The 57,671-nt window shown below is 54.0% G+C and carries 43 protein-coding genes and 1 tRNA gene (2 of these 44 cut by a window edge); 20 read left to right on the forward strand and 24 right to left on the reverse strand.

What is annotated here, in order from left to right:
• Together ACFPMF_RS13515 and ACFPMF_RS13520 are read right to left on the reverse strand one after the other, a co-directional pair.
• Positions 1-1,116 carry the 5' portion of a sensor histidine kinase gene (locus tag ACFPMF_RS13515; RefSeq protein ID WP_379845702.1) on the reverse strand. It extends 432 nt beyond the left edge of the window, so 1,116 of the gene's 1,548 nt are visible here — the first part of the coding sequence; it begins with the start codon at positions 1,114-1,116; its stop codon lies beyond the left edge, outside the window.
• A gap of 88 nt (positions 1,117-1,204) precedes the next feature.
• Positions 1,205-2,071, reverse strand: a complete 867-nt coding sequence (locus ACFPMF_RS13520) for a helix-turn-helix domain-containing protein (RefSeq protein WP_379845704.1) — start codon at positions 2,069-2,071, stop codon at positions 1,205-1,207.
• Between the two features lie 141 nt (positions 2,072-2,212).
• On the opposite strand from ACFPMF_RS13520, the gene ACFPMF_RS13525 reads away from it, so the two are divergent.
• The 5 genes from ACFPMF_RS13525 (at position 2,213) to rhaM (ending at position 6,652) form a co-directional block, all read left to right on the forward strand.
• On the forward strand, positions 2,213-3,598 hold the full coding sequence (locus ACFPMF_RS13525) for a Gfo/Idh/MocA family protein (protein ID WP_379845706.1): 1,386 nt from the start codon (positions 2,213-2,215) through the stop codon (positions 3,596-3,598).
• An 18-nt stretch (positions 3,599-3,616) separates the two neighbouring features.
• A complete protein-coding gene (locus tag ACFPMF_RS13530; RefSeq protein WP_379845708.1) occupies positions 3,617-4,510 on the forward strand; it encodes a sugar phosphate isomerase/epimerase family protein in 894 nt (297 codons plus the stop codon).
• A gap of 50 nt (positions 4,511-4,560) precedes the next feature.
• The gene (locus ACFPMF_RS13535) at positions 4,561-5,352 is read left to right on the forward strand and encodes a phytanoyl-CoA dioxygenase family protein (protein ID WP_379845711.1); all 792 of its coding nucleotides are present in this window, start codon (positions 4,561-4,563) and stop codon (positions 5,350-5,352) included.
• A 111-nt stretch (positions 5,353-5,463) separates the two neighbouring features.
• The gene (locus ACFPMF_RS13540) at positions 5,464-6,267 is read left to right on the forward strand and encodes a sugar phosphate isomerase/epimerase family protein (protein ID WP_379845713.1); all 804 of its coding nucleotides are present in this window, start codon (positions 5,464-5,466) and stop codon (positions 6,265-6,267) included.
• Between the two features lie 70 nt (positions 6,268-6,337).
• Entirely contained in the window at positions 6,338-6,652 is a 315-nt protein-coding gene (gene rhaM / locus ACFPMF_RS13545) for an L-rhamnose mutarotase (RefSeq protein WP_379845715.1), read from the forward strand.
• A gap of 91 nt (positions 6,653-6,743) precedes the next feature.
• On the opposite strand, the gene ACFPMF_RS13550 is transcribed toward rhaM, so the two are convergent.
• Both ACFPMF_RS13550 and ACFPMF_RS13555 read right to left on the reverse strand, forming a co-directional pair.
• Positions 6,744-7,520: a LytR/AlgR family response regulator transcription factor gene (locus ACFPMF_RS13550; RefSeq protein ID WP_379845717.1), complete on the reverse strand. Its 777-nt coding sequence runs from the start codon at positions 7,518-7,520 to the stop codon at positions 6,744-6,746.
• On the reverse strand, positions 7,492-8,691 hold the full coding sequence (locus ACFPMF_RS13555; RefSeq protein WP_379845720.1) for a sensor histidine kinase: 1,200 nt from the start codon (positions 8,689-8,691) through the stop codon (positions 7,492-7,494). The genes ACFPMF_RS13550 and ACFPMF_RS13555 overlap by 29 nt, the downstream gene beginning before the upstream one ends.
• A 443-nt stretch (positions 8,692-9,134) precedes the next feature.
• Between ACFPMF_RS13555 and ACFPMF_RS13560 the strand changes: the two genes are divergently transcribed.
• The 3 genes from ACFPMF_RS13560 (at position 9,135) to ACFPMF_RS13570 (ending at position 13,423) form a co-directional block, all read left to right on the forward strand.
• Positions 9,135-9,686 (forward strand): cupin domain-containing protein, encoded by a 552-nt coding sequence (locus tag ACFPMF_RS13560; protein ID WP_379845722.1) that lies wholly within the window; start codon positions 9,135-9,137, stop codon positions 9,684-9,686.
• A 353-nt stretch (positions 9,687-10,039) separates the two neighbouring features.
• Positions 10,040-11,119, forward strand: a complete 1,080-nt coding sequence (locus ACFPMF_RS13565) for a glycoside hydrolase family protein (RefSeq protein ID WP_379845724.1) — start codon at positions 10,040-10,042, stop codon at positions 11,117-11,119.
• 285 nt (positions 11,120-11,404) lie between these two features.
• Entirely contained in the window at positions 11,405-13,423 is a 2,019-nt protein-coding gene (locus ACFPMF_RS13570; protein WP_379845726.1) for a beta-L-arabinofuranosidase domain-containing protein, read from the forward strand.
• Between the two features lie 35 nt (positions 13,424-13,458).
• On the opposite strand, the gene nagA is transcribed toward ACFPMF_RS13570, so the two are convergent.
• Entirely contained in the window at positions 13,459-14,649 is a 1,191-nt protein-coding gene (gene nagA, locus ACFPMF_RS13575; protein WP_379845728.1) for an N-acetylglucosamine-6-phosphate deacetylase, read from the reverse strand.
• A 189-nt stretch (positions 14,650-14,838) separates the two neighbouring features.
• Here nagA and ACFPMF_RS13580 point away from each other — a divergent pair, with 189 nt between their 5' ends.
• Entirely contained in the window at positions 14,839-16,422 is a 1,584-nt protein-coding gene (locus ACFPMF_RS13580; RefSeq protein WP_379845730.1) for a hypothetical protein, read from the forward strand.
• Positions 16,423-16,811: 389 nt separating this feature from the next.
• The gene (locus ACFPMF_RS13585) at positions 16,812-17,543 is read left to right on the forward strand and encodes a DUF5958 family protein (RefSeq protein WP_379845732.1); all 732 of its coding nucleotides are present in this window, start codon (positions 16,812-16,814) and stop codon (positions 17,541-17,543) included.
• A 51-nt stretch (positions 17,544-17,594) separates the two neighbouring features.
• Here the strand turns inward: ACFPMF_RS13585 and denD are convergent, their stop codons facing one another.
• Positions 17,595-18,542, reverse strand: a complete 948-nt coding sequence (denD, locus tag ACFPMF_RS13590; RefSeq protein ID WP_379845735.1) for a D-erythronate dehydrogenase — start codon at positions 18,540-18,542, stop codon at positions 17,595-17,597.
• A gap of 365 nt (positions 18,543-18,907) precedes the next feature.
• Here denD and ACFPMF_RS13595 point away from each other — a divergent pair, with 365 nt between their 5' ends.
• The 4 genes from ACFPMF_RS13595 to ACFPMF_RS13610 all read left to right on the forward strand — a co-directional run bounded on the left by ACFPMF_RS13595 (position 18,908) and on the right by ACFPMF_RS13610 (position 24,357).
• Positions 18,908-21,157 carry a monovalent cation:proton antiporter family protein gene (locus tag ACFPMF_RS13595; RefSeq protein WP_379845738.1) on the forward strand — a complete coding sequence of 750 codons (2,250 nt, stop codon included), beginning with the start codon at positions 18,908-18,910 and terminating at the stop codon, positions 21,155-21,157.
• Between the two features lie 106 nt (positions 21,158-21,263).
• Complete coding sequence (locus tag ACFPMF_RS13600; protein WP_379845741.1) at positions 21,264-23,039, forward strand: ABC transporter ATP-binding protein; 1,776 nt, start codon at positions 21,264-21,266, stop codon at positions 23,037-23,039.
• A 149-nt stretch (positions 23,040-23,188) separates the two neighbouring features.
• The gene (locus ACFPMF_RS13605) at positions 23,189-23,368 is read left to right on the forward strand and encodes a hypothetical protein (protein ID WP_379845744.1); all 180 of its coding nucleotides are present in this window, start codon (positions 23,189-23,191) and stop codon (positions 23,366-23,368) included.
• A gap of 278 nt (positions 23,369-23,646) precedes the next feature.
• Complete coding sequence (locus ACFPMF_RS13610) at positions 23,647-24,357, forward strand: TerC family protein (protein WP_379845746.1); 711 nt, start codon at positions 23,647-23,649, stop codon at positions 24,355-24,357.
• A gap of 95 nt (positions 24,358-24,452) precedes the next feature.
• Here the strand turns inward: ACFPMF_RS13610 and ACFPMF_RS13615 are convergent, their stop codons facing one another.
• The 13 genes from ACFPMF_RS13615 to ACFPMF_RS13675 all read right to left on the reverse strand — a co-directional run bounded on the left by ACFPMF_RS13615 (position 24,453) and on the right by ACFPMF_RS13675 (position 45,126).
• Positions 24,453-25,877 carry an efflux transporter outer membrane subunit gene (locus tag ACFPMF_RS13615; RefSeq protein ID WP_379845749.1) on the reverse strand — a complete coding sequence of 475 codons (1,425 nt, stop codon included), beginning with the start codon at positions 25,875-25,877 and terminating at the stop codon, positions 24,453-24,455.
• 11 nt (positions 25,878-25,888) lie between these two features.
• Positions 25,889-29,068: an efflux RND transporter permease subunit gene (locus ACFPMF_RS13620; RefSeq protein ID WP_379845751.1), complete on the reverse strand. Its 3,180-nt coding sequence runs from the start codon at positions 29,066-29,068 to the stop codon at positions 25,889-25,891.
• Between the two features lie 35 nt (positions 29,069-29,103).
• Positions 29,104-30,210 carry an efflux RND transporter periplasmic adaptor subunit gene (locus ACFPMF_RS13625; RefSeq protein ID WP_379845754.1) on the reverse strand — a complete coding sequence of 369 codons (1,107 nt, stop codon included), beginning with the start codon at positions 30,208-30,210 and terminating at the stop codon, positions 29,104-29,106.
• Between the two features lie 286 nt (positions 30,211-30,496).
• On the reverse strand, positions 30,497-31,492 hold the full coding sequence (locus tag ACFPMF_RS13630) for a Gfo/Idh/MocA family protein (protein ID WP_379845757.1): 996 nt from the start codon (positions 31,490-31,492) through the stop codon (positions 30,497-30,499).
• Positions 31,483-32,298: an SDR family NAD(P)-dependent oxidoreductase gene (locus tag ACFPMF_RS13635; RefSeq protein WP_379845761.1), complete on the reverse strand. Its 816-nt coding sequence runs from the start codon at positions 32,296-32,298 to the stop codon at positions 31,483-31,485. The genes ACFPMF_RS13630 and ACFPMF_RS13635 overlap by 10 nt, the downstream gene beginning before the upstream one ends.
• Before the next feature lie 17 nt (positions 32,299-32,315).
• Complete coding sequence (locus tag ACFPMF_RS13640) at positions 32,316-33,527, reverse strand: AGE family epimerase/isomerase (protein ID WP_379845764.1); 1,212 nt, start codon at positions 33,525-33,527, stop codon at positions 32,316-32,318.
• A gap of 11 nt (positions 33,528-33,538) precedes the next feature.
• Positions 33,539-35,119, reverse strand: coding sequence for an exo-alpha-sialidase (locus tag ACFPMF_RS13645; protein WP_379845767.1), 1,581 nt, complete (start codon positions 35,117-35,119; stop codon positions 33,539-33,541).
• 20 nt (positions 35,120-35,139) lie between these two features.
• Positions 35,140-36,360, reverse strand: a complete 1,221-nt coding sequence (locus ACFPMF_RS13650; protein ID WP_379845770.1) for an MFS transporter — start codon at positions 36,358-36,360, stop codon at positions 35,140-35,142.
• Between the two features lie 26 nt (positions 36,361-36,386).
• Complete coding sequence (locus ACFPMF_RS13655) at positions 36,387-37,490, reverse strand: Kelch repeat-containing protein (protein WP_379845773.1); 1,104 nt, start codon at positions 37,488-37,490, stop codon at positions 36,387-36,389.
• Positions 37,491-37,546: 56 nt separating this feature from the next.
• The gene (locus ACFPMF_RS13660) at positions 37,547-38,467 is read right to left on the reverse strand and encodes a dihydrodipicolinate synthase family protein (protein ID WP_379845775.1); all 921 of its coding nucleotides are present in this window, start codon (positions 38,465-38,467) and stop codon (positions 37,547-37,549) included.
• 159 nt (positions 38,468-38,626) lie between these two features.
• Positions 38,627-40,306 carry a hypothetical protein gene (locus ACFPMF_RS13665; RefSeq protein WP_379845778.1) on the reverse strand — a complete coding sequence of 560 codons (1,680 nt, stop codon included), beginning with the start codon at positions 40,304-40,306 and terminating at the stop codon, positions 38,627-38,629.
• Between the two features lie 18 nt (positions 40,307-40,324).
• A complete protein-coding gene (locus ACFPMF_RS13670) occupies positions 40,325-42,049 on the reverse strand; it encodes a RagB/SusD family nutrient uptake outer membrane protein (RefSeq protein ID WP_379845782.1) in 1,725 nt (574 codons plus the stop codon).
• A gap of 20 nt (positions 42,050-42,069) precedes the next feature.
• A complete protein-coding gene (locus tag ACFPMF_RS13675; protein WP_379845785.1) occupies positions 42,070-45,126 on the reverse strand; it encodes a SusC/RagA family TonB-linked outer membrane protein in 3,057 nt (1,018 codons plus the stop codon).
• 431 nt (positions 45,127-45,557) lie between these two features.
• Here ACFPMF_RS13675 and ACFPMF_RS13680 point away from each other — a divergent pair, with 431 nt between their 5' ends.
• Together ACFPMF_RS13680 and ACFPMF_RS13685 are read left to right on the forward strand one after the other, a co-directional pair.
• On the forward strand, positions 45,558-46,259 hold the full coding sequence (locus ACFPMF_RS13680) for a FadR/GntR family transcriptional regulator (RefSeq protein ID WP_379845787.1): 702 nt from the start codon (positions 45,558-45,560) through the stop codon (positions 46,257-46,259).
• A gap of 283 nt (positions 46,260-46,542) precedes the next feature.
• Complete coding sequence (locus tag ACFPMF_RS13685; RefSeq protein WP_379845790.1) at positions 46,543-48,669, forward strand: hypothetical protein; 2,127 nt, start codon at positions 46,543-46,545, stop codon at positions 48,667-48,669.
• Positions 48,670-49,278: 609 nt separating this feature from the next.
• Here the strand turns inward: ACFPMF_RS13685 and ACFPMF_RS13690 are convergent.
• From ACFPMF_RS13690 to ubiE, 3 genes are all read right to left on the reverse strand, one after another.
• Positions 49,279-49,353 (reverse strand) — tRNA-Val (locus ACFPMF_RS13690).
• A gap of 159 nt (positions 49,354-49,512) precedes the next feature.
• Positions 49,513-50,187: a type IX secretion/gliding motility protein PorT/SprT gene (gene porT / locus ACFPMF_RS13695; RefSeq protein WP_379845792.1), complete on the reverse strand. Its 675-nt coding sequence runs from the start codon at positions 50,185-50,187 to the stop codon at positions 49,513-49,515.
• 11 nt (positions 50,188-50,198) lie between these two features.
• Positions 50,199-50,924: a bifunctional demethylmenaquinone methyltransferase/2-methoxy-6-polyprenyl-1,4-benzoquinol methylase UbiE gene (gene ubiE, locus ACFPMF_RS13700; protein ID WP_379845795.1), complete on the reverse strand. Its 726-nt coding sequence runs from the start codon at positions 50,922-50,924 to the stop codon at positions 50,199-50,201.
• A gap of 261 nt (positions 50,925-51,185) precedes the next feature.
• Between ubiE and ACFPMF_RS13705 the strand changes: the two genes are divergently transcribed.
• The 4 genes from ACFPMF_RS13705 to ACFPMF_RS13720 all read left to right on the forward strand — a co-directional run bounded on the left by ACFPMF_RS13705 (position 51,186) and on the right by ACFPMF_RS13720 (position 55,160).
• Positions 51,186-52,484: a Gfo/Idh/MocA family protein gene (locus ACFPMF_RS13705; RefSeq protein ID WP_379845797.1), complete on the forward strand. Its 1,299-nt coding sequence runs from the start codon at positions 51,186-51,188 to the stop codon at positions 52,482-52,484.
• A 73-nt stretch (positions 52,485-52,557) separates the two neighbouring features.
• Positions 52,558-53,661, forward strand: a complete 1,104-nt coding sequence (locus tag ACFPMF_RS13710) for an LBF_2804 family protein (protein ID WP_379845799.1) — start codon at positions 52,558-52,560, stop codon at positions 53,659-53,661.
• Positions 53,662-53,694: 33 nt separating this feature from the next.
• Positions 53,695-54,678 (forward strand): nucleoside hydrolase, encoded by a 984-nt coding sequence (locus ACFPMF_RS13715; protein ID WP_379845801.1) that lies wholly within the window; start codon positions 53,695-53,697, stop codon positions 54,676-54,678.
• A gap of 155 nt (positions 54,679-54,833) precedes the next feature.
• Positions 54,834-55,160, forward strand: coding sequence for a hypothetical protein (locus ACFPMF_RS13720; RefSeq protein ID WP_379845804.1), 327 nt, complete (start codon positions 54,834-54,836; stop codon positions 55,158-55,160).
• 38 nt (positions 55,161-55,198) lie between these two features.
• On the opposite strand, the gene ACFPMF_RS13725 is transcribed toward ACFPMF_RS13720, so the two are convergent.
• A complete protein-coding gene (locus ACFPMF_RS13725; protein ID WP_379845807.1) occupies positions 55,199-56,746 on the reverse strand; it encodes a M20/M25/M40 family metallo-hydrolase in 1,548 nt (515 codons plus the stop codon).
• Between the two features lie 148 nt (positions 56,747-56,894).
• Positions 56,895-57,671, reverse strand: the 3' portion of a protein-coding gene (locus ACFPMF_RS13730) for a PrsW family glutamic-type intramembrane protease (protein WP_379845809.1). The gene runs 582 nt beyond the window's last position; only the last 777 of its 1,359 coding nucleotides appear in the window; its start codon lies beyond the right edge, outside the window; its stop codon occupies positions 56,895-56,897.

Below are 57,671 nucleotides of genomic sequence, written 5' to 3' on the forward strand. Positions count from 1 at the left end.
CTGAATAACCGGGTCGAGGTCACTGAGCACGTCTGCGAGCACTTTGCCCAGCGGAACGGCCGTTAATTCGTGGGGCTGGGTGTTGATTCGGGAATACATGAGCAGGTCGCGAATCAGATTCGACATGCGCTGGGTGGCCAGGTTCAGCCGCCGGAGAATGTCTTTCGCATCCGGGTCCAGGCTGAGGCCGTACTGGTTGGCCAGTATATCGCCAAAAGACTGAATTTTGCGCAGCGGAGCCTGCAAATCATGGCTGGCAACATACGCGAACGATTGCAGACTCTGGTTGGACCGCAGCAGGGCTTCGTTTTTTTGCTGCAATTCGTTTTCGGTTTTCTTCTGATCGGTAATGTTCATGAACGTGACCACAATGCCATCGCCCTGTTTGACCGCCGAAACCTCAAACCAGCCTTCCAGCCCCACGTCATCGCGGTAATAAGCAATGCTGCTTTCCGGCTGACCGGTTTCCGTAACCCGCACGTAGAGGTCGAAAAAACCGTTGTCGGCATTGCCCGGGAACACTTTTAACAATTGCCGCCCTTCCACCTGGTCGGGCGTCATGTTGTTACTCCGCAAAACCGCCTTGTTGGACATAACCATCAGAAAATCAATGATTTTTGCTTCCTCGTTGCGGATGGCTGTCATGTAAAAAATACTGCTGATTGAGGCATCGAGCGTCGCTCGCAGCTGGAGGGCCTGCGCTTCGAGGGCCAGCTGGGTGCGTTTGTAAGCGGTAATATCGGTATACGTAACCACCAACGAATGTTCGTATCTACTGATTAGTAAATCGAACCAGCCATCGATTCCATCGGCCTGGTATGGCACTTCGGGAACCCGCTGCGTCTGGCCGGTCATCAGCACCGTTCGGTACAAATCCAGCCATCCGCTGCTTTTGGCCTGGGAAAAATACCCCAGAAAGCTTCGACCAAGGAGGGCTTCCGGGGTTTGCCCTAAAACCGCAGCGCCCGCCGGATTGACGTAGGAAAACCGGAAATCCGTGAACTGTCCGGTAGCATCATAGACCGCATCAAACACGGCCACACCGGTTTGGCTGTTGGCAACGATCTGATCAAAAAGAGGAGCATTCCCAAAACGATCCGTAGGAGATACAGGCATATAATATTGGTCTAAGCGTTGCTATAACCGAATGATTAGCCTGTTTGTTGGAACTCAGACTGGAAATCATACGATTTAAAACCGCTTTTTACGCCCGGCGGAGTTGGTGCCGAAACCGGGCGGGTGTAACGCCTTGCCTTTTTCGAAAGGCCTGCACAAAATAGGAAACATTTTCGAAACCGGCCTGCTCGCTGACGAGCGAAATGCTTTCGTCGGTGCGGCTGAGCAGGTCGCAGGCGTACCGGATGCGCAGGTCGGTGACAAACTGGGTAAGAGTTTGCCCCATCTGGGATTTGAAATACCGGCAGAAAGCCGCCGGATTCATGCTGGCGAGTTCGGCAATTTCGGGCAGGGAAACGGGAGCTGCGACCTGCTGCATCAGGTGGCCGACAACCCGGCTGAGCCGCTCGCTCTGGCGCGTGAGCTGGTGGCTCGGAACGTACCCCGGCGAAATGGTGACGACCGCTTCGGAGTGGGCTACCTGATCCAGTAGGTGCAGGAGGGCCGTGAGCTGGTGTAATCCCTCCTTTTTCAATAAGGCGGTTAGCTGGCGGGCGATGTCGCTGCGCAGGGGTTCGAGCAGTTTCAGCCCCCCGCCTGCCCGCCCGAACAACCGCTGAATGGCCTTGGTTTCGGGCAGTTCCCAGAACGTTTCACCGGTAAAATGGGGTGCAAACCGTACCACGATGGCTTCCGCCCGATCCTGTTCCTGCTCGGTATAAACCGCATCGTTTTTCCAGTAATGCGGCAGGTTCGACCCCAGCAGCACAATTTCTCCGTCCGAAAACCGCTCGATGCTGTGTCCGATAAACCGCATGCCCGTGCTGCTCACGACGTAGTTCAGCTCAATCTCGGGGTGAAAGTGCCAGGGATTCGTGAAAAACGGAAGCCGTTCGTGCCGCAGATCGAATGAGCGGTTCGGTTGTTGCGGAACAAGCAGTCGGTCGGGGCGCATCGGTTGGGAAACGTGGTTATTTGCAGGAAATAGTCCTAAAAAGTAATAATCTGCAAATTACGTGATAAAAATGGCAAATCTTCTGGTAGAATAATGAAAGAAAATAGTGGATTTTTGCTGTACTAAACCCTGAGCCTTTTCATGAACCGCCGTCATTTTCTCCAGAACACGGCCAAAGCGGCCACCGCCCTGTCAACTCTTGGCTTTCCGACCATCGTCCCGGCTTCGGTGTTCGGCCCGCAGGCACCGTCGAATCGCGTCACGGTCGGGCTGATCGGAACCGGTCGGCAGGGCTACGGCCAGAATTTGCAGGGGTCGGACCTGAAAGCGCTCGGCGTCCGGATTCCGGGTCTGCTCGATCTGCCCGATGTGCAGGTGGTGGCGGTTTCCGACGTGGATAGCTGGCGGATGGCCAAAGCACAAAAAACCGTGGAGGCCCATTACGCCCGGAACGCGCCCGGCGGAGCGTACAAAGGGTGCTCGACCCACCGCGATTTTCGGGAGGTTATCGCCCGTCAGGACATCGACGCGGTGATGATTTCGACGCCGGATTACTGGCACGTACCGATGGGGATTCTGGCGGCCCAGGCCAAAAAAGCCATCAGCTGCGAAAAACCGCTCAGCATGAGCGTGCAGCAGGGGAGGGCGCTGGTCGATGCGTTGAAAAAATACGGCCGCTCCGGCGTACCGGTCGTCAACCGGACCGATAGCGAATTTCGCTCCGTCCGTCCGCAGAATCAGGCCGTGGAACTGGTGCGAAACGGGCGCATCGGGAACTTGCAGAAAATCGAAATTTCGTTTCCGTCGGACCCGACGCCGGTGCCCCCGCAGGCCGACATGCCGGTGCCGAAAGAGCTCGACTACGACCTCTGGCTGGGACCGATGCCGTTCGTGCCGTACACGGAGATGCGGGTGCATACGCCGTTTGATGTGCAGAAACGCCCCAACTGGATGCGGGTCGATACCTACGCGCAGGGCATGATTGCCAACTGGGGGGCTCATTACTTTGACGTGGCGCAGTGGGCCAACAACAGCGAATATTCGGGACCGGTGGAAGTGGAAGGCAAGGGCGAGTTTCCGAAAAGCCTGTGGAATTCGATGATCAATTTCAGCGTGACGTACCGCTACGCCAACGGCGTGGAGATGACCTGCCAGCAGACGCCCACCAGCACACCGAGTATCAAATACATCGGTTCGGAAGGCTGGATTCTGGTCGATAATTATCCGGGCGTCATCAGCGCCAGCAATCCGGCCATGCTTACCTCAAAACCGTCGGGCAACGAACTGGATTTGTCAAAAACGCTCTGGGACAAGGTGGATTTTGTGGAAGCTGTCAAAACCGGTCGCAAAACGCTTGAACCGATTGAGGTTGGCCACCGGACGATCTCGATTTCGCAGATCGGGCTGATTGCCTGTCAGATCGGCGAAAAGCTGCGGTGGAACCCGGAAAAAGAATTGTTTGTGGGCAACAATGCCGCCAATGCGCTGCTGGCGGCCCCGCTGGCGCGGAAAGAATGGGCAATGTAAGGGGAACCGACAACGATCATGAGAAAAATAACAGTTTTGTTCGCCCTGCTGCTGGGGAGTATCGCCGGTTTGGCGCAGGGTATTTCGAACCATTTCTTCGTGTTGCACAACGCCATCCGGGGCGATTCAACCTACAAAACCTTCGATCAGCAGGTGGCCTTCATCAAAAGCCTGGGCTACGACGGCGTCGAAATCAACCAGCTCGATTCGTTCGACGGCATGAAAACCGCCCTGGATAAACACGGTTTTACGGGCTCATACTTCTACATCAAAATCGACCTTGATGCCCCGCTGGACCCCCGCATCGAGCCCGACATCCGGGCCTTGAAAGGTTCGAAAACCGTTCTGGCGCCCTACCTTGTCAGCGATAAAAAACGGTTTACGGCCCCCTCGGCCCGGGCCGATTCCATCGTGGTGCGTTACCTGACGCAACTGGCCGACTGGGCGAAAGCCGCGAACCTGCAAATCGCCATTTATCCGCACGTTGCGTTCTACGTCGAACGGGTTGACCACGCCCGGCAACTGGTCCGGCAAATCGACCGGCCCAATGTGGGGCTGACGTTCAACCTGTGTCACTGGCTGGCCACCACCCCAAAAGCGGAACGGGCAGACTGGAAAGGGCTGCTGACGACCCTGAAACCGCACCTGAAAATGATCACCATTTCCGGAGCGAATAACGTGGACGCTGCGACCCTGGACAACGGCCCGACCGGCATCTGGAACCAGTATATCCTGCCGTTGGGAACCGGCAGTTTTGATACGTACGAACTCGTGCGGTTTGCGGTTCAGGACCTGAAGTTTCGCGGCCCGATTGGGGTGCAATGTTACGCCATGAAGGGCGACAAACCGACGAATTTACGGAATACGATGGCGGTCTGGCAGCAATACAAAGCCCGGCTGGCGAAACGCTGACCCTGGCAGTTCTCTTCTCTCTTGTTTTTTTATTCTTTACCCGACACCCCATGCCTTTTACCAGCGAACACCTGCAAACCTACCAGCGCGACGGCTACGTCGTTGTGCGGAACCTGTTTTCCAAAGCGGAAGTCGAACGATTGTATGCCGTTGCCGTGGGCGACGAAGTGCTGAGCCGCAAAACCTACGACCGGGTCGATGCGTCGGGATTGAAAACCCGGCTGGCGCTCTGGTATACGCTGGACGACAGCGTGTACAGCAAATTGGCCCGCTCGGCGCGCATCGTGAACGCCGTAGAACAGCTGCTGGGCGGTCCGGCGGCTCATTATCATTCCAAACTGATGCAGAAAGAACCGCGAACGGGCGGGGCCTGGGAATGGCACCAGGACTACGGCTACTGGTACAAGAACAACGGTTTTCTGTTTCCCGACATGCTCTCGGCGCTCACGGCGCTCACGCCCGCAACCCGCGAAAATGGCTGTCTGCAGATGATCAAAGGATCGCACCGGATGGGGCGCGTCGAACACGGTTTTACGGGCGAACAGATTGGGGCGGATGCGGAGAAGGTGAATGAAGCGCTGAAAATCATGCCGCTGGAATACCTCGAAATGGAACCGGGTGACACGGCCTTTTTCCATTGCAATACGCTGCACGCGTCGGCGGCTAACTTGTCCGACAAACCGCGCTGGTCGATCATTACGGCCTACAACCTGGCGACCAACAAACCGTATAAGGATATTCACGAAAGCAGCTACACGCTCATCGACCCTTACACGGGTGATCTGCTGGCGGAAGAGGAAGCCGGTATTTCGGAAACCGCCGATTTTTTGGTGAAAAGATGAAGCCACCAGGCGGGTTTTGCCATGAGATTTACGACCCAGGCGTCTTTGTCTATTTGACGCATCTCCCAAACGCGTTTTTACCCTCTTGCTGCATTTCACTGATCTAGCCGAATGACGATCCGATTTTACGCCCCGGCCTGGGGAAATACATTACCGTTTGACTCGTTCTGCCAGCAGGTCAAAGCGGCTGGTTACGACGGGGTGGAAATGGCCTTGCCATTCGATGAAGCGGAGAAATCGGCCGTTCTGGACACGCTGGCGAAATACGATCTGGAACTGATCGGGCAATACTGGCAGTCGCTCGAAACCGATCTGGACGAGCACGCCCGCAGCTACGAAAAATACCTGCGCCACCTGGCGGCTGCGAAGCCCCGGTTCATTAATTGCCAGACCGGGAAGGACTTTTACACCTTCGGGCAGAACAAACACCTTTTCGACCTGGCGGCTCGGATTTCGGCGGAAACCGGCGTAAAAATCGTTCACGAAACCCACCGCGGCAAAGCGTTTTTTGCGGCTCATATTACCCGCGATTACCTGCAAAAACTGCCCCAGGTCCGGCTGACGCTCGATATTTCGCACTGGTGCAATGTGCACGAATCGCTGCTCGAAAACCAGGCTGAAGCCGTCCAGTTGGCCATTGCCCATACCGATCACATTCACAGCCGGGTGGGGCATCCCGAGGGGCCGCAGGTCAACGACCCCCGCGCCCCGGAATGGGCCGAAACGCTCAGTGCACACCTGGCCTGGTGGGATCAGGTGGTCGAGAAGCACCGGACCAGCGCAACCGGGCTCACGATCACAACCGAGTTTGGCCCCGCAACCTACATGCCGGTATTGCCGTACACCCAGATGCCGGTCACGAGCCAGTGGGACGTCAATGTGTTCATGATGAAGCTGCTGAAAGCGCGGTATTGACCGTGCCCCAATGGGGTTGACGGAGGGGAACGGTGTGAATTGAGTTTATCCCTTTCAATGATCTGATAACATGCAGGAAATTGCTTTTACCCTGAAACTTAAACCCGGTTTTGAAGCGGAATACCAGCGCCGTCACGACGAAATCTGGCCGGAATTGGCACAGGCGTTATCCGACGCGGGCGTGCGGGAGTATTCCATCTTTCTGGACCGATCAAGCGGGCTGCTGTTCGGCGTGCAGAAACGGACCGAAAACCATACTGCCGACCAACTGCCGGCACTGCCCGTAATGAAGCGCTGGTGGGCGTATATGGCTGATATCATGGAGACGAACCCGGATAACTCCCCGGTGGCGATACCGCTCGAACGCGTGTTTCATATGGACTAAACTGCGCAGATTGTATCGCGTAAAAACCAAAAGACCAGCCAGGAGGCTGGTCTTTTAAGTGATTGGAGAATGGGCTGAAAAAGAGCCGGTTTTACGTAACCCGGCTGTAAAACGCTTTCAGGTTATCGCGGTAACTCCGGCTCCATTTCAATTGCTGGCCGTTGCGGAGCCGGACCATGTATTCGCCGTTGAAATGCATTTCGATTTCGGTTACGTAATCCAGGTTGACGATATGCGAGCGGTGAATGCGCACAAACGTGTCGGGGTTAAGCCGGGTTTCCAGATTCGTCAGGCTCTCGTAAATCAGGTAATTTTTGCCCTCGGTATGGAGGGTAATGTAGTTGCCATCGGCGTCGAAATACAGGATCGCATTCGTATCGACCAGGCACATTTTTCCGGTTTCCTTGACCAGAATCCGGCGCAGGTAGGAGCCATCGGCCGGGGCGGTTTCTTCCTGGAGCAACTGCCCCATCAACGCATCGACCTGCGGCTGGGCGCGCTGGTCCAGTCGCTCCTGAACGCGGTTCAGGGCCTGAAAAAACCGGATTTCGTTGAAGGGTTTCAAGAGGTAATCGATGGCGTTGACCTCGAAAGCCTGCAAGGCGTACTGGTCGTAGGCCGTCGTGAACACCACGATGGGCTGGTGGTAGCCCCAGATGGCTTTCATGACCTCAAAGCCATCGCGTTCGGGCATCTGAATGTCCAGAAAAACCAGGTCGGGGCGGTGTTGAAGAATCTTCAGAACCGCTTCCGTTCCGTTGGCCGCTTCGTCGATCACCTCGAAAGCGGGGGCGGTTTTTAACAGCGTGCGGATGGCCTGCCGGGCCAGAAGTTCATCGTCAATGATGAGCGAGCGGTAGGTCGTCATAGTATTCCGTTGTGAGTGAAAAAACCGGCGGCAGCGTCAGCGCCACCGTGGTGCCATTGCCCGGGGGCTGCTCGAACGTCAGCCGGGCCTGATCGCCGTAGGCTTGTTCGAGCCGGGAGCGGGTGTTGCTCAGTCCCAGCCCGTTACCGGGCGATCGTTTCTTTTTGGCTTGATTCCCCAGCCCGTTGTCGAATACCTCGAGCCGCAAACGGTCGTCGGTTCGCCGGGCCGAAATCCGGATGCGGGCCCTGTCGGTCAGGTCGGCGATGCCGTGGGTGACAGCGTTTTCGACCAGCGGCTGCAGGATCAGTTGGGGCACCAGGCATTCTTCCGCGTGGGGGTCGATGTCGTATTCGATCTGCAACCGGTCCTGAAACCGGATTTGCTGGATCGTCAGGTATTGCTGGGTCAGGTTCAGTTCCTGCCGGAGGGTAACAAAATTATCGTGCTGATGGGCCAGAACGCCCCGCAGCAGGTCGCTCAACGCCGTCACCATGTCGATGGCTTTGCGGTTTTCGTGCTGTAGCATCAGGCTCACGATGGCGTGGTGCGTATTGAACAGAAAATGCGGATTGAGCTGCATCTTCAGGGCCTGAAGCTGGGCGTCGGTCAGTTGGGCTTTCAATTGCGAATTGGTCAATTCCGTTGCCAGGTGTTGTTTTTCGAGTCGCTGGTAGCGGTTGGCAAACAGAAAAATGTTGTACAGACCGATCACCAGCAAATAGAGCGTGGTGCCCAGACTGTATTCGTCCACCACCCACTTGAACAGGTTGTCCCAGGCCAGATTCTTGCCGGTTTCCCAACCATACAAGGGTTGAATAACCAGAAATTCGACGAGCCGCACCAGGAATGTCAGGACCGAAAAGGCCAGCAGGTGCACCAGAAAGGAGCCGACAACCTGCCACCAGCTCCGCCTGAGGTTGAGCGGAACCCGCTGGGCCATGTAAAAAAGCAGGGGCGTCAGCAGCATCCAGAGCACCCAGTGCAAGCCCCACTGCACCCAGCCGGAATACAGCATTGGGTACGGCCTGATCCAGCGGGTCATGGAAAATTCGATGAGGGTGATGCCGGCCTGAATGATCCAGAACAGAATGATGTATCGCCAGATTTGCCCGGATGGACACGGAATGCCGGTTTTCTGTTCGAACAGGTTGCTTGTAAAGAGCTTCATGGTGCCACGCGTAGTTCCCTTGATAAGCTTAAAACTAGGGCTTTGAACCCGTTCTGCCGAGTGCTTTTTTCTGAAACGGCCCAAAAACCGGGTGAAGTGCAGCTTTTGGCATGTGGTCGCGGAAGGGCTGGCGTTGGCGGGCCGCCCTCCTCCCGCTTTCAAACCGGTTCTCGGGCAGATCAAATGATTCTAATAACGGTTCGCATAATCGTGGTTTCGGTTCGCTGGTCTCTACGCTAGTTTTGAAACCGTAAACAACAACGCATGAATTCGCAACGATTACGTCTCCCCTTCGTGCCAACCGGCGCTTCGGTCCCTACAATCGGCAAGTCCGTGAAAACCCGGGCTCATAACGTCAGCCCACGGCCCGGCCAGCCCGGCGTTCGGGCCGGAATCAGTCGGTTGTAACCTCGAATCCTATGAACCGTAATTGAACACTATCCATGGCGTATACGAACAAGATCATTTCGAATGCCAAAACCGGGCAGGTGATCCGGTTTATTCAAACCGCCGACGATACGGGCGGAGAACTGCTGGAAATGGAAGCCACGTTCCGCGCCCGTTCGCAGGAACCGGCGGAACATTATCACCCGCATCAGGTGGAGGAGTTTCAGGTGTTGTCCGGGCGGTTGGCGGTGCGAATCGCTGGGCGGGTACAGATCTTCCGGATGGGCGACCGGTTTCATATTCCCCGGAACGCAGTGCATTCGATGTGGAATCCGACCGATCAGCCGACCGTGGTCAACTGGCGGGTTAGCCCGGCGATGGACACCGAATATTTACTGGAAACAACGACCGGGCTGGCCAATGACGGTAAAACCGACGCCAGCGGAATTCCGTCGGTTTTGCAGCTTTCGCTGCTGATCAAGCGGTTTTCGCGGGTGTTTCGACTGACCAAACCGGGTCCGGCAGTGCAGAAAGTGCTTTTTTCGCTGCTGACTCCGGTGGCCCTGCTGTTTGGCTATAAAGCGACGTACAGCAAATACCTCGATTAATACCTGACCTATGCGAAGTCGGGCTGGCAAACAACCGCCAGCCTGACCTTTTTTAACGGCCACTAAAAGAAGACAACGGAATGGTCTGGCTTCCGGAGCCACACTTCGACGGCCTGCTGCCGGAAAGGAACGACCGTTCATAAACCGCCTTACACTTCGTCAATGTTTGAACGTTCGCCGGGTATCGGTGACAACTCTTCCCGGGTTGTTGCCGGTGCCCGGTTTTTTATCGGCAACAGACGGTAAGAATTCGGGTTGCCGTTCCGCCGAATCCGCCCCGGTGCCGCATCCGGCGTACAAATAATCGTAATTTGCGCCAGGGATGCTTTTCAATGGTCACGTAAGGAATCAGGATGAAGTTTTTAATTACCAGTGTTTTCGTTTTTTGGGGTATCGCCAAGGCTTTTGCCCAGTCGGGGCCACCGGCGGCCCCGGTTTCCGACGCGAAAATGCGGGCGGTTTTTGAGGAAATCAAAACGCCGTACAAGTACGGAATCGTGGTGCCGCAGCCCGACGCGGGCCGGATGGTTGATAGCCCTACGGTTTTTCGAAAAGGGGGCAGCTGGTACATGACCTACATCATTTTCGACGGCAAGGGCTACGAAACCTGGCTGGCAAAAAGTGCCGATCTGTTGCACTGGACCACGCAGGGAAAACTGATGTCGTTTACTGACCACACCTGGGATGCCACGCAGAAGGCGGGCTACGTCGCGCTGGTCGATACGGAATGGGGTGGTTCGTACGAGGTGGAAACGTTTCGGAACCGGTTCTGGCTGTCGTACCTGGGCGGGTCGGAAAAAGGCTACGAAGCGGGGCGACTGGGCATCGGTATGGCGTCGGCGAAGGACCTGAGCCAACCGGTCGAAGTGGCGCGGTTGCCGCAACCCGTATTGTCGGCGGTTGATCCGGATGCGCGCTGGTACGATAACAAAACGATTTACAAAAGCCTGGTGATCCGGGATCAGGCGAAGAAAACCGGGTATCCGTTTGTGATGTATTACAACGCCAAGGGCGAACAACCGGATGCCAAAGGCAATGGCTTCGAAAACATCGCGATGGCGGTTTCCAGCGACCTGACCCACTGGAAACGGTTCGGACAGGAGCCGTTGATTACCCGAAAAACCGGGATTTGCGGGGATGCGCAGATCGCGAAAATGGGCGATTTGTACGTTATGTTTTACTTCGGCGCGTTCTGGAAACCCGGGGCTTTCGAGCGGTTTGCCTGTTCGTATGACCTCGTCAACTGGACCGACTGGCAGGGGGAGGACCTGATTGCTCCTTCCGAACCGTACGACAAAACCTACGCCCACAAGCCCTGGGTAATCAAGTGGAAGGGCGTCGTCTATCATTTCTACAACGCCGTGGGCGAGAAAGGCCGGGTCATTGCCGTTGCGACGTCCAAGGATTTAGGGAAAAGCCCGCTGGGGCAATAGGGAACTGGGTGTGAGCGACTGTCTGGCAGGCTGAAAAGCAGGGAAAGGGCAGCGGGGCAGAGCTTTGTCAGGGGAGTAGAAAACGCTGCGTCGCTTACTTTACAACCTGCTAATCAGGATTTCAAATCCTGATTTACACGGTCGTGGATTTACAATCCGCACCCCAGAAGCAGGACAGAGCCTCGCTAAAGGATACGACGGTCATTCGGATTTAAAATCCGAAACAGTGTGGATCGGGATTTCAACTCCCGATCAGCGACGTCAATAGGCACAAAGAGGATTGCCATGAAAAGAAAAAGTTGCTTTTTGCTGCTCTTGCTCGGCCTGACGATGGCGGTAATGGCCCAGGAGAAAAAAGCCCCCGTGGCCCGCTATAGGGCGGCCCGGTCTCCGTTGCGTTCCAGTACGTACCAGGAATTGCCGCTCGGGGCGATCAAGCCACAGGGCTGGCTCCGGGAAATGCTGCTGCGGCAGAAAACCGGCGCAACCGGCCACCTGGACGAGTTGTATCCGCAGGTCATGAATCAGCGCAACGGCTGGCTGGGGGGCGATGGCGATCAGTGGGAGCGGGGGCCGTACTGGATCGATGGGTTGTTGCCGCTGGCGTACCTTCTGAATGATAATGACTTGGTTGCCAAGGTGAAGCCGTGGGTGGAATGGGCCATCAGGAGCCAGCAGCCCGACGGCTATTTTGGCCCTTCGACGGATTACGGCCCCGAGCGCGGTATTCAGCGCAACAACAGCCGCGACTGGTGGCCCAAAATGGTCATGCTGAAAATCCTGAAACAGTATTATTCGGCGACCGGCGACAAGCGCGTCATCACCCTGATGACCAATTATTTCAAATACCAGTTGAAGGAATTGCCGCAGAAACCGTTGGACCACTGGACGTTCTGGGCGCGGTATCGCGGGGGTGATAACCTGATGGTGGTGTACTGGCTGTACAACATCACCGGCGACCCATTTCTGCTCGACCTGGGCGACCTGATTCACAAACAGACCTTCGACTACACGAACGGTTTTCTGAATACCGATATGCTGTCGCGGGCCGGGAGCATTCACTGTGTCAATCTGGCGCAGGGCATCAAGGCACCGGTGATCTATTTCCAGCACCATCCTGAGCAGAAATACCTCGATGCTGTCGAGAAGGGCTTCGCCGATATCCGGAAATTTAACGGCATGGCGCACGGTTTATACGGCGGTGACGAAGCTCTGCACGGTAACAACCCGACGCAGGGTTCGGAACTCTGTTCGGCGGTGGAGATGCTGTTTTCGCTGGAAAGCATGCTCGAAATTACCGGGAAAGTGAGTTTTGCCGATCATATCGAAAAGATTGCCTTCAATGCGCTGCCCGCCCAGGTGTCGGACGATTTCATGACCCGCCAGTATTTCCAGCAGGCGAATCAGGTGATGGCCACCCGGCTGACGCGCAATTTCGACGTCAACCATAGCGGCACGGATCTTTGTTTTGGGTTGCTGTCCGGTTATCCGTGCTGCACCTCGAACATGCACCAGGGTTGGCCGAAATTCACACAAAACCTCTGGTATTCGACCGCTGATCAAGGCGTTGCTGCCCTGCTCTACGCACCCAGCGAAGTCCGGCTGGTGGTGGGCAACGGAACGGAGGTGTCCTTCCGGGAAGAAACCAGTTATCCGTTTGAAGAAACCGTCAAATTTACCCTGACCACCGGAAAAATCGTCGCGTTTCCGTTCCACCTGCGCGTGCCGGCCTGGTGCAAGAAAGCGACGGTAAAAATCAACGGGAAGGTCTGGCAGGAAGTGGATGGGAATCAGATCGTGACGATCAGTCGGGAATGGAAAACCGGCGACGTGGTGGACCTGGAGTTACCAATGCACCTTTACAAAAACACCTGGTTCGAGAATTCAATGTCGGTGGAACGCGGCCCGATTGTGTACGCCCTGAAAATGGGTGAGGAAAGTAAAGTCGTGCAGAATGAGAAAGATCCGATTGAATACGGGGCTACGTACGTCGAACTTCGTCCGACCACGCCCTGGAATTACGGGCTGATTCAGGTGCCGGATGCCAGGCTCGAAGAAAAGTATACGGTGGAGAAGAAAGGCCCGGTTTCGACTTTTCCCTGGAATCCCGAAAAGGCTCCGATTCAGATCAAAACCAAAGCCCGACGCATCCCGTCCTGGGGGTTATACAACGAAATGACCGGCCCGATTCCGTACAGCATTACGTATAATCTGGAAACCGGCCCGGAAGAAGAAATTACCCTGATTCCGTACGGCTGTACCAACCTACGCATTTCCCAGTTTCCCGTTGTCCGGCAACACTAAAGAGCAGGAAGTCTGAAAAGCCGCTGTTGTGAATTCTAGTGGCTTTCGTAAACGACGTTTCCACCGATGATGGTCCGGTAAATCCGGATGTTTTCGTCGAAAATAACGAGGTCAGCGTCTTTGCCGGCAAGCAGCGATCCTTTCCGGTCCTGGACGCCCAGCATCCGGGCGGGCGTGCTGGTGATCATGCGCACGGCTTCCGGCAGGGGGACCCCCGCCAGCGTAATCATGTTGCGAACCAGTCGGTCGGCGGTGGCCACGCTGCCCGCAAACGAACTGCGGTCGGGGAGTTTGGCCACGTCGTCTTCCACAATGACGCGCAGGCCGTCGGTCAGGCTGCCCAGAATGCTTTCGCCGGGCGGCATCCCCGCAGCGCGCATGGCGTCGGTAATGAGCGCGGTTCGGTCGGGGCCTTTGATTTTGTAAATGAGTTTGAGCAGGGGCGCGGGCAGGTGAACACCGTCGGCGATGATTTCCACGTCCATTTCGTCAATCAGGTAGGCACTTTCGATGACGCCCGCGTACCGGAACGCATTGCGCCGGGTCACGCCCGACATGGCGCTGTAAAAGTGCGTAGCCAGGCTATACCCGTTTTCAAACGCTTCCAGCACCTCTTCGTAAATGGCATCGGTATGCGCCACGGCCGCCAGAACACCTTTCGAACGCAAATACCGCCCGAATGCGATGGCGCCCTTCAGCTCCGGGGCCGCGCTCCAGCGTTTTACGACCGGCGAATGCGCCAGAATTTCGCGGTATTCTGCCGGATCGGGGTCGCGGATATAGCGGGGGTCCTGGGCACCCCGTTGGCTCATCGCAAAATAGGGACCTTCCAGGTGCATGCCCAGAAACCGGGCCCCTTTCGTATTGTGCCGGTCGGCGGATGCGTACAGATCCAGCGTTTTCAGCAGGTGTTCTTTGGTGCTGGTCAGCGTTGTCGGCATCAGGGCTGTGGTGCCGTAGCGCGCGTGGGTTTCCGCAATGGCCAGAAAAGCCGCTTCCGAACCGTCCATGAAATCATGCCCCCCTCCGCCGTGGATATGGATGTCGATAAAACCGGGAGCCACATACCGCCCCCCTGCGTCGATTTCTTCGGCATCGGGGACGTCGAGGTCGCGTTCGCTGATTTCGGTGATCGTATCGCCGGTGAGTAAAACCGTGCCGCGGGGAATCAGACGGTACGGGGTTACAATCCGGGCGTTGGTGATTTTCAGAGGTCGTGGGGTCATGCGGGTTTCGGGAATCGGAATGAAGCCCTAAAAGTACGGAGCCGTCCGCTAAAATGTAAATCAAATGAAGCCGGGTCGCTCTGAATAAAAGGCTGGAAAATTTCTGAAACTGTTTTGTTGATATGAGTAATTCCCGTTGTTTTGTTGGGAAAATTACTCAGTATACTTTATCTCTTTTCTGCCGTAACAATGAATAAATTTTTCGTAGCCTGCCTGGCACTCTGTTCCATGGGTACCCTTAAAGCCCAGAAAGTTAATTACGATGATGTGTCCTTTACCGTCCCCGTTCCGGCGGTTTACCCATCGCTCCAGCAAAGTATTTCCTTCGACGTACGGGCGACTGTGACGGAGCGCATCAAAGATTCGTTTCTGGCTTCGGATGAAGTAGAAAAGATGCGGGCCGTTTTCCAGTCGCCCATGCAGGTCCGGTTTGGGAAATTTTCGCAGGTGGATTCCACGGGTGATTTTCACGTGGTGTCTGTCATCCAGCGCTTTAAATGGGTCAAGGCCGCTGGGTTGCCCTCGTCTTCGATGATGATGACTCCACCAAAGGCGAGCGGACTGACGGCCGATGTTGCCTTATACACCCGGGTTTATGATAAATTCGGCACATTGCTTTATGATCGCTCCGCCAGTTTTCCGCAACTCAGTATTCCGGCCGAGAGCGAGTGGGGGAGTGGGTATGACCGGAAAGATCCGAAAACCCGGACCCGGATTGCTACCCAGGAAGCCATCAGCGCATCGTTGCGCCCGTTTGTTTACGAAATTTACGGACATACCCCCGAGTTGACCTCGAAACTGGCGTACCTCGAAGACGTCAAGAAAAAATCGGAGTTGAAAAATGTAGAAGAGCAGGTTAGCCAGCTAAAAACCGTTCTGCGGAAGGAAGGCGTTGCTAACTTTCTGGCAGCCAGTGAACCTTATCTTCCCTTCTGGGAAAAATTAGCCAACTACCAGGGAGAAGGGGACGTCGATGAGGTGAAACGGGCGGCTTTGCAAAACCTGTCGCTGGTTAGCCTGCTAAAAGGGGACTTTGAAAAAGCCGAAACCTACATCGCGGCCTACAAGCCAATTGACAAGAATGTAAAATCCATGTTCGGCTTGGTGAATACCCGAAACAGCGACGACCTGGAATTACTGCTGAAGATCGTGCGGGCCAGACCCGAGAATGAAATCAAACCGGTGTCGGATAAGGTTTTGACAATGAGTGAGATCCAAACGATCAATACGTACCTGTCGATACCGGGAACGATTGTGCTGGAAGGTAAAAATGCGGGGACGTATGAGGGCGTGATTCGAATTAAAAGACCGGAGCCGAAGCTTAATTCGGAGGAGTCAAAAGGATCGGGGATGATGGTTCTGGGCGCGGAAGATTTGCTTATTCAGGTCCCGACCGCCGACCAACCGGGGAATGCAAAACCGCTGGTAGTGCGGAGTTCGGTGGTGAAATCCCTCAAAGGAAGTGACGGAACGGATTATCAGATACGGAAGTTTGGCACCGTTGGCTTTGCCGATGGCGCCATCTGGTACTTGCTCCGTGCTGAGTATCAGTCGCCGAAGGTCACGGTTTTTCGGTCCGTGTTACCCAGTGCCAACGAATTCGTAGTCCTGAAATGGGGGGATAGCAAAGGGGTGAAGTCGTCTTTTTTCAATGCCAAACGCAGTGTGCTCGACTATCTCAAAGACTGTTCGGTGCTGGAAGGAAAATACAAAGGCAGTACGACGCCCTTCGATATCAAACAGGTAGCTCTTGATTATACCAATTGCCAATAGGTTTTCCCGGTATGCGGGGGATATTGAAAACGGAAATAGGCCATTGCTAGCCCACAACAGGTAGTAATGGCCTATTTTTCATAATACGATTCCGACAACTCGGCCCGCGCTTTGCTTTTTCGGCCTGGGCGCACTAGCCGGATCGGGTTCGCTGAAATTGCCGTACGCGATGGTGTTACCGCGCGACAAGATCTGGTCCCAAAACCGCTGGCCGCTGGCGCGGTTAGTCTGCCGGTTTTATTTTCCGGACAGCGGGCAAGTATACTGGATCTTTTACAAGAAAAACAAATAGGTTTTTTGCTAAAAAATCATTGTTTTATCCGATATTGGGTGAGCCGGTTTGGCGCAAGTCTATCATTGAGGCTGATGGATCGAAAATGACGTAGAGTATGGGAAGTTTGGAAGATGAGATCGCGATCATTCAATTTGGGCAGGACGTTCGTTCGGAGGAGGAGTTACGAAAACGCTTTAAGGCTCTTTCGGTAGATGAAAAGAGAAGCCGGTTATTCGACCTGTCGATGTTGGTTTTCAGTATGCAACCCGTTGATTCCGACGTGGCGCAGGCCATTGCCCACAGCGGTTTGGATGCGTCCGAGGCTGCCTGCAAGCAGCTGGAAACCGAAAAGCTGCGAAGCAACCGGGTTGTCTTGCTACCGGAAAGCGAGTTGGAAAGTGGGTATCGATTGTGGCTGCATTTGTTCAAAATCGCGTATCAACGAACCTATGCGCGGGAAAAGGGCAACGCCACGCACTGGTGGTACCGGGATTTAGCCGACGACGAAACCGGGCAGGAGATTCTAACCACCCACCAGCGGCTGGTCGACGAGATTTACGCCAATCCCGGTTTTCGCAACGAATTCATCAGCATCGTCCGGCTCCGGCACGCGGCCTTTCCGGATACATCGACCCGTGTGGAGGAAAGAACCACCAACAATTTTCTGTCGTACGATGAAGTCATCAGCGTTTCCATTCAGTCCCACGAGACGCAGCAAAAGCACCTGGAAGCCATCCATTTGCTGTCCGATGCGATCAGGAAAGCCCTCAGGCGCCAGTATGGACTTGCCGCTGAGCAAACGCGGAGATTAATCGAGGACGTGATTCAACGCTACTCGGAGGGTTAAAAAACCGCTCGTTTGGCTGATTAAAGGCATAGATCCATAAATCACTTGGTCCTACACCTGGGGCCGGGCGAGGAATTGCCGGATGAAGTCGTCGAAATGCGAATCTACCGCAAAGCCGAGCCGCAGCGCCCGGGTGTTGTCGACGGCCTGGGGCCAGCTGCTGACAATGGCGTTGATCGTCGGGTCGGGCTGGAACGCGATGCGGGCCACGGTTTCCGGGCCGGTCAGCCGTTCCAGGGAATCGAGCATCTGCCGAATGGTGACGCCGATGCCGGGCAGGTTGACGGTGCGCCAGTTGCCGAATGCCGTACCGTCTAGCCGGGCCCCTTGCAGCAGGTTTCGAATGATGGTATCCGGGCTGGACACCAGGACCGTCAGGTCGGGTGAGACCGGGCAAACCGCCGGTTCGCCGTTGAGGGGTTCCCGAATAATGCTGCTGACAAACGACGAAGCGGCCTGGTTGGGCCGACCGGGCCGGACGCAGATGGTGGGCAGGCGCAGCACCCTTCCATCCACAAAATTTTTCCGGGTATAATCATTAACCAGTAACTCCACGATGGCTTTCTGGGTGCCGTAGGAAGATTGGGGCGTAACGACCGTCGCATCATCGATAACGGCGGCCCGATGGCCTCCGAACACGGCAAAACCGCTGGCAAATACAAACCGGATGCCCGGTTTTTGCTGGCGACAGGTTTCCAGCAGTTGCCGGGTCAGGTCGAGGTTGACGGCCCAGCCCAGATCGAACTCCCGTTCGGCCTGGCTGCTCACCACCGCTGCCAGGTGGAAAACGATCCCGGTTTTTTCGGAAATGATTCGCTTTGCGGCACCGGTTTCCGTTAAATCGATCGGCTGGCAACGCACCCGGCTGTCGTTGCCCGGAAGGGAAGGCTGAATCCGGTCGACCAGCAGCAACTCGTCAAAGGCGAGGTCGCTGCTCAGGAGCGCCTGCGCGAGTCGCTGGCCCAGAAAACCGGCCCCGCCCGTTATAAGGATCTGCATAAGAAGGAGTTACTGGTTTTTGTTGTCACCGTCTCCACGAATTGACGCCCTCCCCGCGAGCGCTGAGCGTCACTTTTTAGACGAAAACCGGGTAATATGCCACCCAACGCTAACCCGGTCGTTCCGTTTTTGATGAATTTCCGGCAAAATTTCCGGCATGGCCGCATGGGTAGCATGGGTTGGAAGTCAGTGAATTATCATCGGAAATTTGCGTTAAAATTCTCGTAAAATCCGGCTTGGTCCAACAGAAATTTTCAGCGGTAATCCGTTTCATGGCGCTGATTAGGGCTAAAAAGGTCGTATTATTGTAAGCATCCACTCCTTCGGCCGGCGACAGGAGGCTGAAAAATACGATTTTTCCAGATATGGCGCATTTACCAAACCTGATCATTGATCTTGCCATCATTTTGGGGACCGCAGCCGTTACGACTCTACTTTTCAAATGGCTCAAACAACCCCTCGTGCTGGGCTACATCCTGGCGGGCGTGCTGGTGGGCCCCCAATTTTCGCTATTTCCGACGATTTCTGACCCGACTACCATCCGTATCTGGGCCGACATCGGCGTGATTGTGCTGCTGTTCAGTCTGGGTTTGGAGTTCAATCTTAAAAAACTGGTCAAAGTAGGCGGCACAGCTTCCATGACGGGGGTGTTCGAGATTGGGGCCATGATTCTGCTGGGATATCTGACCGGCCTCTGCCTCGGCTGGTCGACCATGGACAGCATTTTTCTGGGCGGGATTGTCTGTATTTCATCCACTACCATCATCATCCGGGCGTTCGAAGAACTGGGCATCAAAACCCAGCAGTTTGCCGGTATTGTGTTCGGAATTCTGGTGATTGAAGACATTGTGGCGGTTTTACTGCTCGTTTTGCTTTCGACGCTGGCCGTCAGTGAGCAGTTTTTCAGCACCGACATGCTGGTTGCCATCATGAAGCTGGCCTTTTTCCTGGTCATCTGGTTTGTGGGCGGTATTTTTCTGGTCCCTTCGTTTCTGCGCAGCAGCCGGAAATTCATTACCGACGAAACCCTCCTGATTATCTCCCTGGCGCTTTGTCTGCTCATGGTCGTGGTGGCCACCCGTGTCGGTTTTTCGCCCGCCCTGGGAGCGTTTATTATGGGCTCCATTCTGGCCGGAACCATCTATGCCGAACGCATCGAACACCTGCTGACCGCCATCAAAGACCTGTTCGGGGCGGTTTTTTTCGTGTCCGTCGGCATGTTGATCGACCCGGCCCTGCTGGCTCAATACGCCGGACCGATTGCCCTTATTACGGTCGTCGTCATTGTTGGGAAAGCATTGAACGTGACGGTGGGTGCGTTGCTGGTCGGACAACCGTTGAAGCAATCCCTGCAAACCGGGTTTAGTCTGGCGCAGATCGGGGAGTTTTCGTTCATCATTGCCACGCTCGGCCTGAACCTGAAAGTGACCAGCGAATTTCTGTACCCCATTGCCGTCGCGGTTTCGGCCCTGACGGCCTTTACGACGCCGTATATGATCCGGGCGGCCGGGCCGATCTACAGCTGGCTGGACCGCCGGTTGAGTCCGCGAACCAAGCTGTTTCTGAGCAGTTACAGTTCCGGGGCGCAGACCATCGGCAGCGTCAGCGACTGGTACCAGTTGCTGCGCGAACACATTCAGATCATCATCGTCAATACCGCCGTTATTCTGGGTATCATTCTGATCTCGTCGCAGTGGCTGCTGCCGCTGGTGACGGAACATCTGGCTACCGGCTCGTGGGCGCTGACACTGGCCGGTTTTCTATCCTTCGTGCTGATGGCGCCCTTCCTGTGGGCTCTGGTGCTGAAGCGCATCAACCAGCCGGTTTATACCCGGCTCTGGACCGAGCGACGCTCGTACCGGGGGCCGCTGGTGACGCTCGCCATTACGCGGGGCATCATTGGCCTGGGGCTGGTGTTGCTGCTGCTGCAACAGTTTTTCTCGGTCAGTATTATTCTGTTTTTCCTGGTGGTAGCCGCCGGTCTCTGGCTGGTGCTGGGCAATCGCCTGCCGCTGATTTATGACCTGATCGAAAACCGGTTTTTGCTGAATCTGCATGCGCGCCAGATTTACCAGGAAACCCGCATGGGCCGTAACCTGCTGCCCTGGGATGCACACTTGTCTTATTTTGAAGTCAGCGCCGAATCGCCGGGGGTGGGGTTCACGCTGGCCGAACTGGCCTTGCGGGAAAAATACGGCGTCAACATCATTTCCATTGCGCGGGGCAGCATGACGATGCTGGTGCCAGGCCGGAACGAGCGCCTGTTTCCCGGGGATAAAATTGCCGTGATCGGGACGGATCAGCAACTCGAACAATTCAGCAAACTGATCGAACCGGCACCCGCCAGCAAGGCTCCGGTGACGCCCGTACAGGAAATTTCCCTCCAGAAAATCGCCGTGGACGATTCTTTTCCGTTTGTTGGCAAATGCATTCGCGAATCCGGTATTCGTGAAATTACCCAGGGGCTTATTGTCGGGATCGAGCGCAAGGGAACCCGCATTTTAAATCCGGAATCAACGACCTTTTTCCTCGCCGGCGATGTTATCTGGCTGGCCGGAAACACCAAACTGATCAAACAGTTTCAGCGGGAAAACCGCTTGCGGAGCGTGCAATAGGGGATTGTTTCTCGTTAAGGAATCCGGTTCTGTTCGTGGCCAGAACCAGGAACCATCGACCATGCACGGACTTCCGAACCGGCCGGCGCCAACCTTATTTTAGCCTATGAAGCTGCTTTACAGTTATTTGCGCCATTACTGGCCCCTGCTCATGCTGGCCCTGCTGCTGGCGGCAATTAATCAGATTTTCTCGCTGCTCGATCCGTATATTTTTCGGAAGATCATCGACCAGTACGTTGTCAAACCGGGTTCGGCTATTCAGCGGCTGGATTTTGTGAGCTTCCTGAGCGACGGCGCCGGCCTGCTGATTTTGCAGGCGCTGGGCGTCGCGATGGTCAGCCGGATTGCCAAAAACTTCCAGGATTATTACGTCAACGTCATCACGCAGCGGCTGGGCGCGCAGTTGTATTCCGACGGTTTGCGTCATTCGCTGGATTTGCCGTATCAGGTGTTTGAAGATCAGCGTTCGGGCGAAACCCTGGGCAAACTCCAGAAAGTACGGACGGATGTCGAGAAACTCATCCAGTCGTTTGTCAACGTGCTGTTTACGTCGGTAGTCGGCATTGTGTTCGTCATGTGGTACGCCAGCACGGTCTACTGGCCGATTGCGCCCGTTTACTTTCTGACCATTCCGCTGCTCGGTTTTGTTAGCTCGTTGCTGAGCAAAAAAATCAAAGTGGTCCAGAAGAATATCGTGGCTGAAACTACGGCGCTGGCCGGTTCGACTACCGAAAGCCTGCGCAACATCGAACTGGTGAAAAGCCTCGGGCTGGCCCAGCAGGAAACCGAGCGACTGAACGCGACGACCGACAAAATCCTGCGGCTGGAACTCAAGAAAGTGCGTTACGTGCGCTCGCTCTCGTTCGTGCAGGGGACGTTCGTGAACCTGCTCCGGAATGCCATCATGCTGATGATGCTGTTTCTGGTGGTGCAGGAACGGATTACGGTCGGCGAGTTTTTCTCGCTGTTTATTTACTCTTTCGCCATTTTCGGGCCCCTGCAGGAGTTGGGTAACATCATCAATGTGTACCGGGAAACGGAGGCTTCCCTGGCCAATTTTCAACAGATTCTGGATACGCCCCGCGATGTAAAACCGGCGCATCCGCAACCCGTCCGGAAAATTCAGACGCTGGCCTTCGACAACGTGCGATTCAAGCACCTTTCGGCCGAAAAACCGGCGCTCGACGGTATTTCGTTCGACGTCAAACTGGGCGAAACCATCGCGTTTGTGGGGCCGTCGGGTTCGGGCAAAACCACGCTGGTCAAGTTGTTGGTCGGTTTGTATTCCCCAATGGCGGGGCAGATTCTGTACAACGGCATTCCCGGAGCCGAAGTCGATCTGGATGAATTGCGCGAACAGATCGGTTTTGTGACGCAGGATACCCAACTCTTTGCCGGAACCATCCGCGAAAACCTGCGCTTTGTGGCCCCGAATGCCACGGATGAGGAATGCCTGACTGCCCTGCGACAGGCCGCTGCCGACTCGCTCCTGAGCCGTGCCCCGCAGGGACTCGATACCGTGATTGGTGAGGGCGGGGTTAAGGTTTCGGGCGGTGAAAAACAACGGCTGAGCATTGCCCGCGCCCTGTTGCGCCGTCCGACCCTGCTGGTGTTCGATGAAGCCACCTCGGCGCTGGATTCGCTCACGGAGGAAGAAATCGGAAAAACCGTCCGGCAACTGTCGGGTTCGCGGCAGCACATCACCATTCTGATTGCCCACCGTCTGAGCACGATTCTGCACGCCGACCGGATTTTCGTCCTGGAAAAAGGGCACGTTGCCGAGCAGGGCGGTCATGCCGGCTTACTGGAACAAAAAGGGTTGTACTACGCCATGTGGCGGCAACAAATCGGCGAACGCAAGGAAATGACGGCAGTGGTTTAACGCAGGCATCACGACCCATGAGCTCCTTTTGAAGTTTTCCCTTTGGACAACCGTTTTTCGGAACCAGACCCTCTCGATCGAAAGACGACGGGCTTGGTTCCGAAAAAGGGAATTCGTGCCGATAAGATTTCCGGTGCTAACGGCGGCTTATGGATTCCCCGATCCTCTGTAAACTCTCGCCCGAGGTGACAACGCCCCCACGGGTCCATAAACCGCTCCCGTGTCCCTTCATTCTTCGTATTTTTTCCACACCGGTGCTGATCACCACACGTAATTTTTCCGACGGACACGGCGAAATTTACTGGAAAGAAGGGCGTATTGTGAAATGATCTGGTTTATCTTCCAGGGGACTCGTAAAAGGCGTCCCCTGGAAGATAAACGTATAAAAACTCCAGTCCACCGGAACACAGGCTGGGTTTTGCGTTAGAACAGGTAGTTTCCCCGGCCTTGACTAACCCGGGCTGTCGGCAGGGTGGTGGCAACGGGGTCATTCCTTTGTTCAGCAGGTTCTGCTTCCATTCATTGAGTTGCCTGAACACCCGGCACAAAACACAGTTTATATACCAATAATGCCGTAATTGATAAACCTTACTAACTCGTCAAGTCCATGCCCTTTGCTGATAACATTGTTCCGCTGTTTACGCTGATTGTTCTGGAAACCATCCTGGGTATTGATAACATCATTTTTATTTCCATTCTGGCCGACAAGCTTCCTCCTGATCAACGGGACCGGTTACGATACTGGGGCATTGGCCTCTCGATGGTTATGCGGCTGGCGCTCCTGGCGCTTATCGCCTGGATTATGCAACTTGATCAAACCCTGTTTGTGGTGGCGGGCATTGACATCAGCGGGAAAGGGCTGATTTTACTCCTCGGGGGGTTATTTCTCATCTATAAGAGTACGAAAGAAATTTACCATAAAGCCGAATTAGGGGATGATGCTAATGCGCCGGCGATGGATAAATCGTCCTTTCGGGACTTATTAATTCAGGTGCTGATTTTGGATCTCGTGTTTTCCATTGACTCTATTATTACGGCGGTGGGGATGGTCGATGAACTCTGGGTGATGTACACGGCCGTGATTGTAACCGTGGTAATAATGCTGATCGCTTCCAGACCGATTGCTACCTTTATCGCGCGGCATCCTTCCTTCAAGATTTTGGCCCTGTGTTTCCTGTTAATCATCGGGATGTCGCTGGTGGCCGAAGGGCTGCATGTGGTGATTCCGAAAGGATATATCTATTTTTCAATGGCCTTCGCCTTTCTAGTGGATGTCATTCAGATGAAGACTGTTCGTCCCAAGCAATCCCAGAGTTGATTGTAGGGAGAGAAATCTGCCGTCTGCAGTTTTCCGGCCTGACGGGATGCCAGGAGATAGGGCAAGGTTATTTTCATTCCGGCGCGACCGCGAATTCAGCGCCAGCCTCCGCCCAGCGAGCGGTACAGGTTTACGACCGATTGCAGCCGCTGCAACTGGTCGTTTATCCCGCCCAGTTCGGCCTGGAGCAGACTCTGGCGGGCCGTTATCACCTCGGTATAATTGGCAAATCCGTTCCGCAGCAATTCCTGCGAATAGTCGACGGACTTCCGGAGAGCGACCATCTGATTGGTCCGGATTTGTATTTTTTCGAGCGCCGTTTCGTGCAGGAACAACGCGTTCGAGACTTCCTGCCCGGCCGTCAGGAGCGTGTTCTGGAAAGTTAGGGCCGCTTCCTGCTGCTGCGCCTGGGCAACGGCCAGACGGGTTCGGTTCAGCCGCTGGTTGAAAATCGGCTGCGCCAGACCCGCGCCAATGCTGGCGGCTATCGACACCGGATTTAATAAATCAACCAGACCCAGCGACGAAAAACCGGCCGAACCGGAAAGGGTCAACGACGGATAAAAGGAAGCGCGGGCCACATTGGTTAATTCAAAATAATACCGATAGTTCTGTTCCGCCTGTTGCACGTCGGGCCGGTTGGCTAACAGCTGGGCCGGGAGGCCGGTTTGCAAAACCGGTAGGGTTTTCTGGTCGGCCAGCGTACTCCGTGCAATCCTGGCTGGGGGCGAACCCAGTAAAACGCTTAACGCATTTTCGGTTTCCCGAATGCGCTGTTTCAGGTCGGGCAACGTGACTTCGGCCACATAGCGCTGGGCTTCGCTTTGTACGACGGCGGCTTCGGTAACAATGGCGGCTTCTTTCAGGGAACGCATGGTCTGTACTGTCGTATCCCAATTCACCACGGTCTGCCGGGTAATGAGCAGTTGCTGGTCCAGGGCTAAAAGCTGGTAATAATAATTGGCAATATTGGTTAACAAACTCGTTTGCACGGCCCGTGCGCCGGCTTCCGATTGCAACAGGCTGGCCCGGCTGGCCCGGCGGTTGCTGCGTAACCGGCCCCAAATGTCGGCTTCCCAGGCGGTCGATACGCCTAACTGGTATTGCGTGGCACTGGTCCGGATGCCAAACCCCTGGGCTTCCGAAAGCCGGGACTCGGTCACCCCGACCGTACCATTCAAGGTCGGATAAAAAACCGCCAGACTCTGCTGATAATAGGCCTCCGCCTGCTGAATCCGGGTATAGGCGGCCTGCAGGTCCAGATTCCGACGGATGCCTTCCCGAATCAATTGTTGTAAGAGCGTATCGGTAAACAGCTCCTGCCAGGGTAAGGTAGCGATCGTGCTGGTGTCGGTCGTGGCAACATCCCGGTAAAGATCAGCCGTCCGGACGTCGGCTGGCCGGTACGGCTGCGTTACCTTACACGAGGCTACCACCAGACCCGAGAGAAAAACAAAAAGCAGGAGCCGCCATTTTTTTTGGTCCATGTTCGCTGTCGTAAAACCCTGTGGTGGAATCATTGAGTAGCTTGTTAATGCGTGGTCCGCTGGACGCCTTTCGCCGGTTCCGTATTGTTGGGCTCGGTCAGCGGTGCTTGCGGAGCCCCACTGATTCGTTCCTGCAGGGCCTGGAAGACAACGTACAAAACCGGAATGACAAACACCCCCAGCAGGGTCCCGATTAACATACCGCCGACAGCGCCGGTGCCAATGGAACGGTTCCCGATGGCACCCGCACCGGTTGAGAGCATCAGCGGAACCAGTCCCAGAATAAAGGCAAAGGAGGTCATCAGGATGGGCCGCAAACGGGCCTCGGCTCCTTCCAGGGCCGCCTGGACCAGGCCCATGCCATGCCGCCGGCGTTCCACCGCAAACTCCACAATCAGAATGGCGTTTTTTGCCAGCAGACCGATCAGCATGATCAAGGTGATTTGTAAATAAATGTTGTTGCTGATTCCAAACAGACTCGCAAATAGGAAGGCCCCCGCCAGACCGATGGGCAAGGACAGCAAAACCGCAAAAGGCAGGATATAACTTCCGTACTGGGCGCAGAGCAGCAGGTAAACAAACAGCACGACCAGCAGGAAAATAAAACCCGTTTGGCCGCCCGCCGAAATCTCTTCCCGCGTCATGCCCGAAAATTCATAGCCGTACCCGATCGGCAGCGTTTGGGCGGCCACTTCTTCAATCGCGCGGATGGCGTCCCCGGAACTGTAGCCGGCATTGGGGGAGCCGGTAACGCCAATGGACGTAAAGAGGTTAAACCGCGAAATCGCCTGTGGTCCGTAGACCCTTTCCATCCGGATAAAGCCCGTGATGGGGGCCATGGTTCCGGCAGCATTCCGGACGTAAATGTTACTCAGCCCTTCCGGATTGGCCCGGAACGCGGCTTCGGACTGGTACATGACCCGGAATTGTTTGCCAAACTGGTTGAAGTTGGACGCGTAGACGCCCCCGTAGTACCCCTGCATGGTACTTAAAATGTCGTTAACGGTTAAGCCGGCGACTTTCGCTTTCGCCACATCCACATCAATCTGGTATTGCGGAAAGTTGACGTTGAAGGCTGTCGATGCAAACTGGATTTCGGGGCGTTGATTCAAAGCCGCCAGGAAATCATTGCCGATTTTTGAAAAAGTGGCAATATCCCGGCCGCTCTTGTTTTGCAATTGAAACTCGAAACCGCCCGAGCTCCCAAACCCCTGAATGGTCGGGGGCGCAAAAAAGATGATTTTGGCGTCGCGGATTCCACTGGTTTTGGCGAAGAGCTGGCCGATCAGCGATTGCACATCCTGTCCTTTCCCGCCCCGCTGGTCCCAGGGCTTCAGCCGCATCACCAGCATGCCATAATTGCTGCCGGTCCCGCTGATCATTCCCCGTCCGGTAATTTTTAAGATATTCTCAATTTCCGGAATACCACGACCGATGGCTTCCACCTGGTTGGCAATGACATCGGTTCGTTCGGTAGACGCAGAAGGAGGCAGGGCAATGTCGGCCATGATGGAGCCGATATCTTCATTGGGTACAAAGGCTTTTGGGGTCGTTTGCATCAAATAATAGAAGAGTCCGGCAAAGGCCGCCAGGATGGTCCAGGCCATCCATTGTTTCCGAATCAGGAAGGAAACCGACTGGTGGTATCGGGCCGTCGTTCTTTCGAACGTTCGGTTAAACCAGCCGTAGAACCGTTGCAGCATACTCTTCTTTTTATGGGCGTTGGCCGGATGCGGTTTCAGAAACAGGGCGCATAACGCCGGGCTCAGGGTCAATGCATTCACCGCCGAGAGGATGATGGCGATGGCCAGCGTAAGGCCAAACTGCTTGTAGAAGACCCCGGCGGAGCCCGAAATGAAGCTCACCGGCACAAAAACCGCAGCCATAACCAGGGTAATGGAAATGATAGCCCCGGATATTTCATGCATGGCGTCTTTGGTGGCTTTGAGCGCCGAGGTGTAACCCTGGTCCAGTTTGGCATGGACGGCCTCCACGACAACAATGGCATCATCCACCACAATTCCGATGGCCAGAACCATCGCAAACAAGGTCAGCAGGTTGATGGTGAAACCGAATAAACTCAGGAAGAAAAACGTGCCGACAATGGCGACCGGTACGGCAATCGCCGGAATGAGGGTCGAGCGGAAGTCCTGCAGAAACACGAATACGACCAGAAACACCAGCAGAAAGGCTTCGATCAGGGTGTGAATGACCTTCTCGATGGAGGCATCCAGAAAGTCATTGGCATTGACCAGCGTCACGTATTGAATGCCTTTGGGAAACGACCGGGCCGCTTCCTGCAGTACCCGCAAACTGCCTTCAATCACCTCTTTGGCATTCGAACCGGCGGTTTGGCTGATCGCTACGCCCACCGAAGGTTTGCCATTGGTGGTGGTCGTGCTGGCGTAACTCAGGGCTCCCAACTCGATGCGGGCAATATCTTTCAGGCGTAAAATTTGTCCGTTCTCGGTGGCCTTAATCACAACCTGTTCGAATTCGCGGGCATCCCTCAGCCGCCCCCGGTATTTGATAACATACTGGAACGATTGCTGTCCCTGCTCGCCGAATTGCCCGGGGGCGGCTTCAATGTTTTGTTCGGCCAGGGCCGCGCTGATGTCATTGGGAATAAGGCCATACGTTGCCATTACATCCGGTTTTAGCCAGATCCGCATCGAGTAGTCCATGCGCCCGAAGGCGGTTGCTTCGCCCACACCGGTGACGCGTTTGATCAGCGGCACCAGATTGATTTCCGCATAGTTCTGCAGAAAGGTCTGATCATAGGCCGGGTTGTCGCTGTAAAGCGAAAAAATAACCAGGTTACTGCTCTGGCTTTTGGCGGTTGTCACGCCGGACCGGGTGACTTCCTGGGGCAACTGGGGCGTGGCGCGAGCCACCCGGTTTTGAACGTTGACCGATGCCAGATCCGGGTTGGTGCCCAATTTGAAATTGATCGTTATCCGGGCCGTGCCGTCGTTCCCGGCCGAAGACGTCATGTAAGTCATATTCTCCACCCCGTTGATCTCTTCTTCCAGGGGAATGACCACGCTGTTGAGCACCACATCCGCATTGGCTCCCTGGTAGGAGGTGGAAACCACAACCGTCGGGGGCGCAATTTCGGGGTATTGGGAAACCGGCAGGGAAAGCAGCCCCAGCGCCCCCAGAATCACGATGAGAATGGAAATGACGGTGGAGAGGACCGGCTGATCGATAAAGCGATTGAACATGATTTCTGATGGAGCTAAAAAATGTCAATAGCCTTTTAGTGAGCCGGTTGCCGGTATACGCTATCGCTATTAACCGCCCTGGGCTTGATGGAGGCCCCTTCCCGTAGCGTAGCGACACCTTCCAGAACAATCTGCTGACCGGGTCGTAATCCCTGCTGCACAATAAAGAAGCGCCCATCATTATTTTGCATCACGCTGATGGCGCTACTCTGCACGGTTCCATTCGATTCTACCAGGTAGACAAACGTTTTGCCCTGGATCTCATAGGTGGCTTTTTGCGGGATGACAATCGCCGAATCAACCGTTACCGGAATCCGCACGATCCCGCTGCTCCCACTGCGGACGAGGTTGCCCGGATTGGGAAACGTGGCCCGCACTCGAACGGACCCGGTTTCGGTATTGATGGAACCGCTGGTGGTTTCGATACGTCCTTTTTTGGGAAATTCCTGGCCGTTGGCCAGGATCAGCGAAACCGGCGGCATGGTGGCTAACCGGGCCTGGGTCGTAGCGCCTTTGGTGTTTCTGGAAAACTCCAGCACCTGTTTTTCGTTGATGGAAAAATAGGCATAGATATTCCCGATGTTGGAAACCGTCGTCAGGGGCTGCGGGGTATTGCTATTGACCAGACTGCCTATTTTATACGGAATGATTCCAACAATCCCGTTGGCGGGGCTTGTTACGCTCGTATAGCCTAAATTGGTCCGGGCGTTGGCCAGCGTCGCATTCGCCTGGGCCAGGGCGGCCTGTTTGGCCTGAAATGTAAACTCAGCCGATTCCAGCACGTATTTGCTGACGATGTTTTTTTCGACCAGTGGCCGTACTTTATTGACCTCCATCTGGGCCGCGTTTACATCGGCCTGGGCAATTTTGATGGCAGCCTGAGCGGTTCTGACCTCCTGTTCATATTGGGGGGCGGTTATTTTGAAAAGAGGCTGGCCTTTTCGAACGGTCGCTCCTTCATCGACAAAAATCTGCTCGATATAACCGTCGATCTTCGGGCGGATTTCGATATCCTGCTGCCCTTCAATCGTCGCCGGATAGTCACTGTTCAGGGTCGTGGTGCGGGGCGTAAGGGTAAGCACCGGATAATCCTTTACTACCTCGGCCGATTGCCCGGCCGAATTTTGTTTTTTTCCTGGCACGAAGGAAACAGGAGCACCACTACAAAGAGGGCAACCAGGAAGGATGGCAGGCGCATACCCATATGGAATGGAGCGATAGGTCTAGAATAAAGTATCTATAGCATAACGCTTTATTTAGGAAAGGGTTGAAAATCAGAGCAAAATTTGAGGAAAGGAGGTTTGAAATACCGGTAAACGGGTAATTAGACTCTGGGTGAAGACGGTCTGGAGCCCGGAAATAGATTGGCGAAACCACCCGTTTCAGACTGCTCGGGCAAGGAACGGATGGTTTCGCTACGGCTCCGTATTACTCGTAAGAAATTCGCTGCTTTTGCCCACGTTGCCAGGATTGCAGAATGGCCTCGCAGATGGCGGTCGAGATCAGTCCATCGGCAGCAGATGTTTCCGGCTGTCGATGCCCCGCGACAGCTTCCAGAAACGCCGTATGCTCCGCCCGGAAAATATCATCCCGTTCCTGCTGAAATGAGACGGTTTCAACCGCCTGCGCTTGCCGGTTCCCGATGCGGAGGTGACTCTGTTCAAAATCCAGAACGGCCCAACCTTCGTCGCCGGTAATTTCGTAGCAATGCCGCTGCGGCATTTGCACGTAGTTCAGGTGGATATGGGCGATCAGCGGGGCGTCGTATTCCAGCATAATATCCGCCACGTTCGGAGCCGCGCTGAACTCCAGGTTTCCGCCCTGAAACCCGGGCGTATACACCGTCGTAGGGCGTTTTTTCAAAAGCCAGTAGACCAGGTCCATCTGATGCGCATAGTCGAAAAACAGGGAGCCAGGGTTATAAGCCTGGTATCTGGACAGGGAGTTGACGAGCGTGATGTAGGTGCCAACCCGGGCGTGTAGATGGAGGATGTTACCCAGTTTGCCCTGATCGATGAGTCCTTTCAGCAATTGCATACCCCGCCAGAAATGCAGGTAGAAGCCCACGCCAAAGGTGAGGCCCGTCCGGTCGACCACCGAAGCAAGCTGCCGGGCTTCTTCCCGCGTGGCCGTCATGGGTTTTTCGCAGAAAACATGGACACCTGCCTCCAGCGCCTGGATGGATTGCGAAGCGTGCAACGGCGTTGGGGTGGCCAGCCAGACAATGTTCGGTTTCGTGGCCAGCATTGCCTCAAAGGACGTGTGGTTTTTCACCGCACCGAGAACCTGTTGGGCGGCCGTTGCGGTTTCCGGACTTATTTCCAGCACTTCTAGCGCCACGTCTTCCCGTTCCTGTAATAAGCGCGCGTGCCGCAGTCCGATGGAGCCCAGCCCCACCACCACGATTCGGTAGGTTACTGCCATGTTGAAAACCCGCCGTCTACGACGATATTTTGACCCGTTACATAATCGGAGGCCGGAGAGGCCAGAAAGAGAATGACGCCCTTCAGATCCTGCCCGTCTTTGCCCATTCGCCCTAGCGGGGTTCGGTCGCTGTAGGCTGCTACAAACGCCGGATGATGCTGGCGTTCGGGGCCGGTAAATCCACCCGGTGAAATACTGTTAACCCGAATCCCCTGAGGGGAGAGAAAACCGGCCAGATCGCGGGTCAGTCCGATGACACCGGCTTTGGATGCGGCATAATCCACCGGTTGTCCCAGCATCCCTGCAGCTTCGTACATCCGGCGGTCGCGGCCGATGAGTCCGGCGATGGAGGCAATGTTGATGATTTTCCCCGACTTCTGGGCCACCATGATTTTACCGAACTCCTTGCAGCAATAGATTATGCCCGTCAGGTTGGTCTGCACGGAATTGTGGATATCCTTCGGGTTGCGTTCAAACAGGTAAGCGATACTGGAGCCGGACCCACCGCCCGCATTATTGACGAGAATATCGAGGGAAGGACGCCATTCCTGGAACGCTTGCGCGCAGGCGGCTACCTGCTCGGGATCCGTGTGGTCCATTTGCAAGGGAAGTGTCTCAACGCCGTACATCTGTTGAAGTTGGGTTGCGGCCTGGGCGGCTTTTTCATAACGGCGGGATGTAAGGGAAACGGCACAACCGGCGGCCGCCAGGATGGAGGCTGCTTCATACCCCAATACCGAAGAACCGCCGGTGATCAGGGCGGTTTTCCCCGCCAGATTGAATAAACTTGAAATATCAGAATGCATACGTGGAAAAGATCGCGTTAGAGCACGCTGTGGGTTTTTAGGTAATTGTCCAGTAGTTGCAGGCAGTACCATTCCTGCCGCGGTAAGTGAAAAGGCCCTTTGAAAAGATTGCCTTTGGCGGTTTGGGCGACCCGACCGTCGCGGTGTAAATACCCGAACCATTCGCCGTGGGCCTGGTCCAGAAAATGATCATACGCATACTGGTGGACCATCCGGTGCCAGCGGGCGTATTTTTCATCGCCGGTGAGCAGGAAGGCCAGCAGGGTGGCAATAATCGTTTCGTTGTGCGGCCACCAGAATTTCATATCCTGCCAGTATTCCTGAACCGGTTTTCCGAATACATCCCGGAAGTACAAAATACCGCCGTGCTGCTGATCCCAGCCCCTTTCCCACATGTAATCGAGCATGCGGCAACCGAGGTCTTTCAGCTGGTCGTCTTTCCGGTGCATGGCTTCGTGCAGGATAAACCAGGCGCCTTCTATCGCATGGCCGGGGTTCAGGGTCCGGCCGTCGATGTGGTCGATGATGCTGCCGTCGGGGGCAACCTGTTCCATCACACAGCGGATATCGTCTTTGACAAACTTCTCCTGAATCTGCTCGATCCAGGTACTGATCCAATCGTCGCAGCGCGGATCGCCGATCGTATCGCGCAACTGTTGGGCGGTATTGATCATAATCATTGGAGTACCGATGCCGATCGCCGGGCGGGTATCGGTAAATTTCGCGGGCAGCAATCCAGGCGTGGAAGCAAAGCGAATGCAATTTCCGAATGCGCTTCGCGCCGAAGCGGCAACGGCTTCAGAAGCCGGATCACCCGCCTGCGCCAGGGCTTTGGCATAAGCGGCTGCGGCAATGACATAAAAGGTTTCCGAAAAAAAGTACCTCCTTTTCCGGATGGGCCGGCCGTCGCGGGCGACGTGAAAAAACATGCGCCCGTCACTATCAAAGCAATGGGTATTCAGAAAATCGTACCCCAACCGGGCACCTTCCAGCCATTCCGGCCGGGGCTCGACGGTGTTGTACAGGGTCGCCAGCAGCCAGGTCGCGCGGCCCTGGATCCAGACGGCTTTATCATCGTCGATCAGCGAGCCGTCGGCATCGCGCATGAGCAAAAAACCGCCATGCTCCCGATCAAACGAGCGGGGAAACCAGAACGGGACGGTGTTTTCGAGAAGCTGGTTCCGGTAAAAACTCCGGAGAGACTGTAGTTCTTCAAGCGTATATGACATACTAGTTCAGGCTATTTAATAATATCTTTGACGGGAATGCGCAGAAAAATCAATTCCCGGTTACCTTCATACAGGATGCCGATCGTCTGTTCGTCAAGCTGGACGAGGCTGGAATAGCCGTAACCGTATCGTTCATCCAGCAACACTTCGTTGGCGGGTAGCCAGGTTTCGCCCAGATCCAGGCTGGCTTTGATGGTCGTGTTTTTTCGGGCGTCTTCGATGGATGACGTATTTACATTGCTGAAAAACAGCACGTCTTGCTGCTGGCCTTTTACCCGAACCCGGGCCTTGATCAGGCTGGCCATACAGATCGGGTCCTGCAGCGCGTGGTACGAAGTGGGATGTTCCTGCCAGGTCTTGCCGAGGTCCCTGGTTGTGGCGACCGCCCGGTAGAAACCCCGGTTATCGCGCATGTTGAGCATCAGCGTACCGGGTGTGGTTTCCACTACCTGACTTTCGGTGGTATTGCGTCGGGCACCGGTTCCCGAGTGCCAGGTTTTGCCGTGGTCTTTGCTGTAAATAATGGCCGAATGGGGAATCCCCGGTTTGGTGTTTTCATCCCAGTACTGCGACGGAAAGACTAGGGTGCCGTCCTTCATCGCAATCCCGCTGCCCGGTCCGTTGAAGTAGATGTGCCACTTCGGGTTCTTCACCTGGGCGGTAATGTTCTGAATGGGCGACCAGGTTATGCCGTCGTCGTCGCTGCTGGCGAGTACGAATTGGCCTGAGACATCGGGGGACAAACCCGGTTCAGAGCCCGCAATGGCCCGGTTTCCTTTGCTCCAAACCGCAGCCACCCATATTTTTCCGGTAGCGGGGTCAACGAGCACGGTGGGATCGCCGACGCCGTTATTCTCATGCGGAGCGCCCATATCCATGATGACTTTCATCGGTTCCCAGGTTTTTCCGCCATCCGTACTCCGGCTCATGCCGATGTCAATGTTTCCCGGCAGGTCCTTACTGCTGTGATACCGGTTGTCGTACACCGCAATCAGCGTTCCCTTGGCCGTCCGGACAATGCCGGGAATGCGATAGGTATGAACCCCGTCATCACCCGGTTTTCTAACCCGGATTCCGATTCGCTTTTCGGGAATTCCCGTTTTTTTCGATGGGGTATACACGACATTTTGACGGTCGGTAAAACCGAGGAGTTCTACCGATGGTCGGCTATCCAGGTCGGCATTGGGTTTCAGTACGGCACCTAACCAAATATAATTCCACCCCTGTTTAAGCGAAAAATCGACCGGCAGGGAGACCTCACCGGCTTTCGGCTGGAAGGTCGTACGAATCTCCGTTGTGTCCGGGTGCGGCTCGCTCAGCTTTTGATACAATACCAGGTGGTCGATTTGCTGCACGGCTGCGGTATTGAGCCGTGTCTGAATACTCACCAATGCAGGCCGTGCGGCTCCCTCGCTGATATACACCCGAAGGCACAGCAGCGGGTTTTGGTTTTGCCTCTTCAGCAACGGAACATCGGGCGAGTGGACCCAGACAAGCGGTTTTTCGTTTTTAGGAGATGCCGCCGATGCCGCTGCGGACCAGCCGGTGCAGCCAATGAGGCAAAGGCGGGCAATCAGATACCATTTTTTCATCATCAGATTTCGTTTGATAATCACTGTTGTCGGGGCCGCAACAAGGTTTGCTGGACAATTAATGCCACGGCAACAATACCGGCCAAAATGGCAAAGTCGCGCCCCAGATTGCCCGAATCCGTCGACTTTCCCAGCATATCGGTAATAAAAGCCCCCGCGAAAACCCCGGTCATGTTCATCATTCCATAAGCAGTAGCCCGGTAGCTGGCGGGAACAAACTGGCACAGGATGGGCATATTGTTCGCATCGAACAGTCCGAAGCCGAACCCGAAGCAAAACGCAGCACCGATCACCGCCGTGACCGAATCGCCTAACCCGATCAGAACCAGAGCCGGAATGGTAAGCCCCAGACCGATGCCACTGACGTAAATGCGCCCCCGGATGGTACGCTGTACCCACCGGTCGCTGAGGATACCACCCAGGATGACGCCAAGCAGCGATGAGATGGCAATGGTAATCGTGGAAGCCGGGCCCGCCACCGCCATATCCATCCGGAGGTTGTTGGCAAAGAGCGTGGGAAGCCAGTTTTTAACGGCCCAGCCGGGCAGACTGGGAACCGCAAAAAAGAGCAGGATGATCCAGAAAGCCCCGCTGGAAAACAAAAGCTTCATTGCCTTTTGTACCGGAACTTTTTCTGCCGCTTCGTTTCCGAAATTCCCCCCGGTTTCCGGTCGCTTTTCTTTCAGAAACAGGATCAGGAAAATGGCGTAGAGCATCCCAAGGGCACCAAACCCCATGAACACGGTTTTCCAGGAAAACGTAGCGGCAATGGTGGCTCCAAATCCACCCAGGGCCTGACCGATGTATAACCCGGTCAAATGCAGACCAATTGCCAGCGAGCGGGTTCTGGAGCTGTGGTAATCGGCAATCAGCGCCAGACCGGTCGGAATGTAGAGCGCTTCGCTAAAGCCCATCAGGGCTCTGAGCACATAGAGTTGTTCAAAGGTTTGGGCATAGCCCATCAGGAAGGTTACCGCACTCCACACAAACAGACTACCGACAATCAGCCATTTTCGGTTGAAACGGTCGGCAATAATCCCGGCGACCGGACTGACAAAACCGTATATCCAGAGAAAAACCGCCATCAGCCGCCCGAAATTCACGGCTAGCTGGAGTTCTTCGATGTCAAGCTGCATTGCCGGACGCATGGTCGACAACATCTGCCGGTCGAGGTAATTGAGCAAGGCAACCACCCACAACAGAGCGACAACCACCCAGGGGTATATTTTAGGGGAACTCATGGTTAAGGGGTAGGAATCGTTTAGAATTATGGAATCATTGTCCCCTCCAGAATATGCGGAGTACGGACACCTGGTTTCATTTCACCACTGGTAATGTAGATTTTACCCCTGTCGTACAAGGCCGTAGTCGTAACCGGAACGGGAAATGGAATTTCACTCAGTACGTCCCATGCATCGTTTTCCGGCTGGTACTGCAATACGCTACGACTGAATCCGGCATGGGTGCTCTGTAACCGGTTTTTGCGCAGAATAACCGAATCCCGGGCTGCGCCTTCCAGCGTAGCGGCTTGGGCAATCAACGTCTCTACCTGTCTGAAAATACTCCCCTTGTCTCCACCGAACAGCAGCGCTTGGTTGTCGGGTGTCACGATGCCGGAGCCGGCGGCCAGACTATAGGGAAGCGGTTTTTTCTGCTGCCATTCCCCGGTTTTCAGATGAAACGCAAAAACCGCTTTATGCAGGGTACTGATGCCATTGCGGTTTTTACAACGCCCTCCGAACACAAACAGCCAGTCCTGACCCCGGTTCCGGAGGATCAACTGCACGGCATGAGAACTGGGGTGCGGCATCGGTGCCAGGGGCTGCCAGCCAGCCTCCGGCTGACGGAGCGACAGCCGCCAGAACTTATCCGAGGTTTCCGTGGCGGTTTCGCCCCCCGTCAGATAGAGCGTTTCTTCGTGGTAGGTCATGGCGGCATTGGTCAGGCCAAGGGGCAGCATCGGCAGGGACGTGGTCTGGAGTTCTTTTCCGTCCCACTGCAACATATACACCTTGTCGGAAATACCGGCTTCGTTTTCGCCACCGGCATAAACGATACGGTCGTCGGCAACCGCCGTGGCCGCATAGGCTACGGGATGCGGGAGTCGCAGTCTTGCTGCGTCGTTGTTGAACGTGCCCGACGCCGGATCAAACAGGTAAACCGCATCGTGGTATTTTTTGGCTCCTCCTTCCCAGGGAAGCCGTTCCGGGAAATTAGCCCCTCCGGCGATGAGGAGTTGATTGCCCGAAAAACCGCTGACCGGGCCAGCCACCCCCAACGCTTTCTGCTCCGTCAAGGGAGGCAGCGAACCGGCGATTTTCCAGTCAATACGTGTCCGTGTCTCCGGCTTCGTACAGGAAGTAACGATCATATACAAGAAGATCAGGAAAGTAAGTAGTCTCATCTACAGCAGAAAACCGTATCGATTTACGTCAGGAAATACCTTTCGATGCGCAACTTTCGAACGTCTTCCTTGAACTGTTCCCATTGAATGGCATCCATGTTTTTGACCGGCAACCTGAATTCTCCGCAATCGAGCCCGACCACCTTCATGTAGGCCTTGCCGACGGAAATTCCACCGTATTTGCCCAGCAGTCTGATCAGGTCGATCGAAACCTGTTGCAGTCGGGCCGCTTTGGGCAGATCCCCCGCGTCGAAAGCCGCCATCAGTTCGTGGTATAAAGCCGGAACATAATTATAGGTACTGCCAACGGCGCCCCGGGTGCCCAGGGCCAGGGCGGGCAGCATATTTTCGTCGCGGCCCCACAACATGTCGTATTTACCGTTCTGGTAGTGAATGCACGACAGGAAATCCATAAAGTCTTCGTGCGTATACTTAATACCGGCAAAGTTGGGAATCAGGCCATCGACGGCTTGTAAGAGGTCGTAGACCGGAAAGCCCACACCGTTTAGCACGGGGATGTGGTAGTAATAAAAGGGTAAATCCGGGACGGCCCCAGCCACGTGTTGACAACATTCTGCCAGTTGTTGAACCGACGCCGGTTTGAAATAAAACGGAGCGGTGAATGACACGGCATCGGCCCCCGCTTCCCGGGCAAACAAGGCCAATTCAATGCAGTCGGTGAGACAGGTCCCCCCCAGCAACGGAATCAAGGTAAAATCCGGATCCTCGTGTGTACAGTCGGCCCAGGCCGCGATGACCTGTTTTTTTTCATCGAGTGAAAGCGAAACCCCTTCGCCCGTGGAACCGATGATGAACGCACCGGCTATGCCATTCTGCTTTAATCTTCTGTAATACTCCGGAACCATTGACAAATGGAGGCTCCCATCGGTACGCATCGGGGTAAACGGAGCGGCAATTAATCCACTAATTTTTTTCCAATTCATAGAATGTATTCGGTATCCTGTCGGATTACTTTAATTTATAATCCGTTACCCGAATAACCGGGTAACGGATTGGTTTTAAATAAGGCGAAAGTTAAGTCCAATTGCAGGAATCCTGCCTGGAAAGGCCTATATTTTGGATGGAGGCTTCCATTTTATCCATTACCGGATATCCACCCCTGAAGGGTGAAGGCCAGGACCGCCACCCGACGTATAGCCCCGGCTTTCACCGGTTTCCCAGGGGGAAATCCAGAAGGCGTACAGATCGCCGTCGGTCAGGTAAAACCGCAGACGGATAGGCTGCGTGCGGAGTGACGAGAGATCCGGCTTATCTTTCCAGGTAATCAACTGCTGGGTACTGTTTTTCTTTTTCACAACGACCGACTGTTTTCGGGAAAAACCGGGAATGACCTGCCCGTTTGCATCCAGTACTTCCACTGAAAGCTGCCCTTTGACATCGGCGTTGACAAACAGATACTGACCGTCGAAGGACAATAGCTCAGTTAAGAGGTACCCTTCGGTTTTTTCGCTGCGCATGGACACAAACCCATCCCGGCGGAGGGTAGCCAGTCCGGTGGAGATTTCGCTGTCCCAAAAGATATCGTTGCGTTTTCTGCCACTGCTGTAGAAGTACAGCGAGTCGCCGACGATCAGCGGGGTGCCATTGATGGACTGCATATTCCCCCAGTTCCAGGCGCCCTCGACCTCGTTAACCCCCATGAAGGGTTTGTAAGACGGGCGGTGGAAGTGAAAACCGTCGCGGCTATACCCCAGCAGGATTTCGTTTCGTTTCTGGATGCCCAACGCCCGGGCGTCCTTGTTTTCCGGTCCCTGCCACACACTGTATTGCCCTAAGAGGATGCTCTCGTACGCAATCGCATCAAAATTGTAAATACTCGGTACAATGTCCGGAAACCTGGGATGCCGGGGCTCTTTCGGGGTTGGTGCAAACCAATAGACAACGTTTTTATCCGGCACATCGGGACGGACGCTTTTCGCCTGTGTCACCAGCATTTCCGGGTCTTTGTGTTCGGAGTATAACCTTGAACGGGAAGAAACTTCCGTTCGGTATCGTTGACTAAGCGCCCATTTTCCGGAAAACGGATTGAAAAAAGCCGTCGAACGATCGCCGACTTCGCTCGATTGCGCCACTCCTTTGCTCCAGTGAATCCCATCGGCAGAATACTTCAGGACATACGCCCATTTGCGATCATTGGGTCGTCGTTCGATATTGAAAAACTTAAACCGCTTTGCCGGATCTTTTTCCGCTTTGTCCAGCCATACCGTCGATGCATCCCGTTCGGAGGTATCCACGATGTTGGTGTTGTTGTAGACGTCCAACGAGGGCTTTACCCAGTTTTTGCCGTCAACCGATTCGGCATACCCCGTATAAAAGGTTTCGTTGGTGCTTTTGTGCAGAACGCCGGCACCGGCCAGGTACCACAGTTTAAACTTCCCGGCTTTTTCGTCGTACCAGATCCCATCGCTGAACGGGGCTGCGTACGAGGACCCGTCCCGGGTTTTCTCCCAATCCTTATCCCGTTGTAACACGGGGTTGCCGGTATAAAACCGGGGCGTATGAAAGACCGGTTTCAGGTTGGTTTCCCGAATCAGGAAGTTGTCGACAAATAATTGCCGCCCCGTATTGACCGGGATGACTTCGGGCTTTTTATCCAGGTAGGGTACCGGCATTTCGGCCAGCTCTTTGGGGAAGTCATACCGGGGAGGCCAATTGTCGGGAAGTACAATGCCGTTGTGTAATTGCTGCCCCACACTGGCTAGGGAGGCCGTGATACCAGCCAGTAACAGGAAAAACCGCACTTGCTTTTTTATCGTCATCATCCTACTATCTCGTTTGGGTTACCAGCCTGGGTTATTTTGTTTGATATTCGGATTGGATTGCATATCGACCGCCGGGATCGGCAGCCATTCGTTTTTATTTTCCTGGAACGGCACGTAGGAACTGTTGGGAGAGCCATTGCCAAACTTTTTGAAATTGGGGTCGGTCGCTTCCCGGTTTTTCATGGTGTTCACCAGGGTGCCCCAGCGAAGCAGGTCCATGAAACGGTGACCTTCCAGCGACAGTTCCAGGATACGTTCATGCTTGATATTCTCCAGGGTGGCCGGGATGATGGGCATATTTGATCGTTCCCGGACGGCGTTCAGGGCATTTTGGGCCGAACCCGCCGTGGCGGTTCCACCCATCAGCACGGCTTCGGCGTACATCAGCAAAACATCGGCGTAGCGAATATACCGGTAATTGACGCCGTTGCAATAACTCCGGCGGGCCCACAACGCCGGAGAGCCGGGGTCGGCATCAGAAGGAAGGGTCAGATCAATCCACTTTTTGTAGGCTGCTTTATAGGGGGCAAAAATCCGGTCAACGGTTGCAAAACCGTTCGCCGTGGCGGTCGGCGGATACATTTGATTCCAGGTTTTCCCCGACAGTCCGATTACTTTTTGCACCACGCCGTTGACGGTTGGGGCTTTAATTTCCGGCTTGCTGTCATCAAAGAGGATGGTGCCGAACATCCGGGGGTCGGTATTACCATCCTTGTCTTTCGATTGGACGAACGTATCATACACCCAGTCGTGCACAACCGCAGCTTCCCGGTTATGACGAAGGTTGGTAATGAATTGGTTGGAAAAAGGAATCATCATGCCCCGGTAGTCAAAACTAACCCCGCTATTCGGAACACCCGGATTAAACTCGGTATTCACCCGGCTGCCAAAAAACTGAAACTCGACCAATGCCTCGTTATTGTTTTCGTGGGCCACATCAAAGTTGTGGTTATAATCGGCCATCAGGGTATACGTGCCGTATTTCCCGGACATAATATCCCCGAACTCCCTGGCCGCTTCGCTGTATTTGTTCACCTTTTCGCTACCATATATTGATTCGATACCGCTCATGTACAGGTAAACTTTACCGAGAAAGGCCGCAGCTCCACCGGCCGATATCCGGCCAACATTCGTACCAGTCCAGTAGTCTTTGGTAGGGAGGAGCGTTTTGGCTGTGTTCAGATCTTCAATGATAAAATTCCAGACCTCGAGCGGGGTATTGATCGGCCGGGCGTAGTCTGCCGGTGAATAGGCTGGCTCTTTGATCAAAGCGACCTGGCGGAAATTGGTCAACAGAAAATAATGAGCAAAGGCCCGCAGGAAGTGGGCTTCACCCAGGTAAGCGTCCCGGAGTTTGGGGTCCGGAAAGTTGATGCGGGATGCGATGTCCAGGGCGATAGCCGACTGCCCGGCTACGGTATACATATATTGGTAAACTTCTTTCAGCGAATAATAATCCGGATTAATGGCGTTTTGCCCGAAGGCGGCATAGTCAGCCCCGCTACTGGATTCGTCACCCCGGCTGAACAGGACGTTTCGGCCCTGCGCGCCCAGGTTTCGGGCCGTCGCCACGTAGAAATAAATGCCCTGGATGAAAGTATTATAAGCCTGGGGCGTTGTGATACCTTCCAGTGTTTTTTGATTTGGATTGAGCGAAAGCTCGTCAAACTGGTTGGAGCAACTCAGCGAAGTGACTAGTATAATACTGGCCACGCTTCTCAGAAAAAGACTTTTAAACGTCATCTTGATAGTTTTTGTAGTGGTCAGAATGAGGCCGTAATACCTGCGGTGAAAGTCCTTGAATTGGGGAATGCGCTCAGGTCGGCGTTCCGGGTCGTTGTGGTCATATTGACGGTTCTCCCTCCGACGGACGTACCCCCGACTTCCGGATCATAGCCGGTGTATTTGGTTAGCGTAAACAGGTTCTGAACACCCCCGAATACCCGCAGGTGCTTGAAGACCGTGCGCAGTTTGCCACTGGTGTTCGCCGTGTAACCCAATTGAATGTTTTTCAACCGCAGATACGAACCGTCTTCAATATAAAAGCTGCTGGGGCGTCTGCTGGCTAATCCGATGGCGGCTTTGGGAATGTCCGTGTTAGTATTTTGTGGTGTCCACGAATTCAGGACGTCCTTGACCAGACCACTGTTGTAATTGAAATAGGTGTTCAACTTGTGCCAGTTAAAGATATCTCCTCCTTGTACCCCCTGGATAAAAAGCGTCAGATCAAATTGCTTATACTCTGAGCTGAAATTGAGGCCATACGTAAAATCGGGAATGGGTGATCCGATAATCTTTTTATCGGCTGGCCCACCTTCTTCAATGGGTTTGATGACCGGATTTCCTTCACGGTCAACCCCTCGGATGGCGATCGAACCCTTGTCGGTTAGTCCGGCCATCTCAAATCCGTAGAAGGAACCTATCGGAGATCTGGGTTGGGTGATGGTAATATTGTCACCGATATCTCCGCTCATCACCGGCCCGACGATGGGCGGAACATTGGTCCCTAACTCCAGTACCTTATTTTTGAGCGCCGTAAAATTCCCGGAAAGGTTCCACTTAAAGTCTCCCGATCGCTTGGAATAGGTAGCTGCGATTTCAATTCCTTTATTTTGAACGCTGGCCGTATTGACCGGTACCAGTTTGGCATCCTCGGCCGATTGGGTCAGGGCCTGACCGGATGACAAGGGCGGAGAAATGCTTGCTAACAGGTCTTTGTTGGTCCGGTCGAAGTAGTCGATTGAAACCGTAAGCCGGTTCTGAAACAAGCCGATGTCAGCGCCGATATTTTTAGAAACGGATGTTTCCCAGCGCAGGTCCTGCGGATACAACTGGACCGCATAGGCCGACACAAAGTTGATCGGGGTGATACCAAACGGCGAGGGGACGGGTCCCAGGAGGCTGCTGTTGAATTGATAGGGGTCAATAAAATTAGCTCCCAGCTCGCCGTAGCTGGCTCTTACTTTTAACTGAGAGACCACGGGCAGCCGGAACCAGTTTTCATTGTGGAGGTTCCAGCCAGCAGATACCGACGGAAACCAACCGGAACGATTGGCTTTGGCAAATTTTGAGGAGATGTCGTTACGAATGCTGGCCGAAAACAGATACCGGTCATCGTAGTCATAGTTCAGTTTGGCAAACTGGGAAAACAGGGCGGCCTGCTGTTCAACGGCACTGATTCCGCCGGTAACCGTACCGCCCGTACCGGTGATGTTCGGGTCGCCCAGATCTGAAATGGTGGAAATGCTGTTGGCCCGCATGTAGTCTCTTACCCAGCTGGTTCCGATTAAAACGTCAAAACCGTGTTTGCCCAGGGTTTTCTTATACGTCAACAAATTGTCGATGTTGTAATTAAACTCGTCGCCCCGGGTTTCGGAAAGGGAATTCATGTTGTTTCCATAGGTCGAGATGCCTTGCCCCGTATCGGTAAAGAGCGTAAAGAAAACCGGGTTGTGGGTGAAGCTATGGGAGTTGTTATAGCTGCCTCCGCCCGTGAGTTTGTACTGGAGGCCTTCGGCCAGGCGATAGCCCACGCTCAGACTTCCAATCAGCAGGGTACTATTCCGCTTCCGGGTGCTGTAATGCAAGGAGCCGAGCGGGTTATTGACCGTGGCATTCTGCAAATAGTAGCTGGTGGGCGACGAGGTGAGTTGTCCCGCTGCGTTATAAACCGGTACGGTTGGAATTCCCATCGACACGTTGGCCGTTGGAACCGTCGACTGCCGGGAAACCGAAAACGATTCATCAACGGTAAGTCGGTTCTTCTTATACGATGTATTCACCCGGAAGTCATACCGTTTGAAACCCGAGTAGGCGGTTAATCCCTTTTGATCCATAAACCCTACGCTGGTGTTGTAGGACGTATATTCGCCCCCACCGCTAACCCCCAGGTTGACACTGTACATGGGAGCCGGCTGAAGCCAGGTCTGTTGCCAGTCGGTGTCGGTATTGGGTTGGGTTGGGTTATCATTTTGCGGAGCATGGGCTATGCCGCTGTTATCGGCCACCTGGTTCGCAAATTGCCGGTATTCAGCCGCGTTCAGATAGTCCAGTTTCCGGGACGGGGTTTGCTGGCCGTAGGTCGCGCTAAAATCGATGACCGGGTCGCCTTTCTTGCCTCTTTTGGTGGTAATCAAGACTACCCCATTCGCGGCCCTTGATCCGTAAATGGCGGCCGCAGAACCATCCTTTAGAACCTCAATTGATTCAATGTCATTGGGTGTTAAGGAGTTGAGTCCGGAGTTGCTAAAGGCCCCATCGATCACATACAGTGGCGCCGTGCTCCCGAAAGAAGCCGCGCCCCGGATCAGAATGTGCGCATTGGCGCCCGCAATTCCGCCCGGTTGCAGGATCTCGACGCCGGGGGCTAACCCCTGTAAACTGGAACCGATGGTCGGAGCAAATTGACGGGTCATTTGTTTGGTGGAGATCGACGTAACGGCACCGGTCAGGCCACTTTTCTTCTGGGTGCCATAGCCCACGACGACCACTTCCTGGAGTGCCTTTTCATCCACCTGGAGGGAAACCATAATTGATGTCCGGTTTCCCACGGACTCTTCCCTGGTTGTGTACCCGAGGAAGGAGAAGATCAGGACCGCATTCTGATCGGTGACTTCGATGGTGTAGTGGCCATTGGCATCGGTAGTGGCACCTTTTGAACTACCTTTCAGGAGGATACTGACCCCCGGTAGCGCGCTGCCTTTTTCATCCGTTACGGTCCCGGATACGGGGATGCTCCGGGCATACGTCGCCATTGACAGCATCGTAGCCAGAATCAGCAACCGGAATTTCCCGACGCTTATTAGGTAGGATTCTTTCATAAAAAAGGGTAGGTTTAGGGATATGTATAACATAATACTTTTACAAATCTGTACCTTTGTTTCGATGATTGCAAAATTTGTTTTAAATATTCTGTTATAGAAGCCCTGTTGCGATGATCCTGTTTTTAATAGAAACTTGGAAAAGTACAAATTGAGGGGGCGTAACTGTAACTATTTTCAAAAGCGGACCAATTGAGGAGGAGGGAAGACGATGTATCGTAAGACGCTGTGAAAAACCATCCGAAGCTGGATACGAGAGGTTCAAGATCAAAAAGCAGGAAAACGAATTCGAAAATAATTGGCGGATGAAGTGGCCTTTTATTCCCATCTATGCCTAGTATTAGGGCGTATCAACTGAATTTAGTGCCCTGTTACATTGCCAGGGAAAACTAAATCGCCAAATTTGTCACACATAATACAACTAGAAGTTGATGGGAGGAGTATTTGAAAGTCTTAAAACAATTGATACGAGCACGCTGGTTGATAAGGTAGAAACCAACCTGATTGCTTTATTGGTTGAAAATAATCTTAAGGTGGGCGATTCGATTCCGAAGGAGTTGGAGCTTACCCAGCTGTTGGGCGTTAGCCGGACCGTCGTACGCGAGGCTTTGCTCCGGTTGCGGTTGATGGGGCTGATTGAATCGAAAAAGAAAAAAGGGTCGGTCATCACGAGTCCGGACCTGGTTTCGATTCTTGAAAAAAGCATGAATCCGAAAATACTGGACGATGCCACGCTGAAGGAAATTTTTGAAATGCGGCTCTCCCTCGAGATCGGTATGGCCGATTTTATCATGGAGCGGGTCAAGCCGGAAGATATCCGGGAGTTGAGGCTGATTGTCGCCCAGGAACCTGAACAGCCAAACAATGTGCTGTTTGAAGTCAACCATGAGATTGCGTTTCACGGAAAATTGTACGAAATCACCGGGAATGCCACCATGAAGAAGTTTCAGCGAATGTTACTCCCCATTTTCGACTATGTGCACACCAGTGGATTATTGCGAACTGTCCCCGCCAACAATTCCTTTGTTGCCCATAGGGACCTGGTTGACATCATCGAAACGGGCAATTCGGAAATGTTACGCAATGGCATGCGCAATCACCTCGAAAATCATTTTGTGAGCTTGTTCGAATGATCGCTGATCGTTCGAAACATATCCTCCCGCTGGCACGAACCGTTCCTGACGGCAGAGAAAAGGCGGTTTTCCTTCCCACTAAGCTATCGGGTAGCTAACGAATCCAAAAGAACTTAACGTGGCGTTTGTTGCAGCATCAAACCCGTCTTGTTCTTTTCCTGGCGAGCAGCGTAGCTCAAGGTCCTTCATTTGTTCACGTAAAATCTCTTCATCCTGACGAATGGCCCTTTTCGGGGCCAGGCCGGTACTAGTGTCAGGTGATTACCCAATTAACCATTATCTTGTGAAACTCAGTATCCGATTCTTTGTATTGCTTCTTACACCTATTCTGGTGTGCTACCGGCCTTCGTTCGGACAACAATTTGTTCAGGAAGTTGCCAAATCCTATACGTTTGAAAATGGACTTCCGCAGGGTAAAATAAGCGGGATCTCCTTGATCAACGATGTTCCTCTGGCGTTGAGTGCCACTAAGGTATACGAACTCGAGGGCCAGACCTGGCGGCCAACCACAACCCGGATACCGGCCCAACCGGCCCCAACCGTGGCACAAATCGAGGGCGCCAAAGTCCTTTCTTCCGTGAAGTATCAAAACAGCTTGATCGTCGGTACCAGGAACGGCCTATACCGCTTATCTGGTAAAAAAACGGAGCGGTTATTCCCCTCAAACGAAAAATACAATTGGGCCTTACGTAATGTCTCGGTCGTACTGGTCGATTCCAAAGGCCGCCTGTGGTTCGGGGCGGAAGAAGGTGTGGGCTATCTGGACGGGACAAAATGGCACCTATTTACAGGGAAAGAAGGACTCCCTTATAATCAGTTTACCTGCGGAGCCGCTGCACCCAATGGCGGAGTATGGTTTGGCAGCACCCGGGGTGCCATCAAGTTCGAAAACGGTCTTTTTAACTATCGGTTCAGCCGCCGGTGGCTTCCCGATGACTTCGTTAACGAGATAGCCATCGCCAAAGACGGAACGGTCTGGTTGGCAACGAACAACGGTGTGGGCCAGATTAAACCGATGGCCTTAACTCTCGGGCAGAAAGCCGATTATTTCACCCGCCAAGTTGAGGAGCGACACAACCGGATGGGTTTTATTGCGCACAGCCACCTGAAAAAAACGTTTGACGTTGCGAGTTGGGAACACGCCATCTCCGATAATGACGGCATGTATACTGCCATGTACGGCGCGGCCCAGGCCTACCGCTACGGCGCAACGGGCGACCCGCAAGCCAAAGCGCTCGCCGATCGCTGTTTCAAATCGTGCAAATGGCTGGTGGACATTACCCACGAACCCGGTTTTCCGGCCCGGGTCATCATTCCGGCCGACTGGCACGAAGCGGTTAATGACCAATATGGGCACGAATTCAATAAGCGCGTCCAGCAATCCGATCCGATGTGGAAAGATATTTATCCCCGCTTCCCCAAAAGCAAGGATGGGAAATACCTGTGGAAATGCGATACGAGTTCGGATGAATTGGCGGGGCATTTCTTTTTTTACGGAATCTATTACGACCTGGTAGCCAAAACGCCGGAAGAAAAGAAGGCCGTACAGGAGGTAGTAGGCGCCATAACCGATCACCTGATCCGCCACGGCTACAAACTGGTCGACCACGACGGGAAAGTTACCCGATGGGGAGACTTTTCGCCGGAATACTTCAATTCGGTTTACGGATATGATCAGCGCGGCTTAAACTCCATGATGATGCTGTCATTCCTCAATGTTGCCAAGCACGTAACCGGCGATCGCAAGTATGATCTGGAAGCCGATAAACTTCGGAAACAGTATAATTATCATATTTTCGCCCTGCACCCCAAAGAATACTTTCCACCAGAAAATGTAGTTCCCTGGGACAATAACCTTTGCCTGATGAGCCTGTACAGTTTAATCAGGTATGAAACCGATCCATCGTTACTTCTGATGTACCGCCAGGCATTGGAAAACGCCTGGTTACACGTTAGCAAACAAAGAAACGCCTTCTGGGATGCGGTTTACCAGTCGTTAGCCAATGAATTTACCGCACAGGTTGACCAGAAGTATTTTGAAGGCAAAAAGCTCTTTGCCGAAAACCGCCTTTATGCCCCTTCAGTTGTCGAAAATCACTATAAAGCCGCCAATAACCCGGCTTTTATTCTTGAAACACTTCAACGAATGCCACTGGATTTAATTGGCTACGCCATGGACAACACGCACCGGCTGGATGTTGTTTTTGATCCTACGCCCCGACAAGATCCCACCAAGGGGTGGGGTACCGACGGGTATGCCCTCCCCATTGACGAACGCGGGCACGTACGGCAGGACCGCGACGGTTTTGCCCTCCAATTGTCCGAAGGTGATGGCAATGATGAACATGAAGGAACGTTTTTCCTGTTACCCTACTATATGTCCGTCTACCACAAACTGATTCAGCCCTGACTCGCTGGAACTGCTCTCAGGAGGGTGGGGGAATTTGCCGAGGGCCTGCTGCTTCCGGTCGGTAATCTGCTAGGATGAGTGCCGAATTCACTGGCGAGTTGGGGCAGGGGCTCGAGTCCTTTCGAGGCTTCCAGGACGATTTTGGTTCTGAAAGCCGCATTGTGCACACGGCGAATAGACCTGGCGCCGGTGCCATTGTTATCATCAATGAAAGGAGCGAAATTCTCCCCATCGACTAATCTATTCTTGTATAAAATCCATCGCCCAGGTCAAATTGGCGGCCGATGGTGGCCATAAAGGGAAGTATTTGTTGAAGAACTATTGCGAACCCTTAGAGGTTTTGCGTTCCGGGTCATTCCGTTCGCATTCTTCTCTTCGACATGCACATGAAAGATACCCCGGTACGCATCAATGGATGTCAATTCGAAATTTTCCAGGATAAATTCAGGTAGCAGAAACTGAATGATCGGTAAGAAACTCTCCAAAACAACCGGGGTTGATAAAACGCACAAACCTGGATAAATACAATGCGCTCCCCAACATTATAAACTGGATAACTTATAAAAAAAAACCTCAGAAATCGTTTCTGAGGGTTTTTTGTGACTTTTGTGGGAGTTGACGGGTTCGAACCGCCGACCCTCTGCTTGTAAGGCAGATGCTCTGAACCAGCTGAGCTAAACTCCCTTTTTCTGTTTTCCCGCTGACTATTTCCCGTCGTTTGGGAGTGCAAATATAGCTGCTTATTTCAGCATTCTGCAAGTTTTACACCGAAAAAAAATGACTTATTTTGCAAATGATTCATCATCAGAGACTTTAATTCGGGGCTTGCAGCTTTGGCAGCCTTTATTCAAAGTTAAGGTACAGCGTTACTGTATGCGTTCGGAGTTTCTGAATTCCGATGTTGGCCGTATTACCCTGCACGGGCTCAAAAAGATTGACTAAACCGTGCGAAAACCGGATTTCGGGGGCAAACTTGAAGAACTCGAAAAACTGCTCGAAACCAATGCCGTATTCCACCGACAAATCCCGGTTTTTGGTCAGCAGTTTGCTCGAACCGGCCACTTCACGCCGGCGAACGTTGGTTTCGATCCCGAACGAACCGCCCCCAATCACGTACATCCGCGAATTCATGCGCCGTTTGGACTTATATTTCAGCAAAACCGGTAACTCCATCCAGGTCGATTCGCGCACCTCACTTTTGCTGATACCGCCCGGGTACTTCGATTCGATGGATCGGGAATAGAGCGAGACCGCAGGCGTCACCCGCACGTCGAAATGCTCGCTCAGAATGGTGTTCATTATGAAGCCCACCCGAAACCCGACTTTGTTGGGCGAATACAACTGGTGCGCCGAATCCCGGCTTACGTAGGCATCACTGTATTTGATGTTGAAACGGGTCACCGGAGCCGCAAACAGAAAACCGTACCGGATCGTCCGGTCTTCGTAATCTTCCAGGTGCATCCGGCGGTAGCGCATTGCCGACTGGGCCTGCCCTTCCAGACTGAACAAGGCCAGCAAGAAACCAAGCGCTAGGCTTTTTTTCCGATGTAAATGGAGCAAATGCCAAATGTAAGAGGTATCCATTGTGTTTGCGTAAATCCTGCCTGTTGGAGAACCCGAATGAAGTCAGGACCGTCCGGAAACGCCTGCATCGACTCGGGCAGATACGTGTAAGCCGAAGCATCCTTCGAAACCAACCGACCGATCAACGGCAGCAAGCGATTCGTGTAAAAACTAAAAAACTGTTTGAACGGAAATTTACGCGGTTTTGAAAACTCCAGGACCAGGCAGGTTCCGCCCGGTCGGGTTACCCGGTGCATGTCGGTGAGTCCTTTGAGCAAATTTTCAAAATTGCGTACACCAAACGAAACGATGACGGCGTCGAAAACATTGTCTGTGAACGGCAATCTTTCCGAATCCCCCGAGCGTAAGTCGATTTTGTCTTCCAGGCCCAGTTTCCGGATTTTTTCCCGACCAATCTTCAGCATGCCTTCCGAAATATCGACACCGGTTATTTTGTCGGGATTCAGCTTCAGGGCTTCGATGGCGAAATCGCCCGTGCCGGTGGCAATATCCAGGATGGTTTTGGGCTTCTCCGGTTGCAGCAGCCGGATGGCTTTTTTCCGCCAGCTAATGTCGATTCCGGCACTCAACAGGTGGTTCAGCAAATCATATTTCGGCGAAATCGAGTCGAACATCTCCTCAACCTGCTCGCGTTTGCTGGTCTTTTTATCTTTATAAGGAACAACAGCCATAAAACTTTGAAATATCTGATGAACTGGATGAGCTGGATACTACTGGATGCTAGATACTGGATAATTTTGAAAGTATTCGGAGGTACCTGTTTCTCAATGTCCAGGAACCTCCAGTTCATCCAGTATCCAATATCCTGTATCCAGCATCTAGTATCCATTAACCAGCATCCAGCTCACAAAGGTACGGGGGTTTGCGTAGAAAGTTTGTGATTACCTGTCAGATTCCGTAGTTTTCGTGGACTATTTCTTCCCGACATTGTTATGAATCGTTCTGATTTTTTGAAGACATCGGCCCTGGCCGGTGCTGCGGTAATGAGCCGTCCGTTGATTACCCTGGCCCAACAATCCATGTACCGAACGGCCCTGGTCGGAACCGGCTGGTGGGGGAACAACATCCTGCGTTGCGCCATGCAGTCCGGGCAGTCGAAACTGGTAGCCCTCTGTGATGTCGATCAGCGCCAACTGGCCAAAACCACCGAAGAATTTTCGAAACTTACCAGTGATAAACCGAAACTGTACCGGGATTTCCGGGAAATGCTTTCCCGCGAAAAACCGGATATCGTGATCGTGGCCACGCCCGACCATTGGCACCCGCTCATCGCCATCGAAGCCATGAAACAGGGGGCGCACGTTTACGTGGAAAAACCGATCGGCCACACGATCAATGAAGGCCGGGCCATGGTAAAAACCGCCCGGCAAACCGGTAAAGTGTGCCAGGTCGGCACACACCGGCGCGTTTCGCCCCATAACGTGTCGGGAATGGAGTTTCTGAAATCCGGCAAAGCAGGGAAAATCGGCATGGCCCGGGCGTTTGTGCATTACGCGGGCGGAGCGGGGCAGCGGGTGCCCGATGAAGAAGCCCCGAAAGAACTCGACTGGGATTTCTGGTGCGGACCGGCCCCATTGCGACCTTATAACCGGACCATGCATCCGCGCGGTTTCCGGCAGTTTCTGGATTACGGCAACGGGACGCTGGGCGACTGGGGTATTCACTGGATGGACCAGATTCTGTGGTGGACCGAAGAGAAGTTTCCCAAAAAAGTATTCAGCACCGGTGGGCGTTCCATCAAGAAAGACAATACCAACGCGCCCGATCATCAGGTGACGAGCTTCGAATTTGAAGATTTTACGGCGGTTTGGGAACACCGGACGTTTGCGGGCAATACGGCCGAAAAAACGCACCCCCAACAGGCCGTCGGCGTGTATTTCTACGGCACGGAAGGGACGTTTCACATGGGCTGGCTCGACGGCTGGACGTTCTATCCGGCGGATTCCAAAAAACCGGTGATTCACCAGGATGCGCAACTGAACAAACCGGACGACCAGAATATTGCGCAGCTTTGGGACGATTTTCTGAAAGCGATTAAAACCAAAAGCCTGCCGACTTCCGATATCGAAATCGGCCACCGCTCCACCAATATGGCTCTGCTGGGCATGCTGTCGTATAAACTGGGCCGCAGCATTGAGTGGGACGGGGAGAAAGAACTGATCAAAAACGACGCCGAAGCCAATAAGCTTCTGAGCCGCCAGTATCGGGGCGAATGGAAATACCCGGTTTAACGGACCTGCGGGGCAGAAGATGAAAACAGCTTACCCCTTTATGGAGTTATAAAAGGGTAAGCTGTTTTCATGCATGTCCGACTCCACCGACTCCACTGGCGATTTTGACCAGGCCTCCGCTGGCCGGACTACACTTCGTTATCTGGCCCGTGCCATGCACACCGACCACCCGTCAGATGAACCGTTTGTGTTGAATACCAACGAACGGCAGACTATTTACCGGATCAAGGGGGGCATCATGCTGGTAACGTCCGCGTTGGGAGTGCTTGGCATCTGGGCCTTTTACCTGCCGCACGTGCTCTGGACCGACTGGTTTGTCGAAACCCATACCGCGATGGGCGACTGGCCCCTGATTAGTATTTTATTTGCCCTGCTGGTCCTTTACGTACTTTGGCATGCCCTGATTCTGGTCCATACGGGAGCCATCCGACTGGTCGAAATCACCTGCCAGTTTCCCCGTTACCACGATAGTGCTTATCCGCGCCATGTGCAGCAACTGGCGGAAAATAGCCCGCAACGGCCTATCTTTCGCCTGCGGCTACGTCCCCGTCCGCTGCTTCCCTGGACGCTGGGCAGTTATCTGATGACGATTTTGCTGCTGGCTTTCGGAAGTAACAGCCTCCTGCAACTGTTGCTGCACCTGTGGGGTGAAAAACCGGTTTCAAATTTCGTCATGGTGCTGACGAGTACGCTGGTGGTGGCAGTCTGGATGGGGTGGGCAACCCACCAGATTCTGCAACAGGCCCAGATTCGGGTGATGGTTCCGCTGACGATCCGGCAATTTACCAACGAACTGGTCGAAGAGTTCGGCCGGGATCCCGCCTTTCGGCATCGGGTGGCAACGGTTTTATCGCTGGCCGGTGTTTCCGGAAAACCGGCTACGTATCCCCATTTGTTACTCCTCGAAGCCCTGACGAACAGGTTTCTGATCGAGCCGGATAAAATGCCAGTCGCCGACCTGGCTTCCGGATCGGAGCAACTACTGGATGCTTCTGCTGCGGTTCGCCAGGGCCTGGAACGGCTTTTTATGTTTACGATCCTGATTGACGGCCATTTGTCATCGCCGGAACGCCAGCAGCTCCGGCTGTGGCAAAAAGCCGGAATGACGAAAACCTCGCTGGCCGAAGCCGAATCGATGCGCAGAAAATTTGTGCGAGGGGAGGGGTTGTGGGTGTAATTTCGGAACTTTGCCCGCAAATTCCCTATTCCGATGAAATCCTTCCTGACCCTTTTCCTACTGGCCTGTACCGGCGTTGCTGTTGCTCAAAACCGTCCGAAAGCGCCTGTTTCCATTATTTTAGACACCGACATTGGCCCCGATTATGACGATGTAGGGGCTATGGCGGTTCTGCACGCCCTGGCTGACAAAGGCGAAGCCCGACCGCTGGCGGTTATTGCCTCCAACAAACACGAACTGGTGGTGCCCACGATTGATGTCCTGAACACCTATTTCGGTCGCCCTAATCTGCCAACGGGGATTCCCAAAGGCCCGGGCGTGGTAGACGGTGCCTGGCAGAAATGGCCCGAAATGCTGGTCGCTAACTACCCGCATAAAATTCGGTCGAGCAACGACGCGCCGGATGCCATAACGACTTACCGGCAACTGCTGGCCAAAGAGCCCGATCGCAGCGTCACCATTGTAACCGTTGGTTTTCTGACCAATATGGCCGATTTACTGACCTCAAAACCGGATCAATATTCGCCACTGGATGGAAAATCGCTGGTGAAGCAGAAAGTCAGAGAACTGGTGGCGATGGCGGGTGCTTTCCCGAAAGGACGGGAGTTCAATGTTTACAAGGATTCCGTTGCGTCCGAAAAAGCCTTCACAAACTGGCCGACGCCGGTCATTTTCAGCGGGTTTGAAATTGGGAAGGTAATTAAAACCGGGCCGCGACTGGTGGCAAACCCGAGCCTGAAAAGCCCGGTCAAGGATGTTTTTGCCCTCTGTATGCCGAAATCGAAACAGGATGCCGACGGTCGGATGAGCTGGGATCAGACGGCGGTTTTGGTGGCGATTCGGGGGGGCGAACCATATTACGGCCTGAAGCAGGGGCGGTTTGTTCTCAATGGCGGAACCAACAGCTGGCAGGACGACCCGAACGGCCCGCATTATTACCTGACCGAAAAGATGCCAGCGGCCCGGATTACGGAAATTATTGAAACCCTAATGATGCACCAGCCCGGCAGGAACTGAAAACCGGTCAGGCGGTGAGATGTGCGCGGAGTGCCGATAATCGTTATCAAAGTCAATAGGGGTAAATTGCAGAAATTTGGATTTTTTTGTGATCGAAGACTGGAGAATTAGCACGATGTTTGCTAAATTTGGGTTGCCCATCGTATAACTCGGTTATGTTCAGACAGCTTTTTACCAATCTTGCGGGTCGCGTGCAACTTCGGATTACTCAGTTTGGAATGAAAGAATGGATTTTACTCATCTATTTCTTTCTTCAACCTTTCGTCTGGCTGCAATGTGTCGACGGTTTTGACTACGCCTGGCATTTGCTCCAAATTGCGAGTTTGTTTGCCACCGCCGACATTGCCGAACACATAGTTGCGGCTTTTCAGGGCCAGCTAGAAAGCAAACAACTCATGACCCGGATCAAGGAATGGGGGCTGATCGTTTCGGCGGCTGCCTTCGTGATTTTGTGCGTAGAGAGCATTATGATCGGGTTGTAACCAGGGCTACAACCCGAAAGAGTCTGTTTGGAAAACCGCTACCGGCCGGATTCGGCGGTTTCCTTCTTCAGCGGAATTTTCTGATCGCGCATGGCGGCATTGTACACGAACGAAGCCACGATGGTCGATGCCTGTTTCAGATCATCGGCAATCAGGTGATCGTAAGTATCCATGTTCGTGTGGTGCGTGCGGGTGCTGTACTCGATACCGTCCTGAATAAAGCCAAAACCGGCCAGCCCCACCCGGTCGAACGACACGTGATCGGTCCCTCCGCTGCTTTTCGGGGCAATGGTGGTTGCGCCCAGATCATGAAACGGTTCGAGCCATTGGGCGAAAATTGGCCCGGCGGCCGTGTTATTCTGCAAGTAAATACCGCGGATTTTCCCGGTTCCGTTATCAACATTGAAATAAGCGGCCAGTTGCTCGCCTTCTTTCGTGAATTTCCTGGTATTGGGGTCGATAAAATGCTTCGCAACGTAATTTTTAGAACCGTGTAAGCCCTGTTCTTCACCGCTCCAAAGCGCAATCCGGATAGTTCGACGCGGTTTCAGGCCCAGGGTTTTCAGAATCCGGACAGCTTCCATCATCACTGAGCAGCCAGCCGCATTGTCCGTGGCACCGGTAGCCGCGTGCCAGGAGTCGAGGTGAGCGCCCAACATCACTACTTCCTCTTTCAGTTTGGGATCAGAACCGGGGATTTCGGCAATGACGTTGTAACCTTTCGTGTCGGTTGTAAAAAACCGGGTTTTGACGTCCAGCTCCAGCTTAACCGGTACGCCCGCTTTTGCCAACCGGCTCAGACTCAGGTAGTCTTCCACCGAAATTGTCAGGTCGGCCAGGTCGTCATGGGCTGTTCCACTGGCGGCATTCGCAAAATCGCCACTGACAAACAGCGTTCCGTCTTTGCTCAACTGGCTGGTATTCAGAATTGCCAGCGCCCCGCCCTGCTTCGCCAGTTTGCGCATTTTCTGGTTGAAGGCGTTGCGGGTCCGCATGGCCTGGATCAGGCTGCGGTAGGAGGAGTCGCGGGGGGCGGAATCATCCTTTTCCATTTTGGCGAGGTCTTCCGCCGTAAACCGCCGGGCGTCCGGATTGAACGATGGGCTGATGGCAAACGGCTGGTGAATCAGAATGACTTTATTTTTGAGCTTGTCGCGGTAGCCTTCCAGCGCCGTCGTATCTGATTCATCGATGTACAGGATTTCGGCCTGTTGCAGTTTATCGGTTCCGCCACTCCAGGCGCGGGGCACGGCGATGAGGGTTTTGTAATACGGGGCCGTCATAGCGATGTAACTGCGTTCAATTTCCCAGCCTTTGCCCCATTCGCCCCAGGGTTCCAGCCTGGCGTTTTGCAGCCCCCATTCCGTTAACTTATTTTTCGACCAGTTGGCGGCTTTCATAAAACCGGGTCCCTGCAGGCGTGGGCCGTTCACATCCGTCAGGTAAAAAGCGGTTTCCATGACTTTGGAGCGGTTCAGGCCCTCTTCCCGGATTTTTTTGACAACGGTTAAATCCGGTTTGTCTTTCTGGCCGAAAGATGCCAGCGAAAAACCGGTCAGCAGGCATAGCAGCAGTTGCCTTTTCATTGCATAAATACGTTTAGGTTGTGTTACTAAAGTAGTGATTTAGTAAATCATCACCTATCCCAACGTGCTGGTTATTTGATAATTACAATCGGGTCTGCGAATAGTCAATTGCGAATGGGGCGTTTATGAAAAAGGCATAAACCGGGTATTACGGCCGAATAAGCGTGGTTTCGCCTTCCCGCTGGGCTTTCTTGATCTGTTTCAACCCTTCCTGAATCAGGCTCAGGACCATGACCCAGCCGAGTAACCCCAGCAAAATATGCTTGAACTGGATGCCAAAAATGGAAGGCAGCAGGGGCAGGTCGAAACCCGCATTCCAGAGCATGTGCATGACCACAACGAGAAAGAATATCCGGAGAAACGATTTCTGGCGCAGCAACTCCCACCGGAAGTTACCGAAGCCTTTTAATCGCCAGACCGCGGCCGCGGTGGTGGCTGTCCAGATGATGTGCGCAAACGGGGCCATGATACCCCGTGCCACGATGTTCGCCAGGGCCACTTCCACCGAGCCGTATTCCAGGAGAGCAACAAAGGCGTACCCTGCCGATTCAAACGCGGCAAAACCGGTGCCAACGGCCGCGCCGAACAGCAATCCGTTCAGAATCCAGGGGTATTTTCGCTTGTTGCGCATCAGGGCCAGCACGGTCAGCAGTTTCCCGGATTCTTCGACAATACCGGCGCTCGAGGCCCCCAGCCAGCTCGATAGAAAGCCGACGTTACTGAAAAACAGGAGCGAAATCAGGATGGATAGAATACCGCCGGTGAACAACAGCTTGACGGTCTGGTACAGCGAGACATTCTGGGGGGCGTTCATTTCCCAGAAAAAAATCAGACACGCAAACGGCACGGCAAACGCACCCACAAAGAGCAAACCGGGAATAACGATGATGTTACTAAACTGCGCGACGCCGAGGTATAATCCCCA

Source organism: Larkinella bovis (assembly GCF_042655385.1).
Lineage (GTDB): Bacteria > Bacteroidota > Bacteroidia > Cytophagales > Spirosomataceae > Larkinella > Larkinella bovis.

Coding starts and splice junctions, on each gene's coding strand:
- rhaM (WP_379845715.1), top strand. CDS start 6,338: ATGCAGGAAATTGCTTTTACCCTGAAACTTAAACCCGGTTTTGAAGCG.
- ACFPMF_RS13650 (WP_379845770.1), bottom strand. CDS start 36,360: ATGAGTTCCCCTAAAATATACCCCTGGGTGGTTGTCGCTCTGTTGTGG.
- ACFPMF_RS13725 (WP_379845807.1), bottom strand. CDS start 56,746: ATGAAAAGGCAACTGCTGCTATGCCTGCTGACCGGTTTTTCGCTGGCA.
- ACFPMF_RS13535 (WP_379845711.1), top strand. CDS start 4,561: ATGCCTTTTACCAGCGAACACCTGCAAACCTACCAGCGCGACGGCTAC.
- ACFPMF_RS13610 (WP_379845746.1), top strand. CDS start 23,647: ATGCCCTTTGCTGATAACATTGTTCCGCTGTTTACGCTGATTGTTCTG.
- ACFPMF_RS13655 (WP_379845773.1), bottom strand. CDS start 37,490: ATGATCGTTACTTCCTGTACGAAGCCGGAGACACGGACACGTATTGAC.
- ACFPMF_RS13675 (WP_379845785.1), bottom strand. CDS start 45,126: ATGAAAGAATCCTACCTAATAAGCGTCGGGAAATTCCGGTTGCTGATT.
- ACFPMF_RS13550 (WP_379845717.1), bottom strand. CDS start 7,520: ATGACGACCTACCGCTCGCTCATCATTGACGATGAACTTCTGGCCCGG.
- ACFPMF_RS13580 (WP_379845730.1), top strand. CDS start 14,839: ATGAATAAATTTTTCGTAGCCTGCCTGGCACTCTGTTCCATGGGTACC.
- ACFPMF_RS13635 (WP_379845761.1), bottom strand. CDS start 32,298: ATGCATTCTGATATTTCAAGTTTATTCAATCTGGCGGGGAAAACCGCC.
- ACFPMF_RS13570 (WP_379845726.1), top strand. CDS start 11,405: ATGAAAAGAAAAAGTTGCTTTTTGCTGCTCTTGCTCGGCCTGACGATG.
- ACFPMF_RS13705 (WP_379845797.1), top strand. CDS start 51,186: ATGAATCGTTCTGATTTTTTGAAGACATCGGCCCTGGCCGGTGCTGCG.
- nagA (WP_379845728.1), bottom strand. CDS start 14,649: ATGACCCCACGACCTCTGAAAATCACCAACGCCCGGATTGTAACCCCG.
- ACFPMF_RS13645 (WP_379845767.1), bottom strand. CDS start 35,119: ATGAAAAAATGGTATCTGATTGCCCGCCTTTGCCTCATTGGCTGCACC.
- ACFPMF_RS13680 (WP_379845787.1), top strand. CDS start 45,558: ATGGGAGGAGTATTTGAAAGTCTTAAAACAATTGATACGAGCACGCTG.
- ACFPMF_RS13715 (WP_379845801.1), top strand. CDS start 53,695: ATGAAATCCTTCCTGACCCTTTTCCTACTGGCCTGTACCGGCGTTGCT.
- ACFPMF_RS13540 (WP_379845713.1), top strand. CDS start 5,464: ATGACGATCCGATTTTACGCCCCGGCCTGGGGAAATACATTACCGTTT.
- denD (WP_379845735.1), bottom strand. CDS start 18,542: ATGCAGATCCTTATAACGGGCGGGGCCGGTTTTCTGGGCCAGCGACTC.
- ACFPMF_RS13585 (WP_379845732.1), top strand. CDS start 16,812: ATGGGAAGTTTGGAAGATGAGATCGCGATCATTCAATTTGGGCAGGAC.
- ACFPMF_RS13565 (WP_379845724.1), top strand. CDS start 10,040: ATGAAGTTTTTAATTACCAGTGTTTTCGTTTTTTGGGGTATCGCCAAG.
- ACFPMF_RS13615 (WP_379845749.1), bottom strand. CDS start 25,877: ATGATTCCACCACAGGGTTTTACGACAGCGAACATGGACCAAAAAAAA.
- ACFPMF_RS13520 (WP_379845704.1), bottom strand. CDS start 2,071: ATGCGCCCCGACCGACTGCTTGTTCCGCAACAACCGAACCGCTCATTC.
- ACFPMF_RS13660 (WP_379845775.1), bottom strand. CDS start 38,467: ATGAATTGGAAAAAAATTAGTGGATTAATTGCCGCTCCGTTTACCCCG.
- ACFPMF_RS13555 (WP_379845720.1), bottom strand. CDS start 8,691: ATGAAGCTCTTTACAAGCAACCTGTTCGAACAGAAAACCGGCATTCCG.
- ACFPMF_RS13525 (WP_379845706.1), top strand. CDS start 2,213: ATGAACCGCCGTCATTTTCTCCAGAACACGGCCAAAGCGGCCACCGCC.
- ACFPMF_RS13710 (WP_379845799.1), top strand. CDS start 52,558: ATGTCCGACTCCACCGACTCCACTGGCGATTTTGACCAGGCCTCCGCT.
- ubiE (WP_379845795.1), bottom strand. CDS start 50,924: ATGGCTGTTGTTCCTTATAAAGATAAAAAGACCAGCAAACGCGAGCAG.
- ACFPMF_RS13665 (WP_379845778.1), bottom strand. CDS start 40,306: ATGATGACGATAAAAAAGCAAGTGCGGTTTTTCCTGTTACTGGCTGGT.
- ACFPMF_RS13670 (WP_379845782.1), bottom strand. CDS start 42,049: ATGACGTTTAAAAGTCTTTTTCTGAGAAGCGTGGCCAGTATTATACTA.
- ACFPMF_RS13605 (WP_379845744.1), top strand. CDS start 23,189: ATGGATTCCCCGATCCTCTGTAAACTCTCGCCCGAGGTGACAACGCCC.
- ACFPMF_RS13630 (WP_379845757.1), bottom strand. CDS start 31,492: ATGGCAGTAACCTACCGAATCGTGGTGGTGGGGCTGGGCTCCATCGGA.
- ACFPMF_RS13720 (WP_379845804.1), top strand. CDS start 54,834: ATGTTCAGACAGCTTTTTACCAATCTTGCGGGTCGCGTGCAACTTCGG.
- ACFPMF_RS13640 (WP_379845764.1), bottom strand. CDS start 33,527: ATGTCATATACGCTTGAAGAACTACAGTCTCTCCGGAGTTTTTACCGG.
- ACFPMF_RS13530 (WP_379845708.1), top strand. CDS start 3,617: ATGAGAAAAATAACAGTTTTGTTCGCCCTGCTGCTGGGGAGTATCGCC.
- ACFPMF_RS13600 (WP_379845741.1), top strand. CDS start 21,264: ATGAAGCTGCTTTACAGTTATTTGCGCCATTACTGGCCCCTGCTCATG.
- ACFPMF_RS13595 (WP_379845738.1), top strand. CDS start 18,908: ATGGCGCATTTACCAAACCTGATCATTGATCTTGCCATCATTTTGGGG.
- ACFPMF_RS13620 (WP_379845751.1), bottom strand. CDS start 29,068: ATGTTCAATCGCTTTATCGATCAGCCGGTCCTCTCCACCGTCATTTCC.
- ACFPMF_RS13560 (WP_379845722.1), top strand. CDS start 9,135: ATGGCGTATACGAACAAGATCATTTCGAATGCCAAAACCGGGCAGGTG.